This is a genomic window from Bradyrhizobium sp. Leo78 (genome assembly GCF_059512425.1).
In genome coordinates, this window is sequence record NZ_JCAMOT010000004.1 from 171,557 (window position 1) to 228,032 (window position 56,476).

A 56,476-nucleotide genomic window follows, 5' to 3' on the forward strand; every position below is an offset into this window, starting at 1 on the left:
CCATTGGGAGCAAAGGGAAGTGTTTCAGGGCCGGGACGGGAAGCCGGTCGCCTCCCTGCTGGCCTGCCGGCTCGAGACCGGACGCACCCATCAGATCCGGGTGCACCTCGCCCATATCGGCCATCCCCTGCTAGGCGATTCGGTCTACGGCCCGCATTTCAAGACCAAGGCCAGCCAACTGGGGCCCGAGGCGCAGGCAGCGCTGGCCGCCCTCGGCCGCCAGGCGCTCCACGCGTACCTTCTTACCATCGAGCATCCCAGGACCGGGGAAATTTTGCATTGGGAGGCGCCTCTGCCGGAGGATTTGCTTCTCCTGAAAGGCAGCCTTGAACGCCCCCTTGGAGGTGGCGCTATGACGCACCCCCCGAAAAAGAATTGATATGACAATAGGTTATACCAGCCACACGGGGACGTGACGTCAGCAATCCTTCCCTATCGGGGGTCATTGGGTGTATTGTTGCACCTGCGTTGAATATCCAACGCGGAACATCGCAAGCCGGCCGGCTTTAACACAGCGGCCGCCTGCCGGGCCCGCCGCTATCGGGGGCCTGAACCAACTGGAGGGCGCAAGTATGGCCCGTACAGCTACCTTGCCGGTTCTCAATGGAGAATCCGGTCTTTCCAGATACCTCGCCGAGATCCGTCGGTTCCCGATGCTGGAGCCGCAGGAGGAATATATGCTCGCCAAACGTTGGCGCGAGCACGACGATCGCGACGCGGCACATAAACTCGTCACCAGCCACCTCAGGCTCGTGGCCAAGATCGCCATGGGCTATCGCGGCTACGGCTTGCCGATATCCGAAGTCGTGTCGGAAGGCAATGTCGGCCTGATGCAGGCGGTGAAGCGGTTCGAGCCCGAGAAGGGCTTCCGTCTCGCCACCTACGCCATGTGGTGGATCAAGGCGTCGATTCAAGAGTACATCCTGCGTTCATGGTCGCTCGTGAAGATGGGCACGACCGCGAACCAGAAGAAGCTGTTCTTCAACCTGCGCAAGGCGAAGAGCAAGATCTCCGCACTGGACGAGGGTGATCTCCACCCCGACCAGGTGAAGCTGATTGCGAGCCGCCTCGGCGTGACGGATCAGGACGTGATCGACATGAACCGCCGTCTCGGCGGGGACGCGTCGCTCAACGCGCCGATCCGCGACGACGGCGAAGCAGGCGAATGGCAGGACTGGCTGGTCGACACCGCGCCGAACGCGGAAGCCCTGATGGCGGAGAGCGAAGAGTTCGATCATCGCCGCCAGGCGTTGACCGGCGCCATCAGCGTGCTCAACCCGCGCGAACGCCGCATCTTCGAGGCGCGGCGCCTCGCGGACGAGCCGATGACGCTGGAAGACCTCGCCGCCGAATTCGGCGTCTCGCGCGAACGCGTGCGGCAGATCGAGGTCCGCGCTTTCGAGAAGGTGCAATCGGCCGTCAAGGGCACGATCGCCAAGCAGGAAGCGGCGCTCGAAGCCGCGCACTGACAGCGCGACCAGACAAATCACTCGGTCAAAGCCGGCGGCAACGCCGGCTTTTTCTTTGCGACCATGAACCCGTGGACGGGACGGCGACACTATGCTGTCAGTGCCGGGTTCCGCGGCGGCCGCGAGGAAGAATTTTGACCGATCCCGATATTATTTCGATGCAGCTGACGAGCGCTGCCTTCTCCGGTCCCGACAGTATCGAAGCATTTCGCGAGACCTACGGCCGGCTGTTGATGCAGCTCGAGATCGATCCGCTGCCCGGCGTTCCCTTCGAGCTCGACTTCAGGATCAGGGGCGTCAATGGATTTTCGATCGCCGACGGCAGGTTGTCGCCGACAACCAATCGCCATACGGCCTCGATGATCGACAATGACCACATTGTCCTGGTCCATGCCGTGCAGGGACACGGCGCGCTTCGGCAGATCGGCCGTGAGGTCGACCTTCCGAGCGGCAACGCCACCTTCGTCACCAATTCGGAGGCCGGCGAATTCCTGGGCTACGTCCCCTCGCAGCTCCAGAACTTCCGCTTCACGCGAAAACGCCTGGAGGGCGTGCTGGTCGATATCGACGACGGCTTGCTGCGCTCGATCCCGCCTGACGATCCCACCCTCGGGCTGCTGACGCGCTACGCCAGTATCCTCAATGATGAGGAAGCCCTGGCATTGCCCGAGCTGCGCGATGTGATCGTCACCCACATGCACGACCTTGCGGCGATCCTGCTCGGTCCGAACCGCGATGGGCAACAGATCGCCAGCCGGCGCGGCGTGCGCGCCGCGAAACTGCACGCAATCCAGGACGACATCAAACGCAATCTCGCCTCGCGCGACCTGACGCTCGATGCGGTCGCGCAGCGCAACGGCATCTCCGCGCGAACAGCGCGCGATCTGTTCCGCGAGTGGCACACGACGTTCACCGACTATGTGCTGAAGCAACGCCTGGCGATGGCGCACCGCAAGCTGCTCGACGCACGCTTTGCGGAATCGCCGATCAGCTCGATCGCCTTCGACTGCGGCTTCGGCGATCTGTCTTATTTCAATCATTCCTTCCGCCGCCGCTATGGCGCGAGGCCGTCCGATATCCGCGCTGCCGGCCTCGGAAAGACCCCGTAGTCCGGACATACCGTTGCCGATCGGCAACATCGGTGTGACGCGCCGCGACAGTGCCGTGCAAGCCAAGAACTCCGACGCGCAGCCCAAGCCGCGCATGCCCCGCCTCCCTATGGTGCGGCCCATTGCAAGGCGATGGAATCGGCAGGCTTTTGGGGGAATTATGCTTTTTGATAAATGCGGCGTCCGTCTCAACCTCTGGACGGCACGGCGTCCGCTGTCTCTGTTGGCGGCAACTACGCTGGCTTTGCTCAGCTGCTCCACCCTGGCCTCAGCCCAGGCCGTGATCGAAGGCGGCAGCACCGCTACGGTCCCGGGATCGCAAGCGTCGCCGTGGAATGTCGGCGGCGATCTTACGGTCGGCGCCAACGGGGACGGCACGCTCAACATCGGCCCGAGCGGCAGCGTGCAGAATGACAAGGGCATCATCGCCGGCTCGCTCGGCTCCAACGGCACGGTAACCGTATCAGGGTCCGGCGCGAACTGGACCAACGGCGCGTTCCTGTCGATCGGCGCCAATGGCAACGGCGTGCTGAACATCGGCAATGGCGGCGCCGTCAGCAGCGTCGGCGCCACCATCGCTGAAGCCGCCGCCGCAACCGGGCAGGTCACCGTCGACAGCGCAAGTTGGAGCAGTACGGGCACGCTGAATGTCGGCGGTCGCGGCAATGCTACCCTGCTCGTCAAGAACGGCGGCCACGTCAACAGCGCCAGCGGCTATCTGGGCGCCAACAGCACCGGCACGGGATCGGCCGTCTTCACCTCCGGATCGAGCTGGACCACCGGCCTCCTCTCCGTGGGATTTGCGGGCACGGGCTCGCTGACGATCGAGAACGGATCGACGCTGACCAATACTTTCAACGCAGAACTCGGCTCGAACGCCAACAGCAACGGCATCGTCACGGTGACGGGAGCAGGTTCGGTCTGGCACAACAACGGCAGCCTGACGGTCGGCGTGGCCGGCAAGGGAACGCTCAATATTCTCGATGGCGGCGTCGTCAACACGTCGGGCGTCGCCACGGTCGGAAACGGCTCTCCGCAAGGGACCAACAATGCCTACGTCAACGGTTCGGGCGCGGGCTGGAATATCGGCGGTACCCTCAATGTGGGCGGCGCAGGCGTCGGCATCCTGACGATCAGCAATGGTGGCATAGTCACGGTTGCCAATGGCACCGGCACCGTTCGCGTCGGCGGTTCGTCCAACAGCTTCGGCAAGATCACAATCGGCGGCGAAGATGCGACGCCTGGCCATGATCCCGCAGCCGCGCCTGGCACGTTGAACGTGGCGACCATCGAAGTCGGCGACCACGGCACCGGCGCTCTTCTCTTCAATCACACCAGTTCGAACTACGTCTTTGCCCCCGTCATCGCCGGCGTCGGCTATGTCGGGACTGAAGCGGGCACCACGATCCTGACCGCCGACAGCAGCACCTTCTCCGGCTTCGTCAACGTCTACGGCGGACAGCTTATCGTGAACGGCTCATTGGCCGGAGCGTCCGTGGAGGTCATGAAGGGCGGCATACTCGGCGGCAGCGGTATCGTCGGCAGCCTGTCTGCTTTGAACAACGGCATCGTCGCGCCCGGCAATTCGATCGGCACGCTGAACGTCGCCGGCAATGTGAGCTTCGCGCCGACCTCCATCTACCAGGTGGAGGTCAACGCGGCGGGCCAGAGCGACAAGATCATCGCCGGCGGTACCGCCACGATCACCGGCGGCCAGGTGCAGGTGCTCGCGGGCTCTGGCAATTACGCGCCGTCGACGACCTACAATATTCTGACCGCGGCCGGCGGTATCACCGGAGCGTTCGATACAGTCACTTCGAACCTGGCGTTCCTTGCGCCCTCGCTGACCTACGATCCGAACAACATCTACCTGACGCTGATCCGCAATCAGATCGCCTTCCCTTCTGTCGGCGTGACGCCAAATCAGGTCGCGACCGCCGGCGGGGTCGAGGCGCTTGGCGGCGGCAGCGCCGTCTACAATGCGGTTCTCAATCTCTCCGCGCCGCAGGCGCGTGTTGCCTTCGACCAGCTTTCCGGCGAGATGCATGCTTCGATCCGTGGCGCGTTGATCGACGACAGCCGCTTCCCGCGCGAGGCGGCGCTCAACCGGCTGCGGGCTGCGGCCGGCGGCGTCGCCGCGTCGAATGCAGCGGTTGCCGTGCTCGACGGCAAAGGCGGCTATGCCGCCGCCATCCCCACGACGGAGCGCTTCGCGATCTGGGGCCAGGGTTTCGGCAGTTGGGGACATTGGGACGGTGACGGCAACGCCGCAAGGTTCGGCCGCTCGACCGGCGGCTTCCTCGTCGGCGCGGATGGCACCATCTTCGACAGCTGGCGGGTCGGCGGGTTCGCCGGTTACGGCGCCACGCGGTTCGATACCAACGAACGCCGCTCCTCCGGCTCGAGCAATGACTACCATGTCGGGCTCTATGGCGGCACGGGCTGGGACCGCCTCAGCTTCCGCTCCGGCCTTGCCTATACATGGCACGACCTGACGACCACGCGGAATGTCCTATTCCCCGGCTTCGCCGACTCGCTGCGGAGCGATTACGGCGCCGGGACGACGCAAGTGTTCGGCGAACTCGCCTACGGCATCAATGCCGGATGGACGTCGTTCGAGCCGTTTGCCAACCTCGCCTATCTGAACCTGCGCAGCAACGGCTTCAGGGAAATCGGCGGCGCCGCGGCACTGACCGGCGCGGCTGCGGACAATGATGCGACCTTCACGACGCTCGGGCTGCGCGGTGCCAGTTCCATCATGCTCGGCACCATTGCGGCCACGGTCCGCGGCTCGCTCGGCTTGCGCCACGCCTTCGGCGATGTCGCTCCGCTCGCAACCTTCGCCTTCGCCGGCGGCAGCAGTGCATTCTCGATCTCCGGCGTGCCGATCGCCCGCAACGCGGCGGTCGGCGATGTCGGGCTCGATTTCAACCTGATGCCCGGCGCCGTGCTGAGTATCTCCTACGGCGGCCAGTTCGGTTCCGACGTGATCGATCAGACCGTCCGCGCCAATCTCAGTGCGAAGTTCTGAAGGCTCTCGCCTACTCGCCCCACTCCCGCGCCATGTTCGCGAGGGCGCAGCCCTCGCAATAGCGGGCGTCCTTGAAGTCGATCCAGTTATGGGCGTAGACGCGTTCGAGCGGGATGTTGTAGCGAGTGCGCAGCACCTTCACCAGGATCCGCCACGCCGCGACTTGCGCCTCGGTAGGCGGACGCGTCACGTCGGGATAGTTGCCGGCGAATTCGACGCCGATCGAATTGCCGGCGACGACCTGGCGATAGGTCGGGCCGTTGTCGATATATTTGTTGTCGTTGCGGTTGGCGCCGTCGCCATGGGTCGTCACCAGCTTCTCGTCGACCGCCCAATAGACCGTGCCGTCGGTCTCGACCCACACCATCACGCCGCGCCGGCTCGGCTTCTTCGACTGCGCCTGTGCGCCGCCGCGGGCCGAGCCTGCCGGGCCCTCGGTCTGGTGCACGATGATGTTGCGCCAGCGATGGGATCTTGCGACGTCGCCCCAGGGCGCCAGCCACACCATCTTCAGACCGGGGATTTCGGGTGTGCCCGAGGATCGCGCGATCGCCGCAAGGTCAGGCGTCTGCGCGACGGCCGGCGTGACGAGCGCGGCGGTGCAAAGCGCCGCCGCAAGCAGGCGAGGGTTCATGCATCGGCCCCCGTGAGGCGGCTTCACGCCGTTTTGCGCGGCACGATGTCAGGCATGTAGGCGATGTCAGGCACTATCGGCGGAGCCGGCTCAGAAATCGCGTAGCCGTCGCGGCCACGCTTCTTGGCTTCATAGAGTGCCCGGTCGGCGGCGGCGATCAGCCGGTCCGGATAGGCGCCGATCTCCCTGGTCCATTGCGCAACCCCGATCGACACCGCGATCGGGATCTCCTGGCCCGAGCATTCGGCCGCATCGGCCCGGCACACCTCCAGCACGCGGCGGGCGATCATCGCCCCCTCAGCCAGCGTGGAGGACGGCAGCACGATGCAGAACTCGTCGCCGCCGCTGCGCGCCAGCATGTCGGCGGGGCGCAACCGGGTCTGCGCCATCAGCGCGAAATGCTGCAGGCAGGCGTCGCCGGCAGCATGGCCATGGGTATCGTTGATACGCTTGAAGCCGTCGAGGTCGATCACGAGCAGCGCGAACGGCTCGCCGCTGCGCACCGAGCGGGCGCATTCCTCGGTCAGCCGCTGCACGAAATGCCTGCGATTGCCGACCCCGGTGAGGTCATCGAGCAGCGCGAGATCGGCGACTTCGTTGCGCAGCCGGTCGATCGCCATCAACAGGAGGCCGAAGTTCCAAGCCATCGACAGGAATATCACGATCAGGATCAGCGCAGCCTGAATCCCGTTGAAATCGACGATCGAGAGATCGCCCCCGACCCGCATCAGCGCCAGGACCGAGCGAACGCCATAGGCGATAATGAGAAGAGCGCAGCAGATGGCGGCAAGGCGGGCGCCGGGATTCTGGTCGTCGCGCCGCATGATCAGCAAATGCAACGTCACCGCCGCCGGGATGATCTGTCCGAGGGAATAGATCGCGATCCGCATCGGCATGTCGTCCTGCACGAACTGGAAATAGGCGAGGCCGATGCAGGTCAGGCCGACACCGAGCACAGGCATGCGCCAGGAGATCGGCAGGTTGTAGAACCGCTGGACGCCCATGACCACGAACCAGCAGGCGAAGGTCAGAAGCGCATTGCAGCCGATCAGCAGCAGGCTGAAGTCGACCACGCCGCGCAGCATCGAAGCTGCGGCACCCGCGATTGCGGTAAACGCAGCCGCCGTCCAGAACCGCGCTGCTTCGAACTTGGGATAGCAGCGCGAGACGTAGACCCAGACCAGGCCAAGCGCGAAAAAGTTGGTGACGGATACCGTCCACAGCGTCGGAACGCTCAGCACCGCAAATCCAGGATGTGCATCCTGCCCCTTCCCACAGGTGAACGGGCCGCTCGTGACGGCTCTCTCGCGACCGGCAACATGCCGTCGTCTGGCTTAACGGAATCTCAATTTGATCGCCTATTCGGTGCTGTGGTTTTGAAACAATAAAGATCGAATTTCCGCAGCATTAACCTTACCCGTTCGGCCGTTCGATGACGCCGAAGGAGTCTGGCGCGCGGTGGAGCATGGCAGGTTCGGCGAAAAATCGCGTAAAACTGCGTAACAGTTGTGGATAACGCGATGACAGCGGGATGACAGCCCGCGGCAGCACGCCGCGAATCTGTTGAGCTTGTCAACCGAGGATGTTGCGAGGTTGGCCCTCCGCCAAGCATGCCTCGGTGTCGCGTTTCAATCCATTTAACCCTGAGAGGATACTATGGCTAAGAAAGCGAAGAAGGCGAAAAAGGCGAAAAAGGCCACCAAGAAGAAGAAGGCCAAGAAGTAACTGTTTCAGCCCGGGCGGCGGCGCGCGCTCGCCCTGCCCGGGCGCTCAAACCGGGATTGGTCAAACCGGCGGGCTTGCGGCCCGCTGTTTGATTTTGCGCCCACCGATCGGCGCTCCGCAAAGCGCGTGGGATCACATCTAGTGCCCGCCATCCCGCGCCAGCACCATCCGCTCCGCCTCGCGGATCACATCCAGCGGCGCCCAGGGCTTCGACCAGAATTTCGCGCCATCGGGCAACTTCCGCCTCAGCGGCTTGCCCGAGGTGACGATGACGCCAAGGGCGGGATTGCAGCGCTTGGCGATATGGGCGAGCTCGACGCCATCCTTGTAGCCAGCGAGCTCGACATCAGAGATCATCAGATCGAGCTCCTCGCCGTCGCGCTGCAAAACCACCTCCGCGGCCTCGGCGCTGGCGCATTCGATCACATCGAAATCACTCTCTTCCAGTAAGAGCCCGATCATCTGCCGCTGCATCGGGTCGTCTTCGACGATGAGCGCTCTTGCGCGAGGCGTTCTTGCCTGTTCCATCGGCGGCTCCGTTCTTGAAGTAATGCAAGTTAAAACCTGCCGCGCGAACTTGTTCAGTTCCGATCCAAAAAACTTGCGGAACCCTGTGCTATGGTTCCCCTCATCTCTGGGAGCTGATCGCATGACTACAATCTCGGCAAGTGCGGTGGCCGTGACGGGGGCCGCCAGCGGCATCGGCCGGGCGCTTGCGCTCGAGCTTGCCGCACGCGGCGCCGATCTCGCGCTGGCGGACCGCGACGAGGCCGGCCTTGCCGCGGTGGCCGCCGAGATTGCGAAAACAGGCGCGAGGAAAATCACGGTGCATCGCGTCGACGTCGGCGAAACCGATCAAATCGCGAGCTTCGCGGAAGCCGCGACCAGCGCGCATCCGTCCCTCAACATCCTCATCAACAATGCCGGGGTCACCCTGCTCGGCCAGTTCCACGAAATCGACCAGGCGCAGATGGAGTGGCTGTTCAACATCAATTTCTGGGGCACAGTGCATGCGACGCGCGCCTTCCTGCCGCAGCTTGCGCGGCAACGCGAGGCGCATATCGTCAACGTCTCCTCGATCTTCGGCATCGTCGCACCGCCCGGCCAGACCGCCTATTGCGCCTCGAAATTCGCGGTGCGCGGCTTCTCCGAAAGCCTGCGGCATGAGCTTGCCGCCGCACGCAGCCCGGTGCGGCTGTCGGTGGTGCATCCGGGCGGCGTCACGACCAACATCGTCCGTAATTCCCGCACCGGCGCCGGCGTATCCGACAATGCGCGCCGCGCGCAAGCGATCGAATGGTTCGATGCGGCTGCCAGGACGACACCGACTGCCGCCGCGCGCAGCATCATCCAAGGCGTCGAGAACAACCGGCCGCGCATCCTGATCGGCAGCGACGCGCGCTTGATGGATCTGCTGCAACGCTTCCTGCCGGCGACCTATTGGTCAGTGCTGCAGCGGCGGCTCGGGAGAGAGACGGCGCAAGCGGGGACGTCCTCGCGATAGCGCCGTAGGATGGGTAGAGCGCGGCGAAACCCATCGCGATGGAGCAAGCCGCGCGAATGATGGGTTTCGCTGCGCTCCACCCATCCTACGACTCTCGTCATTGCGAGCGGAGCGAAGCAATCCATTTCGCCACTTGCGGAAGCATGGATTGCTTCGCTTTGCTCGCAATGACGGAGAGTGAGAACCCTGCAACGATGGCGAAGAAGGACCTCCCCTCACATACGACGTGATCGGATGAAAGATCGCGGCAACGAGGCGAGGAACAACACGACACAGACGCAAAGCAGGACGATGTCCTTGAAGATGAACTCGCCGGTCAAGTTCCAGGCCATCGGGTCGGTCGACCAACTCCATTTAACGACACCGGGCGTCGTGAAGAAGAATGACCAGGTGATGGCGAACGTAATCATGCCTAACAGCGAACTGACCGCTGACAAGATCGGGCTGAACGCGCCTGCCGCAAGAAGCACGGCAATACCCAGCTCGGCGACGCCGAGGAAATACGCTTCTCCCCGGATACCCAGCACCGATAACCACGAAATGAACGGACTGTTGCTGATGAACTGAACAATGCCTTGCGCCGACTGCGGCGTGAACTTTTGCATGCCGAACGACACGAAGATGACAACCATGACCCAGCGGAGGATAGCCAGCAGGCCGTAAGGCCCGTCTCCCTTTTCGGCGACGTTGAATGGCGTCTTCATGTTGAAGGGCATCTTCATGTAGATCACCTCTTTCCTTGACGGACTGCACTGACGCGTTGAAGTTCATGACATCCCGTACGCATGGGCAGCGCCCGTCGTTACGGGCACCTACAGCTCCCTGGTTCACAACGATGTGTATGGGGTCGGCCGCGTTAGCGGTCGTAGGTGATGCTCACCGCCAACGCCAATGCAGCCTGGCGCGCGGGCTCACGCGTGCACGACGACCAATTTTCCTTTGGCCTCGTTGGCCTCCATGACGCGATGCGCCTCGCGGATCTCCTCGAAACGGAAGATCCGGGCGGGCTTCACGTCGAGCCGACCCGCGGCGGCGTCGGCGGCAATCTGCTGAAGTGGCACGTCCGAGAGCGGAAAGCCCGGGGTCCCGAACACGAAGCTGCCGAAGAAGGTCAGATAGACGCCGCTGGCCATCTGCAGCAGCGGATTGAAGTCGGGGATCGGATCAAGGCCGCCGAGCCAGCCGGCGAGACAAGAACGGCCGCCACGCCGAAGCATGGCGAGAGAATCCAGCATGACGGTATTGCCCACGAGGTCGAGCACCGCATCGATCTTCTTTGCCTCGGGGATGGCCTTCGACAAATCACGGCGCTCTATTTCGCAGCGCTCGGCGCCGAGCTTTTCGAGCATGGCGAAGCGATCGCGGCTGCGGCTCGTTGCGATCACACGGGCTCCGGCATTGACGGCCATCTTGAGCGCGGCCTGACCAAACGACGAGGTCGCGCCGCGAATGACCAGCAATTGCTCCTTCTCGATCTCGAGATTGCGGAACAGGCAGGTCCATGCGGTCGCATAGGTTTCGGGAATCGTGGCGAGTTCGGCCCAGGGCAGATCCGATTCGATCAGCGCGACATTCGAGACCGGCGCGCGGGTATATTCGGCATAGCTGCCATTGATCGTGCGGCCGAGCCCGCCCATCAGCGCGGCGACTTTCGCGCCGATCGGAAACTCGCCGCCGGGACAGGATTTGACGAGGCCGACGCACTCGATGCCGCTGACCGGAGCAGCCTCTGCCCACTCGCCCCTGCGCATATGCAATTCGGCGTGATTGATGCCGAACGCCTTCACCTGGATCACGACATATCCCGCCTTCGGTTCAGGCTCCGGGATCTCCTTGATCACCAGGCTGTCGAGGCCGCCAAATTTCTCGAGAACGATTGCGCGCATCGGACCACCCTTCGAAACAGACTGTTCGGGCCGCACATTTCACTTCAAGCGCGAAAGAAAATCGCGGATCACGGCGGCGATTTCTTCGCAGTGAGTCTCAAGTGCAAAGTGACCGGTATCGAAGAAACGGACTTGCGCGCCCGGAATGTCTCGCTTGAATGCCTCCGCGCCTGGCGGCAGAAAGAACGGATCGTTCTTGCCCCAGACCGCCAGGAACGGCGGCTTGTGCTTGCGGAAGTACTCCTGGAAAGCCGGATAGAGCGCGACGTTGCTCTTGTAGTCGCCAAACAGGTCGAGCTGAACCTCGTCGGCGCCGGCGCGGGCCAAATAGAAGTTGTCGAGTGAATAGCCGTCCGGGGACACAGAGGTCGTATCGGACACGCCGCGCGTATATTGCCAGATCGTTGCCTCAGGGGCGAGGAAGGATCGCAGCGCGTTGCGATTGGCCTGCGAAGGATCCCGCCAATAGGACTGGATCGGATTCCACCCCTCGCTCAGCCCCTCCTCATAGGCGTTGCCGTTCTGCGAGATGATTGCCGTGATGCGCTCCGGATGGCGAACAGCCAGTCGAAAGCCGGTCGGAGCGCCGTAATCGAACACATAGATCGCGAAACGGGTGAGCCCGATCACTTCGGTGAAGCGTTCGATCACGTCGGCCAATCGGTCGAATGTGTAGGAAAACCTGTCGCGAGACGGCATGTCGGATTGGCCGAAGCCGGGCAGGTCCGGCGCTATGATGCGAAAGCGATCCGACAAGGCCGGGATCAATTCGCGAAACATATGGCCGGAACTTGGGAATCCGTGAAGCAGCAGCAGTGCTGTCGCATCGGCCGGCCCAGCCTCGCGGTAGAATACCTTGAAGCCGTCGACATCTGCCTTCCGGTAATGAACCTTGGTCATGAAGAGTTCCTGTTTTGTGTCGAGACATAGTAACCGTCTAACGACGTTTTAGACGGTTACTACATCCGATGTAGCCGTTCCAGTCCGTTCGGCTCAATCCCGCGTGACTGCGTTTTGACGCATCAAGCCGACAGGAAGGCATCAAGGAGTTGGGTTGTCTCCGTGGGGTTCTCTTCGGGAAAAAAGTGGCCGCCTTTCATCGCCTGCCCCTGTACATTGTCGGCCCACCTTCGCCAGATTCCCAATGGGCCGCCATCCTGTCCGTAGAAACTATCGAGTGGTCCGCCGGCAGCCCAGAGATGCAGCATCGGACAGGTGATACGCCGCGCGTCTTCCCTGTCCTTCTTGTCGTGCTCGATATCGAGAGACGCAGCCGCGCGATACTCCTCGCAGATTGCGTGCACGCGGGCCGGATCGCGATAGGTTTCGACGTACGCTGCCCTGACATCGGGACCAAAGGAGCCTTGGCCAAACGGATTGTCGAAGACCGCACCGGGCGCGCCCAGGAGATATTTTTCCGGAAGTGGCTCCTTCTGGCACAGAAGAATCCAGGGCCAGTACGTCGTGGCGAACTTTGCATTGGCGCGGGCCCATCCTTCCGAGATCGGGATGACGTCAAACACCGCGAGACGGCGCACCCGCTCCGGATGATCGAGCGTGAGGCGATAGGAAACGCGGCCACCACGGTCGTGTCCGACGAGATCGAATTTCGAGAAGCCAAGCTTGTCCATCACCGTGACAAGTTCGTTCCCCATTGCCCGCTTTGAATAGGGGTAATGATCCTCGGCGGACGCGGGCACGCCGCTGCGGCCATAGCCGCGCAGGTCGACGCAGATCACCGTGTGCTTGCTCGCCAGTTGCGGCGCTACGTAGCGCCACATCAGGCTGGTTCGCGGAAACCCGTGCACCATGAGCAGCGGGGATCCCTTACCGTAACGCCTGATGAAAATGGTGTTCTCGCCGGTATCGATTTCCGCCGTCTCAAACGGATCGGAAGCGGTCGATGCGGCCTCGTCGACGGGTTGGGCGGCGGCGCGCTGCGCCAGGGTGAACGATAGTGCAGTGCCGGAAGCTGCGGTAATTGCTCGAAGCACGGTGCGACGTGCGACGTCTGTATTGTCGATCATCTGCTGGAGTCTCCCTGACAACGGCCACGGATGATGCCAACCGCGCCGACTTGACCACATGAAGTTCCCGCTCTCAGGCGTAGTAACTTGTCTGTGACGTTCTCGGAGGTTACGTCACTTCTGCTTGATACGGCTGTTCCAACCCATTCAGACCGGTCTCACGTGACCATCTTTCGTTGGACAAACGGGTTTGGTTACAGCGGACGGAAAATTTGCCAGCGCCTTCTTGCTTGCGTCGAGAGGAGCCTCTCCAATGGACAGCATCCACGATAAAGGAACCGATTGCGCTGCATGTACCTGGACCCAGAGCGCCCGGAGGTCAGCCGAGAAGCTCCTGTCCTCCGACGTCGCAGGTCGTTCGCCGCGAACCGCGCAGAACGCATTGCAGTCCACGAATTGGGATAGCCGTTCCGAGCGATGGGGTCGCCTGATGGTCGCCGCGCAAGATGGTGACAGCCGGGCCTACGAGCAGTTGCTCCGCGAAATAGACGTCTGGCTCCGTCGTTATTATGCACGGCGGCTTCCCTATCCTGTATCAGATGATGCAAGACAGGATGCGCTTCTCGCGATCCATGCCAAACGGCACACTTACGCTCCATCGAGAGCCTTCGGGGCGTGGGTCAGGGCGATTGCACGCTACAAGGGGATCGATCGCATACGTGACGCGTCTCGATTCGCCGCGCTCCCGCTCGACGAAGACATATCGACCGGGGACCACGAGGGGACTGTGGTAAGTGCCGCCACGCTGGACGATTTGCTTGGCCGGCTGAAGCCCGCGCAAGCCATCGTGATCCGCCTCGTGAAGCTCAACGGCCTCAGCATTGTCCGCGCGTCCGACGTCACAGGCCAGTCTGCGCCGCTCGTCAAGATCAACATCCATCGAGGCCTGAAGAGATTAGCTGCCCTGGTCTCCGGCGACGTCGTTGCCGCAACGACACCAGCTCATTCCCAGCAACACCGCGGCGCGCGAGATGCGAACAGCATCTAAATGGTTTTCTGCGGGTTATTGCAGACAAGCTACCAGCGGCTATATTTCGCCTTGCCGGCCTATCGATAGTTGCCGGTCTCTCTGGGACTCCTGTGACAACCAAGCGCCCGCCACCCATCTTCATCGCCGATAACCCGGGACTGGACTTCTTGAATTCCATTGCGGTCCCGGTGGATGTCACGGTCGAGTGGCTGGCGTCGGGAGAAGATCTTCTGGCGTGGCTGAAACAGGCCGGATTGGTGCCGGACGAAGTGCTGAACGCTTTTCGCAAGAGCGCGCTTCCCGGCGAGCTGGATGCCATAGCAGCGCAAGCGCGCGCGCTGCGGGACTGGTTCAAACCCTTTGTCTACAAACATATGGGTAAGCCCATTGGGCAGAATGCCCTGCGCCAACTCGAACCGCTCAATCAAATGCTGGCACGCGACGACGAGTTCGGCCAGGTCGTGGTGCGCGATCGACCTAACAAGCGGCACCATGGCCATGACGGGGTTTCCGGCCTCGTCTGGCGCCGAGAGCGGCGTTGGCAATCACCGGACTCGCTGCTGCTTCCACTGGCGCGATCGCTGGCCGACCTCGTCTGCACCGAAGACTTCACCTATGTGAAGGCGTGCGAGGGGCCGGACTGCACGCTGTTGTTCGTTGACCGAACCCGAAGCCGCGCGCGCAGGTGGTGCAGCATGGCGGCGTGCGGCAACCGGGCGAAACAGGCCGCGCATCGCAAGCGCGCCCAGCAGGCGAGACGTTCAAAGTAGATACGTCCGCCGGATCCGGCTATGGCGAGGCCCGCGGCCACACTTGTCGCGCAGCCGGTCAGCGGCCGTCCGGCCCACCCGACATCATGCCCGACGGAATCTGGCGTGGCCCAAAGATCGCCTTCGCCACGTCACCGACGGCCTCGACGTTCTCCTCCACGTCCTGGAAGCACACGATCCGGCAAGGGCAGGCTTCGAGCCCCTCATAGCGCCATGGAAACGCGCCGATGACGGCGCGCTTGTTCAGCATCAACTCGATGTCGCCGCCGACGTTCTCGGCGTGAATGAGTCCTTCCTGAAATGCCTGCGAGTGAAAGGGGAAATAGTCTTCCACGACTTTTCGCCCCGAACGCTTGTGCGTGTACGAGTTCTTGCCGAAGAACTCATCGCAGCTCATTCCGACCTTGGTCTCGAACTGCTTTGCGAGGTCGGGCCGCATGCGCCTGATCGTGGTGTTCATCGCGTGGTCGCCGGAACCGCAATCGATCCCGAACCATTTGATCTTCTTCTTCAGCATCCAATCGAGAAGCTCCTGCTTCCCTCCGGGATGCATGCAGAAATACTTCACCAGATCCTGCTGCGGCTTGCCTTCCCAATAGCGGTGCCAGCCGGTGTGAATGATAAGGATGTCGCCGTCCTTGACCTCAACCGGCGCGCTCTCGATCATTTCGGGCGTGATGACGGCCCAATCCTCCATGTGCTCGGACACATCGACGACGGCGCCCGGTCCGACCAGGAAATCCAGCGGATAGGATGCCATGTCGCCCATCCCATCCGTGCCGTGCATCGCACCGTCGATGTGGGTTCCGACATGGAGCGCGGAATCGATCCGCTGGGCGACGATGTGGATCGTCTGCAGATTCTGCGCGTAGTACATCTTGTTGCCGGCATATCCGACCCAGCCGGGCGTGTGCACATTCATCAGATGAGACAAGTCGACGATCTTCATCGCGCGAATTCCTTTGCTTTAAGTTGATTGGCTTACGCAGCCTTCTTGAAGAGCGAGTTCAGCCAGCCCTTCAGGGCCGCAAAGAACAGCGAGGTGGTGTTGAGCGGCTTGATCGCTCCAGAACCAGGCGCGAATGGCGGGGCCGACTTCGTCAATGAATCCGCCTGAGGACTGCCGGCTTCGGCCGCCGCGGCGGCGTTTCTGGCGCCGAGCTCGGTCTCGGCATGTCTCACAAATTCACGGACGAGCTGATTGGCGATCTCGGTGATGAGCCCGGTTCTTCCAAACTGAGCGATGGTTCCGGAGAGCTGGACGTCGGCGAGGACATCAACGCGAGTGGCGTCGCCTTCAGGAACAAGGGTGCACAACATCGACATTTTGCCGCGGCTGGCGCCTTTCCTGTCGACGCCCTTGCCCTCGAACGCGACCTTCTTTGCCTCCTCGTCGTATTTGACCTTTGCTTCGCCTTCGAAGCTCGCCTGGAATGGGCCCACCTTGGCGGAGACCTTTCCACTGATCGAGCCGTCGTCCTTCGTACCGAGATATTCTGCTCCAGGCAGGCACGCGGCGACGCTCGGAACGTCGTGAAAGAACGTCCACACTGTGGGGAGCGGTTGCGATACGACGAAGTTCTGCTTGATCTCCATGCCTTGCCTTGGAAGTTGTCAGAAGAGCCATGCATCTTTAACAGCATTCAAATCTATAGAGCAAAATTGAAATACACAATCCCGTTGGTCGGGCCTGCCGGCCGCCCAATTCGTAATCAGCTCCGCGATGAAATTTCAGCATTGCGGATCTTTGTCATCTAAAAATATTATTATTATCAATGTGATATCAGTTATTGCATGCAGCATACAAAATGTTGTTGCCGCTCATCTTCGACTGGACCAGACTTGGCGACGTAGGGGACGAATGAACGTCAATGGAGACGCTCGCTGAAAGTCCGCCGGCATGGGAGGGAGCAATGAGCGAGCAGGTGTCCGCCATCGGAGCGACAGGCGCCGTCAGACCGACCGGTGTGCGCTGGAACATCTTCCTGCTGATGCTGTTCCTGATCTCGATCAACTACATCGATCGCGCCTCGCTCTCGGTAGCGATGCCGCTGATCTCCAAGGAGTTCGACATCGATCCGGCGATGCAGGGCCTGATCCTGAGCTCGTTCTTCTGGACCTACGCCTTCATGCAGGTTCCCGGCGGCCTGTTCGCCGATCATTACAAGCCGCGGATCGTGATCGCGCTGGCGACGATCTTCTGGGGCGCCTTCCAGGCGATCGCGGCAGTTGCCACCAACTGGTGGGTGCTGCTGCTGACCCGGCTTGGGCTCGGCGCATCGGAAGCGCCGATCTATCCGGCGGGCGGCAAGCTCAACGCCATCTGGATGACGCAGAACGAGCGTGGGCGTGGCGCGACGCTGCTCGACGGCGGCGCGCCGCTCGGCGCCGCGCTCGGCTCGATCGTGATCGCGTGGCTGATCGCGATCTTCGATTCCTGGCGCACCGCCTTTGTCATCGCCGGCGTCGGCACGATGCTGTGCGGCGTGTGGGCGTGGTACTACATCCGCAACGAACCGCGTCAGCACCCGTCGGTCAATGAGGCCGAAGCGCGCTACATCGAGCAGGCGCACGCGCTGGAAGACGCCGCCACGCCGCCCTCCTCCGGCGGAAGCTGGATGGCCTATTTCCGTTTCCGTTCGGTCTGGTGCATGTGCCTGGGCTGGATGTTCTTCAACACCACCTTCTACGGCTTGCTGACATGGATGCCGACCTATCTGTTCAAGGTGCACAATTTCGACATCAAGGCGCTCGGCGGCGCATCCTTCATCATCTTCTTCGCGGGCTTCGTCGGCGAACTGGTCGGCGGCTGGATCGGCGACACCTGGCGCAGCCGCGGCGGCGCGCCGAACCTGGTGTTCCGCACCTTGTTCGGCATTGCCGCCATCATGGCGACGGTGTCGATTTTCCTGGTGGCCTATGTCCGCGACCCGGTGACGGTCGTGGTGCTGCTGTCCTCCACGCTGTTCTTCCTGCGCTGGTGCGGGATGTACTGGGCCATCCCCTCCGCGCTTGCCGGCCGCGACAAATCGGGCTTCCTCGGCGGCTGCATGAATCTCGGCGGCAACATTGCCGGCATCATGACGCCGCTGATCGTCGGCCTGATCGTCCAGACCACCGGCTCCTACTTCCTCGCCCTGATGTTCTTCGCCGCGGCCGGCGTTGCGCTATTGATCTGCTCGACGCTGATCGACTACAGCCGCAAATTGCCGGTCTAGCAGTATGGATCAACGGATGGCCGCGTATGATAAGGCTGCAACATGACTAGACCGGTCCGGCTCGGCATGCTGACCCCTTCGTCCAACACCGCGCTGGAGCCGATCACCTATGCGATGCTGGCCGGCATCGCTGACGTCTCGGCGCATTTTTCGCGCTTCAAGGTGACCGAGATCGCGCTGTCCGAATCCGCGCTCCGCCAGTTCGACGACAGCGAGATCCTGCGCGCCGCCGAGCTGCTGGCGCACGCGAAGGTGGACGTCATTGCCTGGAACGGAACATCGGCGAGCTGGCTCGGCTTCGAGCGCGACGAGCAACTATGCGAGCGGATCACGGCCGCGACCGGCATCAAGGCCTGCACCACCGTGCTCGCCTTCCGCGACCTGCTCCGGCGCCGCAAGGCGGGGCGCATTGGGCTGGTGACGCCCTATCGCCGCGACGTGCAGGACAGGATCATCGCCAACTGGGCGTCCGAAGGCTTGCACTGCGCCGCCGAGCGCCACCTCTCGCTGCAGGACAATTTTTCCTTCGCGGAAGTGCCGGAGACCGAGGTGGCGAGGTTGATCGAAGAGGTCGCGCGCGAAGGCTGCGACGCGGTCGCGGTGGTCTGCACGAATATGCGCGGAGCCGGCGCCGCCGCGCGGCTCGAGGCGAAGCTTGGTGTCGCGGTGTTCGATTCGATCGCGGTGACGCTGTGGGCGTGCCTGGCTGCAACCGGCGTCGATCCGTCGCGCATCCGCGGCTGGGGCAGCCTGTTTCAAATCCCGATCGAGGGCCACGGCCAATTTGATTGACGCGCTTCACAGGACACTCGAAGGTGCGGAGATTCTTGACCGGAACGAAAACGAACCGTGACTGAGACCAAGACGACCAAGACCAGGAAACAGCCCAAATCGCGCGGCGGCGTGACGACGCTGCAACGGCGACGGCTGCGCGTGCCGCGAACCGGCCTGCATGAGCAGGCCGCGACGCGGCTTCGCACATTGATCGTGCGCGGCGATCTTCAGCCGGGCGAGCAATTGCTCGAAGCCGATCTGTCCGAGGCGCTCGGCATCTCGCGCACGCCGCTCCGCGAGGCGCTGAAACAATTGGCGGCCGAAGGTCTGGTCGAACTGCGCCTCAATCGCAGCGCCATCGTCGCGCCGTTCCGCCGCGAAGAGTTGACTGAGCTATTCGAGGCGGTGAGCGGGATCGAGCGCTGCGCCGCCGAGCTCGCCGCGACGCGGATGGTCGAGCGCGACGTCGAGCGGCTGGAAGAGCTGCAGGAGCGCATCGAATGGCACCACGACCGCGGCGAGCTGCGCGAATATTTCGAGACCAACCAGCAGATTCACAGCGCCATCGTCGGCTTCGCCCGCAACGCGGTGTTGAAGGCCACGCACGATATCCTGCTGGCGCGGGTGGAACGCGCGCGCTTCTTCGCCCTGTCGGTCCATGGACGGTGGGATGAATCGGTGCGCGACCATCAGGACATCCTGGCCGCGCTCAGGGACGGTGACGCCGACCGCGCCGGACGGCTGCTTGGCCACCATGTCCGTCGCACCGGCGAGATCATGGCCACGACACTGGGCTCCGACGCGGATGATGCCAGCACCGCAAGCGCCCAGCCCAACATGCGCGGCATAACGAGAAAGGCCGGGCCGTGAAGATCCTGCTGCTCAATCCCAACACCACGTCAGCGGTGACCGACCTGCTCCATGCGGCCGGCGCGCAAGTGGCCTCGCCCGGCACCGAGCTGGTGGCGATGACGGCCAGCCGCGGCGTGCCCTACATCGCGACCCGGGCCGAGGCCCAGATCGGCGGCGCCATCGCGCTGGAAATGCTGGCGGAGGCCAACACCGGCATCGATGCAGCGATGATCGCCGCCTTCGGCGACCCCGGCCTGTTCGGCGCGCGCGAACTGTTCGATATCCCGGTCGTAGGCCTTGCCGAAGCCGCGATGCTGACTGCCTGCATGGTCGGTCAGCGATTTTCGATCGTGACGTTCGCCCGCGCGCTCGCGCCCTGGTACCAGGAATGCGTCGCCATGCATGGTCTCTCCGCACGCTGCGCCGGCATACGGACGCTCGACGATGGCTTCCGCTCCATTGCGGATGTCCAGGCCGAGAAGGAAGACATGCTGGTGACGCTCGCCAATCGCGCCGTCGAACAGGATGGCGCCGATGTCGTCATTCTTTCCGGGGCACCGCTGGCCGGCCTTGCCGCCAAGGTCAGCCATCGCATTCCGGTGCCGGTGATCGATCCGATCGCCGCGGCGGTGCGACAGGCCGAGACGCTCGCCGTGCTGAAGCTGCGCAAGCCCGTCGCCGGGACGTTCCGCCGTCCCGATGCCAAGACGACCATCGGGCTCGCCGAGCCGCTGGCCGCGGTCATCGAACATCGGCCGCGACATGATGCCGAAGGAGAGAGCTGATGCCGTTCGACACCATCATCCGCGGCGGCACCGTTGCGACCGCCGCCGACACCTTTGCCTGCGACGTCGGAATCCAGGGCGGCAAGATCACGGCCTTGGGGCACGATCTCGGCACGGCGGAGACGATCATTGACGCCACCGGTCGCCTGGTGCTGCCCGGCGGCATCGACAGCCACGTGCATTTCGCCCAGCCATCCGGCGACGGCATCGTCATGGCCGACGGCTTTGCCAGCGGCACGCGCTCGGCGGCGTTCGGCGGCAACACCACCGTGCTGCCGTTCTGCCTGCAGGAGAAAGGCCAGACGCTGCGCGAGGCGCTGCGGCGCTACCACGCGCTGGCGGAAGGTGAGTGTCACGTCGATGTCGCCTTTCACCTCATCGTCACCGACCCGACCGAGCAGGTGCTCGGCCAGGAGCTGCCGGCGCTGGTGGAGGACGGCTACACCTCGCTCAAGGTGTTCATGACCTATGAGGGGCTGGCGCTGTCGGACCGCGAACTGCTCGAGACCATGTCGGTTGCGCGCGAGACCGGCGCGATGCTGATGGTGCACGCGGAAAACTTCGACGCCATCCGCTTCCTCACCGATCGCCTCGAACGCGCCGGCAAGACCGCGCCGCGCTTTCATGCGACCTCGCGGCCGATTCCAGTCGAGCGCGAGGCCACGCACCGCGCCATCTCGCTGGCCGAACTCGTCGATGTGCCGATCATGATCGTGCACGTGTCGAACCGCGACGCGATGGAGGAAATCCGCCGCGCCCGGCAGCGCGGGCTGAACGTGTTGGGCGAGACCTGCCCGCAATATCTGGTCCTGACCGAGAACGATCTGGAACAGCTCAACATGGAAGGCGCCAAGTATGTGTGCTCACCGCCGCCACGCGACATCGCGAGCCAGCAGGCGTGCTGGGAAGGCCTGCAGCAAAAGGTGTTCTCGGTGTTCTCGTCTGACCATTGCCCATTCCGCTATGACGATCCGCAGGGAAAGCTCGTGCCCAAGGGCCGCACCAGCTTCCGCTGGGTGCCGAACGGCATTCCCGGCGTGGCGACGCGATTGCCGATCCTGTTTTCGGAAGGCGTGGTGAAGGGTCGCATCGACCTCAACGATTTCGTCGCGTTCAGCGCGACCAATCACGCGAAAATCTACGGCCTTTATCCCCGCAAGGGCACGATCGCGGTGGGATCGGACGCCGACATCGCGCTGTGGGATCCGAAGCGCAAGGTCACGATCCGCCACGAGCTTATCCATGATGGCGCCGATTACACGCCCTATGAGGGGCTCGAGGTCACGGGCTGGCCGGTGTTGACCATGGTGCGCGGACGCGTGGTGGTCGACGATGGCATCCTGGTCGGGGCGAAGGGCCATGGCACCTACCTGCCGCGGAGCAAGCCCGCGGCGACAGCCAATTTCTGACGGCGGGAGATCAACATGCCTTACGCAACGACGGATGACGGGGTACGCCTTTATTTCGAGGAAACGGGAACCGGCCGTCCCGTCATCTTCGTTCATGAGTTTGCCGGAGATCTGCGCAGCTACGAGCCGCAGATGCGGCATTTCGGCAAGCGCTATCGCAGCATTGCCTTCAACGCGCGCGGCTTCCCCCCGTCCGATGTGCCCGAGCAGGTCTCATCCTATTCGCAGGCGCGCGCCGCCGACGACATCCTCGCGGTGCTCGATCATATCGGCGAGCGGCAGGCGCACATCGTCGGCCTGTCGATGGGCGGCTTCGCGACCCTGCATTTCGGCCTGCGTCATCCCGAACGGGCACTGTCGCTTTGCATCGGCGGCTGCGGCTACGGCGCCGAGCCCGACAAGCGCGAGACGTTCCGCGCCGAGGCCGACGTGATCGCCGACATGATCCGGCGCGAGGGCATGCCGGCGTTCGCCGAGCGCTATGCCTATGGGCCGACGCGCGTGCAATATCAGAACAAGGATCCGCGCGGTCACGCCGAGTTCAAGGCCATGCTGGCCGAACATTCGGCGACCGGATCGGCCAACACGCAGCAAGGCGTGCAGAAGGAGCGGCCTTCGCTTTATGCGCTGGTCGAAGAGATGAAACGCATCACCGTGCCGACGCTGATCATCACCGGCGATGAGGATTGGCCGTGCCTGCTGCCGGGCATTCTCATGAAGCAGAGCATTCCCTCAGCCGCGCTCGCGGTAATGCCGAATTCGGGGCACGCGATCAATATCGAGGAGCCGGAGGAGTACAACCGGATCGTCGGCGATTTCCTGGCCCAGGTCGATTGCGGCCGCTGGCCGCTCCGCGATCCGCGGGCGGTCAGCAGCTCGATCACCGGAATGAAGGACTAGCGGTGGATTGAAAAAGCATGTCCTTGCCGATCGGCATGGCCATGCTCCAGCGAACAACGCGGTTCGCAAGTGGTGCTGCCCGTTCACTGTACCGGCATTGGACGATCGTTCGCGGCGGGAGTGGTCTCGTCCCGCTCGGGCGGTAGGCGGAATTCAAATACCGCCCCACAGGGCTCGTTGGCAGATGCCCCCAATCGTCCACCGTGCGCCTCGATGATCGAGCGGCAGATCGCCAGGCCCATGCCCATGCCCTCGGGCTTGGTCGTATAGAACGCCTCGAACAGGCGGTCGGCACTGTTCGGATCCAGCCCGACCCCGGTGTCCAGCACCGCTACGCTCACGGCCCCGGATTCATCGAGATGGGATCGGATCCGCAGCATGCGCGGCCGCTCCGTCACCTCCTTCATGGCGTCGATGCCGTTCATCATCAGGTTCAGCAGCACCTGCTGCACCTGTACCCTATCGCCCACCACCGGCGGAAGTTCGGGCGCTAACTCGGTCCGCAGCAGGATGCCATGCCGGAGCACTTCGCCATGGAGCACGGCGACCGTATCCCGGATCAGCTCGGTCACGTCGACGCATTCCCTGATGGTGGCTGTCTTCTTGAGGAGCGCGCGCACCCGCCCGATCACCTCGCCGGCCCGATGCCCGTCTCCGACGATGTGCTCGAACGTCCTGCGCGCCCCCTCCAGATCGGGCGGCTGCCGGTCGAGCCAGCGCAGGCCCGCATAGCCGTTACTGACAATCGCGCTAAGTGGTTGGCTGACCTCGTGGGCGATGGAGGAGGTCAGCGCGTTTATCGTCGTCACGCGCGTGATGTGCGCGAGCTCGGCCTGGGTCTCGTGCAGCGCCTCCTCGGCCCGCTTGCGTTCGGTAATGTCAGTGATCGTCACCATTACGCGATCGAGATTGGAAGGTCGGGGCGGGAAGGTAATCGCAAAGAGAACCGTCAGTTTTTCTCCCTTCAGGGTTTGGAGAATCGTCTCGGCTGAAAAATACGGGCGCTCTTCTGCGACGGCGATCAACTCCCCGGCAAACGCCTCCAATGTTTCGGAGGTGAATACGGCATCCAGCGAGTGGAGGAGCTCATCCTTGCTCTGCGCTTTGAAGAGCTCGACCGTTGCATCGTTTACGTCGACGACCTTCGCACGCGAGATGGACTCTCGTACGAACTCCGGATGTGCTGCAAAATATGCGCGGAAGTCTGCAACGCCTTGAGCTCTCAGTTCGTCGATGGCCGCTTTGATCTGAGAGAAGTCCTCTTCCCAGATCGACACGCCCGCCATCCGGAAAATGCTCTTGTATCGTCTCTCGCTCTCCCGCAGCGCGTCCTCCGCGCGCTTGCGATCGCTGATGTCATTGTTGGTCTCCAGGATCGCGGCCGGAAGGCCACGTTCGTCCTTTTGCAGCGACCACCGACTGGCTACGATTGCCTGCGTGCCGTCCTTCCTCGTGTGGACGAGCTCTCCTTCCCAGCGACCGGTTCGGAGCAACTCTTCCATGATCGCTTCGAGCGGCATGGGGAAGATCGTCTGCATCAGTTGGTGAGTGATCCTGCCGAGGGCTTCCGCCTTCTTCCACCCGTACAGCTCCTCGGCGCCGCGATTCCAGTAGGTAATGATATCCTTCATGTCGCGCACGAAGATCGTATCGTGGCTGAGGTCGAGGAGTCCTGCCTGCTCGCGCAATACCATCTCTTGTGATCGGCTTTGCACGGCGAGGAAAGTCACAACGCCGATCGTCGCAAGGCTGAGAACGCGGTTCGAAATGGAGATGGTTTCCCACGAGTCGCCGTATGGCGTCAGAAAATGGGCGAGCACCGTCAGCGCCATGCAGCCGACGGATACGAGCACAATCCCACGCGTTTGAAGAAACCGCGCAGACAGCAGCACAACGCCGACGAACAGCGTCGAGATCACCGAGGCGGCAGGGGTGATTGCGTCAAAAATGAAGATCCCAATAGCGATGGCAACGCTAAGGATTAGAGAAGTGCGCGAAATGACTGCCGTCGGCGAAGTCGCACTGTCGTCCATTGGTTCTGCTCCGGCCACCTGTGAGGTCTCGAAACGGCCATGGAAGTGGCCCCCGCAATCGGGACGGGCATTGTTCGTTCAGCCAGTCTGGCAAGCTGACGCTCGGGTTTCCGGAACTACGCAGCACAGGCGCTGCTCCCACCCTCGTCATTTCCACCTGCAGCGACGGCAGTTTGCGCCGACATTTTCCGTCGCCGCAAGACCCAAGAGCCTTGTCCGCTAGAGCTAGAACAGTAAAGGTCCTTCCGTAGGTTTCCGAGCGTGAACGAGGTTCCCTCGAGCGTATCAAGGATGCGCGCACCAAGAAACAAGGCCATCTCAGTTGGCGGCCCCCTTTGTTTCGGATGTCGTCTGTTGTCCCATCACGCCATTTCGCTGCTACGCAACAATTGTGGCGCTCTCGGAGGAAAGCGGACCTGACCGGATTTACGAGTACGCGCCCTTGCGCCGTAGACTCATATGCGCGCAACCACAGCCGCAACGAGGCGAACTGGACCATGGCGAGAAAATGGGCGGCGAGCTTGTCATAGCGTGTGGCGACGCGGCGGAAGTCCTCCTTCTTGGAGAAGAGCCGCCCGATCAGATTGCGCTCGCGGTAGAGCCTCTTGCTGAAGCAGGGCTTCCAGCGCCGGTTGCTCTTGGGCGGGATGTTAGGGGTGGCACCCTGCTCCTGAATCAGTCACGGCTGCGGTCGGCATCGTAGGCCTTGTCCGCCAGCACGATGGTGCGCGGGCCAAGATGGTCAAGCGGCGTGTCGGCGATGATGCTGGGCAAGACTCTCGATCCGGTCGAAAATGGCCCATAGCGGTCAAACGAAGTTGGCGATACAACACTGGTTGCGTGAAACTGGAAATAAAACCCATGGCGTTCTGGACAGCGGGCGCGGTTGGATTGGTGATCGCCTATCTTTTCGGTTCTACGCCCACGGGCTATCTGGCTGGGAAACTTCTCAAGGGCATTGATATTCGAGAGCATGGCTCCAAAGCCACCGGCGCTACGAATGTATTGCGGACCCTCGGTAAATGGCCTGCGTTGGTGGTGCTCGTCGCCGATTTGCTGAAAGGCGTGGGTGCCATCATCGTTGCCCGCTTGTTCTGTCCTTGGCTCTATTCCGAGTTATCTCCGACGCCGCCGACAGCGTTTGATTTGCAAATCTGGGTGCCATGGGCTGTTTGCTTGGCCGGAATTGCCGTGCTGTTTGGGCATAGCCGCTCGATTTGGTTGAACTTTACGGGCGGCAAATCCGCTGCGACCGGGCTGGGTGTGTTGCTGGCGATGTCGTGGCCAGTGGGATTAGGTGCTGTAACGGTCTTTGGCATCGTGCTGGCTATTGCTCGCATTGTTTCCCTTAGCTCGATACTCGCGGCGTTTACAGCAATCGTTCTCGTCTGCGGTTTCGAGCAACCGTTGCCCTATCGGTTGCTGGTGATCGGAGGCGGCATCTACGTGATTGTTCGCCATCGTGCCAACATTCAACGGCTATTGGTGGGGACGGAGCCGCGCCTGGGTCGAAGTGGCCCCGATACGAAAGCAGAAGCGCAAGTCTAGGGTCCGGACTCAATCAGCTTAACGGTGAGGACGGCATTCGACCCTTCCAAGTCGTAGAAGGCGTAAATCGACGAGAACAGAAGCGGCTGTTCCCGCGGGAAGTTGGAGCTACCGGAGCAACGGCCTGCGTTGTTAAGGGTTACCCTGGGCACGCGTCCGGGAGACGAACCCAGTCAGATCATTCGTGTTCGTTCGCTGCCTCGGCTGAGCCAAGTTTCGCCTGCACATCTTTTCCCCAGCTCGCCATGGCCTCCATGAGCGGCCGAAGCGTCTGACCCAGCTCGGTCAAACTATATTCCGTCCTGGGCGGGATCGTCCCATGATCATGGCGAACGACGAGCCCCCAGCTTTGAAGCTCCTTGAGCTCCAGGGACAGGATTCGGTCGCTGATCGGTACGCATCCTCTCCGCAGCTCAGAGTAGCGCAGCTTTTCGTTGCGCAGCAGCAGGTGGACGATCTTGGCGGTCCAACGGCCGCCGAGGATCCGCGAGGCGAGGATCACGGGGCATTGACGCACGAATTGCATGAGCGTCCCACTAACAAAAAGTTCCGTACTGTCAATATAGATGTCAGTCCCTTATTCGAAGCCCATTCGGGGCGGTCAGGCCCAGGCTCACGAGGGAATTTGCTATGAAAGCCATCTGTGTAACGGAAAGTCGGACACTGGAAGTTCGCGAGGTGCCGACGCCCGATAAGCCGGCCCCCGGCCATGTGCTGGTCTTGATGGATTCGGCGACCATCACACATGGCGACAAGTTCTTTCTGAGCAACCCGCTGCCAAACGGCTTGATGTCGGGCGGTCGACACGATGTTTATGGCTCGAACGGTGGTGGTACAGTGATTGCGATAGGCGCCGATGTGCCTGCGGCCTATCTCAACAGGAAGGTAGGCGTATATAAGACCCTGAAGCCGAGCGCTGAGGCGGTAGGCATGTGGTGTGAAACGGCCCACGTTCCATATCAGAGCTGCCTCATTTTGCCCGATCAGGTGCGAGTTCGAGACTACAACGGCTCTTTCGCCAACGTTCTGACGGTTCATGCCTTCCTGGCTCAGATACGTTCGGAGGGTCACAAGGGGGTGATCGTCACGGCCGGCAACTCCGCGACGGGCCTGATCGCCGCCTCGTTGACGCGAAGACGCGGCATTCCCGCAGTCTTCCTCGTGCGTTCGACACAGGCAAGAGATGCCCTGACCAAGTACGGCATCGAGCATGTCCTGCTGACGACGCAGGACGGCTTCACGGCTCGTCTCGGCGAACTGGCAGCCGAGATCGGCGCAACTGCCGTGTTCGATGGCATCGGCGGCGAGCTTCTGGGCCGTATCATGCCTGTTCTACCCACAAATGCGACGGTGTACGTCTATGGCTTCATGGATGCGGCAACACCGACCGCCTTCTCCTCCGTGCTGATCATGGCCAAGAACCTGACGCTGCGGCGCTTCTCCAATCTGGAAAGTGCAACGGTGTCGGAGCCCGAGCGACTCGCCGCCGTCTCCCGTGAGATCCAAGAACTCATCGACGATCCGCTTCTAAAAACGAAAGTAGGCCGCGAGTTTCGTTTCGACGAGATCGGTGAAGCAATTGCTTTTCAGAATTTCTCAGGTGCGAGAGCCGTACTCGTGCCGTGACGCTTGGCCCCTCACACCTTTCGTATTCTCCCCTGACATACAACTATCGGTGTTCGCGTTTGCAATTCCGCCTGTCCGTTGACCTTGGCATCGAAGCTGTACGCGGGAGCGGGTCGCCCTAAGAGGTAGAAGCGTCCTCGCAATTGTTTTGCCAGGATCATGCTCGAAAGCGCGATGAGATGAGGATGAATCATCATCGCGCTTTAGATTATTGTTTGAGCATGATCTTTTCGGAAAACCGCTTCACACTTTTCCGGATCATGCTCTAGTAGAGATTGTTTTTGTATTCGTTCTCCAGTCCCTTCTTCAGAAGGCCCGTCATGCCCGAAACGGACAATGCAGCGCTTGTAAGCCGGGCTCCAAGTCCGTTGGCCTTGTTGAGCTTGATATGCTCGGTGAAGACCTTCGCGGGATCGATGGCGGGGCGGCCGGACATTGGCCAGAGATGCGTTCGAACGAGGGCAATTCTGACATCATATTCTGAATTCCTGCCAATGCACTTCCGCGGAAATTGGAATCGATTGGAATGCCAATCCTTACTGATCTGAGCGATCGGGTTAATTTCGTCGATCCGGATGAGGTGGCGCCCGCTGTGGTCACCTACGGCATCACGATGGTCACGACCGGCGTCGAGCTTGATTTTCGCAGTCGCGGTGGCGCCGGTGGGCAAGTTGCATCTGCCGATGCCAACGGATCGCCGGCTGCGCAAGATCGTCGACATGATGATGGCCGATCCTTCGGCCCAGGCGACGATGGAGATCTGGGCCAAGCGCGCCGGGCTTAGCGAGCGAACACTGGCGCGCATGATTGCCCGGCAGGCCGGCATGACCTTCGGCCGCTGGCGGCAGCAGCTCAATATCGTGCTCGCACTGCAATGGCTGGCGGGCGGCGCAACGATCCAGCAAGTGGCCATGGATCTCGGCTATGAGAGCGCGGGCAGTTTCGTCACGATGTTCAGGAAGACGCTCGGCACGACGCCGGGCCGCTATATGGCTGAACGGCAGGTGCCGCTCGCGTCTCGCAGTTCAAAGCACTAGAGCAACGCTACAGGAGCATTCTGTCGCCCTTCATGATCGAATGCTCGTCGTTGCAGCGATCACGCAGCCGTCACAGGCGTGCGCAGAGATCTCTCTTTTAGTTTATCGGCGACCTTCGATTACCGGCGACAGTTTCCCGGCAAGCTCCGCGCCTAAGTGAGGTGTGCCGGCCGCACCGTCAATCATTTCAGATGTAACCAGATTTTCGCGCTGGGTTATCGTGTCGTAACGAAGGAAAACCACATTTAGTCCAGCCAACAGTCGTGGAGTTTGTTGTGGACAGGTCTTCTTTCGATACTTCCCCCTCAAGTGCGCCCTCAATGTGGACACAGTGGGAAAACGAGCGCGAAGTCAGACGAGCAGTCCGAGCGCTCGCTGCGCTTGATGATCAAACCTTGCGCGAGATGGGTATTCGAGACCGCTCCCACGTCGAGTTCACCGTTCGATTTTGTCGCGAGTGTTGACGAGACCGCGTGATGCCAAGAACCGTTGTTCAGCATGTGCTCTGGCGGCTGCGTGATGTCGGCATCAGCGATGTCTTCGGCGTTCCGGGCGACTTCTCCTTTCCGCTCAACGATGCGACGTATAGCGAGCCGGGCCTGCGCTGGATTGGATGCTGCAACGAGCTCAACGCCGCCTATGCCGCTGATGGCTATGCGCGGATCAAGGGCGCCGGCGCTGTCTGCACAACCTATGGCGTGGGCGAGCTCAGCGCGCTGAACGGCATCGCCGGCGCTTACGCCGAGCATCTCCCCGTTTTCCACCTGGTCGGAATGCCGCCCACGGCCGCGCAAGCCGCGCGCTCGGTGCTGCACCATACGCTGGGCAACGGCGAATTCGATCTGTTCCGCCGCATGACCGAGCCGGTGGTCTGCGCGCACTCGGTCATCACGCCGCAGAATGCTGCATATGAGACCGAACGCCTCCTGTTTGAGGCATTCTATCATCGGAGGCCCGTCTACATGGCCTTTCCCGCCGATCTTGCCGATCGGCCCGTGCTTGGAAGCGCTCAGCCTCTCGCCGCTCCTGGAAGCGATCCCGTCCTTCTCGAGAAGGTTGTGAATGCAATCCTGTCAAACATCCATCGGGCCAAGACCGCGTGCATCCTGCCCGGCCTCCTGGTGGCGCGCACCGGCCTGCAGCGGACGATGCAGGCGATCGTTGACGCGTCCGGCCTGCCATTCGCCACCATGTTTCTCGACAAATCCGTGCTCGACGAAAGCCAGTCGGCGTATGTCGGAATGTATGCCGGACGATTGATGAACGAGGATGTGCGCCAGTTCGTCGAGAGCTGCGATCTCGTGCTCGCCGTCGGCACGCTATTCAGCGACCTGAACACCGGCGCCTTCACGGCCAAACTGGATCCGGCACGGCTCATTTCGATAGCTCATCACCACACCACATTGCAGGGGCGCACGCATTCCGGCCTCGAGATGGCCGATGTGCTCGCCGCCCTGGCGAAGCGCCTCGGCAAGCACAGCAACGTCGTCACGCCGTCTTATGCCGACCCGATTGGCGCGGAAAGCGGCAGCGGCGACGACCCTATCACCGCTGCCGCGCTCTATTCGCGCTGGAACAAGTTCATACGACCTGAGGATATCGTTGTCGCGGAGACCGGCACGGTCTCCATGGGGCTAGGTTTCGCGCGGCTGCCGCGGGGCGCGAGCTTCCACAACCAGGGGCTATGGGGATCGATCGGCTGGGCAACGCCGGCCGCGCTCGGCGCCGCCGCTGCCGCCCCACACCGACGCACGGTGCTCGTGACCGGAGAAGGCTCTCATCAATTTACGGTACAGGAAATCAGCCAGTTTGCCCGGCTCGGTTTGAAACCGGTGATTTTCGTGCTGAACAATGGCAGCTATCTCATCGAGCGGCTCCTCGCCAAGGAGCCTGCCGTTGCCTACAACGACGTCCCATCCTGGCGATATGCCGAGCTGCCGCGGGTGCTGGGTTGCGACGGCTGGATGACGGCGCGCACGACGACGTGCGGCGAACTCGACCAAGCGTTGCGAAGCGCCGCCGGCGCGCAGAGCGGAGTCTACATCGAAGTCGTTACTTCGCCATCTGAAGCACCGCCGTTCCCGCTCCACCTGCGCGACAATGCGAAATCCCTGTATCGCATGTCCTGAGGCGCTCCGTCGGCCCATTCCGAGGGGCAATCATCGTGGGTTTGAGACGCGGGGATTCTCGTCAGTAAGCTGACTGAGCTACATCCTCCGGCTGTCCTTGGCAGGGTCGCATTCTCTCTGCTGCGGCGCCACAGAATGCGGGCCGCAAGGCCGCTGCCATCCGTTGTAACGCCATAGTGAGGTGGCTCAACGGAATTTTTGAGGACCGGCTGTGGAAGCCAACCTACATCTATCTTCACCAGCATATCGGTACGGATGCGACCGCCAATGGTCCGCAATTTAGGATGTTCACGTTGTTTATCCGAGTAGCCTTAGGAGGCAATGTCATGAAACGGCTTCTGCTCGCAATCGCAATTGCCGGTATGGGCTCGCTCTTCGTTACCAACGCCGATGCGCGGTCTGCCTATGACGGCCCTTGGAGTCTCCTGTTCGTCACGCAATACGGTCCCTGTGATCCGACGTACAATTTCTCCGTCAACATCATCAACGGCATCGTCACTCACCCCAATCTGGTGAATTTCAGGGGACGCGTGGCTCCATCCGGCGCAGTCCGCGCTTCTGTGACCGTGCACGAGAAATATGCTTCCGGATCCGGCAGGCTCGTCGGTCCGTACGGTCGTGGAACCTGGAGCGGTCATTCCGGCAATGCGCGCTGCGCAGGCTATTGGACGGCCCAGCGCAACTGACCGGCCTGCGCAACACCGATACGGCCCTGCTCTGTCGGTGACGTCTGCGTCGGAACATGGCTTCGCGGAACATCAACGGCTCCGCCGGATGCCGCCTCAATCTCCCGGTGCGGAGGCTCGCCGATACTGGGCGAGCGCCTTGTTCCGGCAACTCTGCCAGCTTCACGCAAGGAAGATGGTCATTATATCAGGGAGCTTTCCAAAAAGGATGGATCGATGGTGTCGACGTACGCCAGCTACAATTCCGTCGTGCGCAACCTCCAGCAGTCCCTGACGCGGGTCGCGCAGCAGGCTGACGTGACACGAAGCGCCGCCTACTACAAGGAAAACATAGGCAAGATCAAAACCGTCGATGAGTTTCTGAAGAACGACCGGCTCTACCAGTATGCGATGGAGGCATATGGGCTGGAGGATATGATCTATGCAAAAGCCTTCATGAAAAAGGTGCTGGAGAGCAATCTCCTCGACGCGAACAGCTTCGCCAACAAACTGACCGACAAGCGTTTTCGTGATTTTGCGTCAGCATTTTCCTTCACAGGCTCCGATACGCCCGCTGCGCAATCGTCAAACCAGACTGACGAGATGATCGGCTTGTACACGGCATCGGTCCAAAAGCGGGTCGACGCAATCGACGAAGACACGAACTACTACAACATCGTGATCGGCCGCGTCAAAAACGTCGATGAGCTGCTGAATGACGACCGCCTTCGCACATATGTGTTCGAGGCGTTCGGCATCGACGACAGCAATTGGTCGCGCGACACGATACGAAAGGTCTTGAGCAGCGATCCATCCGATCCGAACAGTTATGTTACCACCGTTTGGGGTCCCCAGAAGGATGCGATCAATGCCAAGCTCGGTCAGGCGCAGGCGGTTGCCGCCGATGCCAATGCGAAAATTGCGCAGTATATGTCGCAGCTATCGCAACCTGGCGCCGATGTACCAGGCTTGAGAGCGAAGATTACGACCGAAACAAACCGGTTGGCGCAAAGCAGGGCAGACATATCGAGCTACCAGGACTCTCTCACCACAATCGGCCACTATTTCGATCTCGCTGGCGCGTTCGAGTTTTCGGCAGATGGAACGCTTGCTTCCGGCGAGTCCGCTCAGACCGACGCGAACCGGAAGAGCACCAACGATAAATTTGTCCTCACCAAGGGGGCCGAATACCTCGACGCGGAGGAAGAAAATGAAACCCTCGCGATCAAGCAGTTCAAGGCCAATATTTCCAATATAAAGTCAGTTCAACAGTTCATGTCCGCGCCGAACATCTATAACTTCGCGCTCAAGGCGGTCGGCCTCGACCCGGAAAAAGTCTCGCCGGTCACGATCAAGGCCGTGCTCACCAGCGATCTGAGCGACCCGACGAGCTATGCCTATACCCTCCGAGACGACCGATACATACAGCTCGCGCACGCTTTCAATTTTGACAGCAAGGGCAACCTGACAACGCCCCTGGTGGCGCAGAACTCGGTTGAAGTCACGCAGATCGTCAAGGACTACATCATCGCAAAAACGCGATTTGCGAGCGATACGGAAAAAGACAGCCTTCGCCAGAAGGCCGAGAAGGACGCCAAGTATTACCAGACCACGATCGCAGGCATCGAGAGCGTTTCCGAGTTGCTTTCGGACAGGAAGTTGGTCGATATCGTTCTTGTTGCAAACGGCCTGGATCCCGCGAAGGTCACCAACGACTATCTCAAGAAGATCTTCAATTCCGATCTGAGCGATCCCAAGAGCTTCGCAAACACCGCCAGCGACTCCCGCTTTGCCGAGATCGCGGCGTCGTTCAATTTCGACAAGGAAGGCAACATTGCCCGGATTCCGGCAATAGGGCCCCATAGGCGAGACCAGCTCCTGGAGACGCAGAACAACTATCTCCAGCAAACGTTGGAGGCGCAGCAGGGAGAGGCGAATGCCGGTGTTCGCCTGGCGCTGTATTTCGAACGAAAGTCCGCACAGATCACGTCCGCATACGATATCCTCGCCGACCGGGCTCTCGCGCAGGTGTTTCGAACCACCTACAATCTGCCGGATGCGATGGGGAGCATGGACATCGATCAGCAAGCAAAGATCGTCGAAAAGCACCTCAACCTGAAGGATCTCGCCGATCCGGAGAAACTTGCAGCGCTGCTGAAGCGGTTTACCGCGATGTACGATGTGATGAACAACAGCAGCCAGGTTACGTCACCTGCGCTCGCCATCCTGCAAGGGTCTGGCACTGGCATCAATCAGGACACGCTGCTGTCTATCGCGCTGCTCGGCAAGCAGCGTTGAACAGCCGCAGCCCCCGGCAACATGGGAGCTGCATTCCGGATGCGGACCTGACGGACCGCTGCGATCGCGGTAGATCCGCTGCTAACGCCAACATCACCTCCCGCTGGCCCGAGGGATCGTAGGTTTCACGCAAGGTTCGCTTGATATCCAGCATATCAGGATTTGTCCGCCGACAAAATCATGGCCGAACCAGCAACCAACGAGACCGCAGCCGAAGCGACGCCGACTGCCCCGCAGCCAACCGCCACTGATGCCGGCAAGAGCGGCGCATCGCCGCCGCGACCCGGCAATAAGGCGAAGGCCACCGCCTCTCGTCCGGCCGCAGCTACGGTTGACGAGCTGCTCGCCCAGGAGGCGCTCGCCACCATGAAGCGCACCCGCACAATGCCGCGGCCTGAGCCTGTCAGGCCCAAGGCGCGTACGCCGATCCCGGCCGCCACGCTCGTCGTCAAGAAGCCGCAGCCACGGACATGGATGGCGCCGTTCGTCACTCTTGCAGTGATCGTCGCGATCTCCTCTCTCATCTCGATAGGCGGCGTCGCCTACCTGGTCCTGCGGCCCATTGCGATTACCGCAGCATCGGATGCCGAGCTTCGCAACCTCCGTGAGGCGATGTCGCAACTGCGCCGCAACGTTGCGAGCCTATCAAGCGATGTCGCGGCGAACCGCACCGCATTCGACGCCGCAAACCGAGCCGCGAGCGACCGGTATGGCCGACTGGTCCAAAGCGTCGAGCGCGTCAAAAGAGATCAATCGATATCGGCCACCAAGGTCGAACGCATGGTCGAAGCAAAGCCGCAGGTTGCACGAACCGTAGCGGCAGCTTCATCCTCCGACGTCACTGGCACCATTCAGGCGCAGCCGCGGCAAACCACGGCCCGACGAGAGATCATCCCGGGTTGGCGCGTGCGGCGCGCTTATGAGGGCGTTGCCATACTTGAAGGACCAGCAGGTGTGATCGAGGTTACTCGGGGCCAGGAGGTGCCGAGCCTGGGTCGCATCGAGGAAATCAAAAACGAGAACGGTGGCTGGCAAGTATTGACCAGCAAGGGCATTGTTGCTTCCGCGCGTTGATGTTGCCACTGCACGACTGATCGTGTGATGCGGTCAATTCGCCAGATATGCACGCAAGCGTGCATTGTTCCATATGGCCCGATAGCATGCACCGCGGCGCCCCTATGACCGCTGGCGCGCATTGAGTTCCATGTGACCGCTAGCGCGCATTGTGGGCATGCCACGCACAGCAACGCGAGCACCACATGTTTCACTTTCCGCGGACTGCACTCGCGCCTCGATCTGCATGTCGGTCGTCAGATACGCGCCTGTTGATGCGACGCACGACGAATAGCAGCGCCTCTATCGAACCTATGCGACGTTTTGACGCTCACCAAAATCAGGGGTTCATCACATCGAGCGATGATCTCGCGTCGCGCCACACGATGATCTCGTGTTGGCGACACCACTTCAACTCCACGGCTACGAGTGATCGATGCTTATCGAAGCGTTTTCGCAGCGTTTTGACGCCGCGGAGATGCCAATTGATGAAAAGTCCGCCTAGCGCGCGCGGAACAAATAACCTCATCGAAACACAAATATGTTGCACGACGGTTTCATGACGACGATCGTCGCTCTTGGCAGAAAAATTCTCCTCCTTTGTTTCAACTTAGAGGAGCACATTGCCAAGTATTCCGAGCAAATGGGTTGAGTAAGCGTTTCAATAAAGCAACATCTACTCGCTGACGAGTTGTCTCGCAGTAGATGCCTAGTTCAATTGCTTGACGATCATACTCCACTTCGACGTAATGGACGTGATCCGATTCGACAGTGCGCGAGCTGATGTTCCTTCTTGATGTGACCTTCAACAACAAGACGCTGTTCGCTTCTCGCCGCAATTTCGATCGGTTGTATCGAGACCAGACTGCAATTGCACGAACAGTGCTGAGGAACCCAAAAAGATTGCCGGGCAGCATCACCACCACGGCAACGTTCCTCGTCGCCTCAAACGGCGGCATCACCCGCGCCTGATCAAGCTTTCGAGCAAACCAGACGCGCGTGCTTCGGTCTCAGTAACTTGTATCGGGTCAGTACCTGTTGTGTTGCGTAACCAAGCGGAGCGAGCACGCCTGCTCGACTCCACAACAACTATCTAGGGCAAACAGGGGCATCCACATGTTCATCGTCATCGATGATCGGGAGACCGTTACACGGGGCTATGCGGCTGGATTCGATCGCGAAGGCGTCGTTTCGATCGGCTTCTCATCGAAAGATTTTCGCGAATGGCTACAATCCGCCGTAGGCAATGACGTAATGGCAATCGGGGCGTTTATCCTGGGGGACTGCTCGGATCGAACGAGCATTCCCAAGAGCATCCGCAACAAGTCTCACGCGCCGATCATCGCCCTGAACAACCTGAAGCAGCTCCGGGACACGATCGAGCTGTTCGAAGCCGGCGTCGACGACGTCGTCCATATTCCGATCCATGTTCGCGAGATCCTGGTTCGCACGGCCGTCATCCGCCGACGAACCGTCGGTCAATCAGCCGAAACGCCAACCAGCCTGATCCGCGTTTTTCTTGACGGCCGGGATCCGGAAATCGGCGGCAGAACGCTGGCCCTGCCGCGTCGCGAGCTGCGCATTCTCGAGCATCTGGTCGCGCACCAGGGAAAGTGGCTGACAAAGACCCAGCTCTTCAATGCGACCTACGGTCTTTTCGACTCGAGCTTCGACGAAAACGTGATCGAGGGGCACGTGAGCAAGCTTCGCAAGAAGCTCCGCAACCATCTCGGCTACGATCCGATCGAGTCAAAGCGCTATATGGGATATCGGCTCGACGACTTGCGAAAGCGGTCTAACGACGAATTTGATCCTTCGAAACATAATTGAAGTCCTGAACGAGCACGTCCTGCAAGACGTCAGCCTGAAGGCGCTTGTTGACGTGCTCTCTGACCGTACGTGAAAAGTGGGCGAGATCGAATCGAGAAAGGTTCTTGAAGTCGAGATTCTCGTCGGAATAGATTTTCCGAAATGCCTCGTCCACGACGAAAGCTTCCGGCGGCACCGGAAGCTGACGAAGCACTGTTGAATCCGCCGTGAAGACGAACTGTGCAACGATGTAGCCCTGGACGCTGCCATCAGCGATCATCGGCACGTTGATCACCCTCGTCTTCTCGTAGGCGAGGCCGCCCGCGTAGTCCTGCTTGGCCGCAGGCGCGGCATGTCCTTCCTTCCAGTAAGACAGAGCCAGGCTTGCGCCGACGGTGACGATGCAGGCCCAGACGCCCGCCACGAGCAGCCTGACTATTTGCATCCGCCCGGCCCCATCAATGAGTATGTGCCATCCGATTCAACTTCCTGGATCGACTTCGCGATGATCGCTGAGACTTCGCGAACGGCATCGAGATGCATTTGTAGTGCGGCCTGATTTCTGACGAGGCTCGCCCGCAGGCGCGTCAGGTGCGCGACCACACGAGGGTCGAACTCGATCCCCTGTGTCACGCGCATGGCCCTCGTCAGTTCAAGCAGGCCACGATTCTTGCGCTGACTAAAGGAATCAAAATCGACTTGCGTCCGGTTCTCGAGTTTGTCCGTTTCCTCTTCAATGGTCGCCGTGAGCCGCTCGATCGCATTCAACGCGTTCGAGTTGGTTCCCAGCCATTGAGCCGCGATATCCTGCGCATCCGTCAGCTCGGGCAAGGCTTGTTGTGACAGCGCCGGCAGACCGCCTCCCTCGGAAACAATCGTCGCCTGTGCCTCGAGGATTTCAAGCGTTTGTTGCTGCTCGTCATTCTGATTCATCGTTGCGCTCATCTTGCTGCAAATTAGCCGTTACCAGTCGCGGAATTGGCAACGGAGCGCGATTTCGCGAGCTGCTTGGCAATTCCGATTCCTTCACCCTTGGCCATCTCATTGCTGATCTGTTCAGCCAGCATCGACCGCCAGATCGTGCCGGCGGTTCCCTTGCCGAAAATCTCGCTCGCGTTCTGCGGCAGCATCGACTCGACGAACGTTTGCAGGACGAACGCTTCGAACTTCCGAAAGACGCCGCGATCGGTATCTGCCTTCCTGATGATCGTGGCGTGCCCGCTGCCGTCGATCGCGGCGCCGCGCAAAGCGCTCGTGCCTTGCTCAGACACCGTGGGTCGTTCCAGCGCACCTGTCTCGATCTTCCGGTCCATCGCCGCGGCGAAGTCTTCGCCTGCGGACGAGGCGCGCTCAAGCTTGCCAGTGGCCATGCGCTGGGAGACCGGATCTGCGGCCTCCATCACATCCAGGATAAGATCCGGTACGGGGCTGACCGTCATGCTGTGCCTCTCCTTGATCATGATCCGATTAAAGGGAATCGGATCATGACCTCATCTCTTCGTTTGAGCATGATCCTCCCACGCAAACGCTTCGCGTTTGTCGCGAGGGACAACCGGTTTCCACTTTTCCGGATCATGCTCTAGCGATCCAAACTGGTTTCATTGGCCTGCATTTTCTCGGCCGGCCGTTTCGCCGCTGTTTCAGTTACTTCCTCAAGGACGCGCTGTTCCCGCTGTCGAAATGCCTGCCGCGCGACCGTTTCAGCCATTCGGAGCACCTGCTTCAGTTTGCGGGCTTCGGTCATCGCGTGCGAGGTGATACGCTCCTTCGCCTTGGCCACCACTCCTTGTTCAACGCTCGCGGTCCTCAGATTCTGACCCGCGTTTTGCGCCGCCAACGGCGTCACTCCGATCGCCTCGTTGAACCCCTCGATGATCCGACGCTGCCGCTCCTGCAGTTCCTGCTCCTTCGCCTGGCACTCTATGAGTTCCCATTGCGCGAGACGGTGCATCTTCGCCTGGACAGCGGCGATGCGACGGATTTTGCGATCTCTTGATTTCATGCGTCGATCAACCGGCCAGCCACGATGAAAATGCGATTGTGAACTGCAGCACGAGTTCGCGACTGGTCAGATAGACCAGCATGAGGCCGCCGAAGACCACGAAAGGCAGCGAAATAAAATAGACGGGAATGCTTGGCGTCAGCTTGTTGGCGAGCCCGAGCGCGAGGTTGACAATGACGCCGTAAACGATGAACGGGCTGGCCACCCTGAGTGCCAGGACGAACGCTTGTGAAAGATGATCGGTGAGCTCGGAGAGCCCGGTCTCGCCGCTGATGCCGACCGCCGGCGTCCAGATTCGATAGGAGTTAATGAGACCGCGGAGCAGCTCCCAATGTTGACCGGTCATGAAGAACAGGACGATCGCCGGCAATGTGATGAATGGCACGAGGGCCGGCATCTGTTGACCGTCTTCCAACGTTCCGGGTATTCCGCTGAGCCCAATCGCGGATGCGGCCATCGTCACCATTGTTTCCAGGGCGAAAAAGAACACCGCGGCGGTCAGGCCGATCAGGAGGCCGATCACCAACTCCGACATGATCGCACGGACGATGGCCGCCATCGCGGCTGTCTCCACGACAGGGCGTACGCTCGCCTCCAGCAAGGGCGCCAGCATCAGCGTGACGTTGATGGCCATGAACAGCCGGACCTGCACCGGAATGTTGGAACGCGAAAATCCCGGCGCGATCATCAAGCATGTGCCGACCCGGCAGAAGATCAGAAATGTGGCCAGCACGGAGCCTGATGCGCTCGCGATCAAGAAATTGCTCCGAGCGACTTCACCTCGACACCGCGCGCGATCTCGACGTGCGACAACACAGGCAGGGTCGGGAACACCCGCTCCGTGATCATGCGAACATATGGACGAACTTCCGGGGGCGCGACGAGCACGACGCTTTCGCCCTGCCCCATTGCCTTTCGAACCGCCGTCGTAACGTCCGCCGCGAACTGCTCGACCAGGCGAGGATCGGCGTCGAATTCCACGATCTCGCCCTTGGCATCGCGTTTGAGGCTTTGATGGAATGCGAGATCCCAGCGATTTCCGAGCCGCAGCACTTTGAGCACCCCGTTGTCGGCGAAGTCACCGCAGATCTGCTGCGCGATGCGCATGCGAACGTGCTCCGCGATAGGTTCGGCGCGGCGGATGAAAGGCGCGATTTCCGCAACGGCTTCGAGAATCAGATGCAGGTTCCTGATCGAGATGCGCTCGGCAAGCAGCAGCTTGAGGACCGCCTGCAGGCCCGAATAGGAAATTTGCGACGGACAGATATCCTCAATGAGCCGCTTGTACTCGGGGTCGAGCCGATCCAGCAGGGCCCGCATGTCCTTGTAGGAAAGAAGCTGCGCGAGATTGCCGCGGATGATTTCGCTCAAATGGGTGAGAAGGACGGAAATGTTGTCCGCAACCTTGAAGCCATCCCGTCTGACCTCTTCGAGGAACGTCTCGGGTATCCACATCGCCTTCATGCCGAAGGCCGGCTCCACCGTCTCGTCGCCCGGCACGTCCGGCTTGCGAACACCATCGAAGAGCACCAGAACCTCGCCGATGCGAAGCTCATGCTGCGCCACGATAGTGCCATGTATCTTGATGCGGTAGCTCTTCGGTCCGACGGACATGTCGTCCGTCAATTTGATCTCGGGAATCACAAACCCGTATTGGGTCGCAAAGCGGCGCCGTATCTTGCTGACACGATGCGAAAGTTCCCCGTGCGCATGCAGCATTTGAACCGCTAGCTGGCTGCCCACGCAGAGCTCGACGTCTGCCGTCTTCAGATATTCCTTGATCGATTCTTTCGAATCGGCCTGCGATCGTTCGCGCTCCTGCGCCGCAAACGCCTCCTCCTGCTGCCGTCTTGCCGCCTGCCGGCGGGGAAGCGCGTAGCTCATGAACGCCATCACGCCACCCAGGAATGCAAAAGGCAGCAGCGGCAGGCCCGGCAGCATTCCAAGAACGAACATCATGAGCGCGGCCACCGACTGCGCGCGCGGATATCCGCCGAGCTGCCTGAGCACCGTCTCTTCGGCCGACCCCCTCGTGCCGCCTTTCGAAACGAGCAGGCCTGCCGAAAGGGAAACGATAAGGGCCGGGATCTGCGAGACCAGACCGTCACCGACAGAAAGCTTCGTGAAAATATCTGCTGCCCGCGCCAGCGGGAGGCCATGGTGAACCACGCCGATGACGATGCCGCCGAATATGTTGATCGCGGTGATGATCAGCCCGGCGATGGCATCCCCGCGCACGAATTTCGAGGCGCCGTCCATTGCGCCGAAGAAGGCACTTTCCTCCTCCAGCTCCCTGCGCCGACGCTGCGCTTCCTTGTCGTCGATCAGCCCCGCGGACAGATCCGCATCGATCGCCATTTGCTTGCCCGGGATCGCATCGAGCGTGAAGCGCGCGCCGACCTCCGCGATACGCGTGGCGCCCTTGGTGATGACGACGAAATTGACCGTGACAAGAATAGCGAAGATGATCAGCCCGATGACAAAGTCGCCGCCCATCACGAACTTCGAGAAACCGGCCACCACATAACCGGCCGCGTGCTCTCCCTCGGCCCCGCGCGACAGGATCACCCGGGTCGTCGCCACGTTCAGCGCGAGGCGAAGAATGGTTGCAATCAGGAGCACCGTCGGGAAGGCCGAAAAATCCAGCGGGCGCTGAATCCACAGCGCCACCATCAGGATCAGCGCCGAAAGCGCGATCGAGAAGGCGAGACCGACATCGATCAGGACCGATGGAACCGGCAGGACCAGCATCGTCAGGATGGCGACGATGCCGACCGCAAAAGCAACGTCGGCACCTATCCGACGCTCGCTCGGCAGAGCTGGGCTTAGTGCTTGGGCCATGGAGATTCCTGGGACACCATCATATCGGCACCTTGCAGCGCCTAGCTTGCGCGAAGGTGTTGGCCGCAGCGTCCCGCTTCAGAATCCGTGCTCGATCCGCGAGTAGAGCAGTTCGGTAAAGGCATAAATGTGCGCGCCGATGAACGAGCCGGAGACGGCGACCACGATCAGCATGACCACCATCTTGGGGATAAAGGTCAACGTCATCTCTTGCACCTGGGTCAGTGCCTGCAGCAGAGCAATCAGGATACCGACGATCATCGCGGCCCCGACCGCGGGGCCAGAGACCACGATGATGGTCCAGATCGCCTGCTGGACGATGTCGAGAGCGTCGCGTTCGTTCATCGCTTAGCTGATCGTCAGGCCCGGCCCAAGCTGCACGTCGACACCGTTCTCGAGTGTCGCGACGGCTCCGCCCTGGATGATTCGCACAGACATGATCTTGCCTTTGATAGCCTCGCCTTCGGAGCTGGTGAATGACACCGTGCGTCCGACCAGGCTTTCGGCCTGGGCCAATGCGCTGGAGGAAAGCAGCGTGTCGAGCTTGGCATTCGTCTGTATCGCCTGTTCGGTGGCGGATAGCTGCGCCAACTGACCCACGTACTGCGACGTGTCCGTCGGACTGGTCGGGTCCTGGTTCTTCAACTGCGCGACCAGTAGCTGCAAGAACTGATTGTAATCCACCGTCGCCGGCGCGGACGAAGATTCCGATTTCTTGTTCGCCGCCGAGTTTGCAGAACCCACGCCGTCAACGTTCATATCGTCCTCCTGATGTCTTACGCGACTTCGACGGGCCGTGGCAGGTCGCCGCCAGCCAGGATCAGCTGTTCGATCTCGAACAGAGCGCGAATCCTGCGCAAAGCCTCATAGTATCGTTTCGATTCGACCAGCTTCTCGATCTGCTGCAGGCCGTCCAGGATCTCTGTGTTTTCGGTGGCTGCGAGCAGCCCGGACCGCTGCAGCCGATAGACCGCTTTCGCCTCTTCGACGTCGTGCGGGCTCATGAGCATGAGCTGGACGACGAAATAGAGCTGGCGCAACGGTGTCGTCGCGTCCGTGACCTGCATGACCTGGCTCTCGAGCAGAAAAGTCACGTCATTGATCAGTTCAAGGGTCACCTTGCGATCGACCCTCAACACCGCGCCATTGATATAGATCCGCTCGCCGCCGCGCAGCGAAATACAGATCGGCTTCTTCATGCGAGCGCGTCTCGAATAATGACGTTGATCTCGACAAGCTCCGCGACGTCGCAGGATTCTTCCTGCCGAATTCTATCTGCTTCCCTGATGATCCACAGGCCGATCGAGATAAGCTCGGCGCGCAACTTTTCCGGAAGCCCATTGCGGGCGTTCGAAAGGTCCTCCACGAAGAACGCCCAGAGCCTTCGAATGAACAACAGCGCCTCGGCATCCTCCGGGGGTGCAAGATCGCCGCCTTGCAGACGCCTCAGCAGATCGATCCCGTGGCTCAGGGCCCGTTGTTCGCGGGAGCGCGCCTCACGCCCAGAGTCCTCGATTACCGCGTCGTAACTGGATAATGTCATCTAACTCGCAGCCGGCTGGTTACTGACGGGATCGCAGATCAGAGATAGTTGAGGATGCTGAGCTGCTGAATGCGAGACGTGAGCGCCAGCGACATGTCCAACTGGTTTTTCAGGTTCGTGACGCGAACAGATGCCTCAGCCGTATCGACCTCCTCCATCGCCGTGACCTGCTTGGTGATCAGATCGGTCTGGATCTTCAGGCGGCTCGTGGCGTTGGTCGTCTGCTCCTGGGCAGTTCCCAGTTTGGCGCCGACACCGGCCAGGTCGTTGATCGCAGCACCGATAATTTCGGTCGCCTTGTCGATCACCACCTGGAACGCGTTCTGGTTGAGGTTCTGCGTGCCGAGGTCGCTCAGCATCGTATAGGCCATCGCCAGCTTGCGAAATGCGGGCTCGTTGGCGCTGGCTGACGAGTCGATGGTTTCGGTCGTCGAGATGCGGCTCCGCATCACCTGATCGGAAGCGGACGACCAGTTTGCCCCCCAGGCCGGATCGTCGAACTGCGCCTTGAACGTGGTATCCAGGAAGTTCTGCATCGCTGCGGCGCTGATGCTCGAGACCGCCGGATCGCTTTGCGTGAAACCGAAATTTGCCAGGAACGCGGCATCGACGGCATTCTTGTTGGTCGAGCCGGCCGCGTAGCCGGTGATCGGTTGCACGCCGGTATTGATGCCGCCGAACAGATATTGGCCATCCGTTGTGACATTCAACGCCCCTATCAGGGCGTCGAGGTTGGCGCGCGACGGCGTCAGGATGACGTTGCCGCCATTGGCAGAATTGCGCGCTGCAAACAGGTCCTTCTGGAAGGATTGCGCGGTGCTGATCAACTCGCCCACTCGCTGCTGCGATATGTCGAGCCGTCCGGCGACAAGAGCGTTGGTGTCCACCAGCTTGTCGAGATCGAGCAACTCTGCCCTGAGCGTCACATCAAGACCGGTGAGAGCGCCGAGCTCGCGGCCGACATCGGCGAATCGACCGGTCGTCGCCTCTTTTGTCGCTTGTGCGATTGCGGTCTGGCTCTTCATGGCCGCGATGCGCAACGTGGTCGAGATCGAGTTGGAGGAAATGAACGTCGTAGCCATACCGTTACCTCACCGCCGCGAGAAGGTCTTTCAACATCTCGTCGATCGTCGCGATCAGCTTCGACGACGCAGAAAATGTCCGCTCGACCTGCAACATGAACGACATTTCGTCGTCCATATTGACGCCGCTGACGTTGGACAGCGCTTCCGCGCTGCGCTCAAGCAGCGTTTGACTGTAGGTCGCTTCATCGTTCGTGCTCTTGCGCTGGGCTTCCAGCCAACTCACCGACGAGCCGGCGAAGTCGATCAAGCTCGCATTCGGCTTCCCGAGAGCCGCCGGATTAAACGGACGGTTTGCCGCGATCCCGTCCACAAGCTGCTGCACCCGAGTCGAGAAACCGGCGGCGCCGCTCGTGTTGTAGCGATAAGCCACGTTGCCAGAGATCGCACCGTCCCTCAGCAGCAGCGGATTGCCGCCGGCGCCCTGATCGACCGACGGGTTGACGAAGATGGTGCCAGCAAGCCCCGAGGATATCACACCCGCCGGCGGTATGGCCGGCGCGCCCGGATAGGTGAAAAGGCCGGGCACGTCGGGCAGTGCCGCTGCGGTCTGGTCGCTCTCCCTGAACGTCTCGATCAGGCCGCGCGCGATTTCGTCGAGCTGGTTTTGATAGGTGACCGTGGAATCGTCGCGGAGCGTAGCAAGGCCCGCGAGCTTTCCGCCATGGACCGGCATCACGGCAGACGCGCCGGTGACGGGCACGCCGTCAATATAGACCGCATTTCCGGTGGTGCCGGCGGTGTAAGCATTGGTCGGGGCAAGCGTGACCGATCGCGCCTTGGTCTCGAACAGCGTAACGCCCGAATCCGTGTAGATGACCATATCGTTGTTGGCACGGGTCGCGACCGTTATGCCGACCTCTTGCGAGAGCTTGGACAGGATGTTGTCCCGCATATCGAGGTAGTCTGTGACATCGCTTCCGGTGATGGTCCCCTTGACGATCGATGTATTGACCGTCTCGAACTGGGCCAGCAGCTGGTTGATGGTCGAGACCGATGTCACCATGTCGGCATCGGCATCGGCGCGCACCGACTGAACCGTCTTCGTCGCGTCATTGAGTGCCGAGGCGACGCCCTTGGCCGCCGTTACCGCCGCTTGCGCGAGCGTGATATTGTCCGGCGCCGTCGCATATTGCTGCAGGGCGCTCTTCAGCTTGGCAAGTTGAGCGGCCGGCGACTGGTCCTGCTGCGGGTCGTCAACTGTTGTCGCCGCGATCTTCTGCAGGCCGTTATAGATCGAATCCTGCTTGGCGGTGGAAGAGGCCGCCTTCAGCACATTGTAGAACAGCCCCTGACTGGTGGCGCGCTGGATGCCGGCAACATAGACCCCGTTTCCCGGCAGCGACGCGACCAGCACATTCTTTCGCGAATAGCCGTCCTGCATGGAACCGGCGATATTGCGCGATATCACGGAAGCCTGCGCGCTGGTCGTCATGAGCGACGTGCGCGCCGAGCTGAGTGCGACCGTGAGTGACATGAGACCCCCCGTCCCGATGATACGCTGACGCCGCTTAGCGCTTCAGATTGACCAGCACGTCGAGCAGATCGGCACCGGTCTGGAAGACCTTTGAGTTGGCGGTATAGCCGCGCTGCGACTCGATCATCGATGTCAGCTCGGCCGCAAGATCGACGTTGGACTGCTCGAGCGCCTCCGACTTGACGGTGCCCAGGCCGCTCCGCCCGGCGAAGTCGAGTTGCACGTTGCCGGAGTCGATCCCGACGGAGTAGACGTTGCCGGCCTCCGGCATGAGATTGTCCGGGCTCGGCACCGTCGCAAGCGGAATCTTATAGGTGGCGAGCCGCGTCCCGTCGGTATAGATCGAATACAGTGTGCCGTCGGTATCGACTTCCACCTTGTCGATCGAGCTCGGAGCGTTGCCGTTGACGCTCGGCTTGAAGGCGAACTCCTTGGCGACCTGCGTCATCGCCGAAAGATCGAGCGTGAACGGCGAGCCGCCCGGGATTGTAAACGTGAGAGTGGTGGGGCTGGCCGCATCCAGCTTGCCTTTTCCGGTCGCGCTGACGTCGAAGGTAAACGTATCGGAATCCAGCGGCCCGCTTGAATAGGGGAAACCGCCGGCCGTCGATGCAGCATTGTCGTACACCTGCACGTCCCAGGTGTTGGCCGCCGTCTTGAACATGTAGACGTCGAGGGTCACCTTGTTCCCGATATTGTCGTAGGTGACGATCGAGGTCTTGGACGTATAGGCGGGCGGACCCGCGGTAGTGGCTGCGTTGGCGTCGAGATTGGCACTCTCCAGTGTCGCCCTCGTCGAAGGATTACCCTGAAGCGACCTTTGCGCGATGTTGACGACGTCCAGGCCGGTCAGACCATTGGCGACAACGTTGGGCGGACCGTTCTTGACGTTATAGCCCATCAAATAGAAGCCCGCCGCGTTGACCAGATTGCCTTCGCCATCCGGCACGAAGGAACCAGCGCGGGTCAGGAACGGCGTGCCCCCAGCGTCGGTCACGACAAAGAATCCGTTGCCCTGGATCATCATATCCGTGGCTGATGTCGTGTACTGCGGAGCTCCGGGATCGGAGATGGCATAGCGGACATTCGTCTCGACGCTGCCGGAATTGTAGTTGCCGGACCCGCTCCTCAGAATGAGCGAAGAGAATTCGGTGGCGGCACGCTTGTAGCCTGTGGTGTTGACGTTCGCGATGTTGTCGGCAACCGTCGACAGCTTGTTGGACTGCGCATTCATGCCGGAGCCACCGGTGCGCATAACACCATACAGACTCATCAATCATCTCCATTCTGAGTGAATGCCATTAAAGGCGGTCTTGCTTGTGTGAGGCTGTCTGCAGCGCATTCCTCTAGCTCAGGTCGTGCGCTCGCCGCAGTATGCGCGCGCGCCGGTCGTCCACGCTCCAAAGCCGCTCGCCACCAGGCTTCCGATCACGCTGCAAATGTAGCGCCGTTGCGCGACCGTATTGTTTGGACCTGCGTTGTAGCGGGCGACCGCCATGGTCCAGCTCCCCTCCCGCGCGCGCAATTCCTTGAGAAAGCGCGCCGCATAGTCGACGTTCTTCACCGGATCGAACATCGCCTCGACGCTGGCGAACTCGCGCCCGTGATAGTGATGGTTGATCTGCATGCAACCGAGATCGACCAGCTTGGCGCCCTTGCTCTTGGCCTCGCGGAACTGGGCAACGGCATCCCGGAGGTCGCTGGCCATGGCTGTCCTGCCGTCGATATTGAGCGCGTAAGGGTGCAGGACGCCTTTGCGTCCCGTCTCGCTCAGGCCCACTGCATACAATACCCCGAGCGGCACGCCGTGAGCACGTGCCGCACGCGCCATCTCACGCTCGCAGAGCCCGTCGGCACGTGCGAGGGTGGACAGGCTACAGATAGACAGCACCGCCATTGCGATCGACCGCAACCTCTTCATCCTGGCGACGCTCGGTTGGCGTGATGAACTGGTCATGGCCCTGCTGCCTGTTGTGACGCGTCCCGGCTTGCGCATCGCTCGACTGACGCTCCGAGGCGCCGTTGTTGAACTGCGATCCGCCCTGGGGCTGCTGCTGCGACGATTGCTGGTCCGATTGCGCGTGCGATTGGCCGCCGCTCGACGTCGGATGGCGCGCACTGCTATGGTCAATCGAGGCAATTTCGAACGTATAGCCGGCGGACCGCATCGCATCCGTCAGAACGCCGCGATCCTTGCGCAGCAGCTCCGTTGTCTCTGGCTGATCCGCCAGCAGCCTGACCTCGACGGCATCGCCGGCCAGGCGCATCCTCACCGTCACCGTACCCATGCTGGGCGGATCGAGCTGCAGCGTCAGCATCCTGATCGGCGCATCCGGCCCCCGACGCATGTCCGGAGGTGTGAAATCGGGCGCAGTCGTGGGGGCTGGGGCCTGCGCCGTTGCCAGATCAGGAGCGATGCGATCGACGATCTTCTGCAGTAGCGTCGGCTGGCCGACGGGCTGGAAATGCGTCTCCTGTTCGCGCACCGCGACCTTCACTGTCGGCAGGGTCCGCGTCTCAATTGCACTGACCGATGATGCAAAGCGCTGCTCGGGGACATCGACCTTCGGAGATTTTGGCTCACCCGGCCTGAGCAGGTCCGCTTGGTGCTCGACCCGGGCTTGCGAGCGGGCTGGGAGCGCAGCATCGCCATCATCCCGCGGAGAGAGTGGCTGATCGAGCCTGGAAATCATGGAACTGAGTGCGGCCTCGGGCGTGCGCCATTCCGGAGCAAGCGCGGTGATTTCTCCGCCCGGTTGGTGCGAGGACGTCTCACGCGGCTGCTGGCGGGTCCGATCCTTGGGCCGACCGGCAACATGGTCCAGCACTTCAGCGAGGGGATTGGACGGCTCAGGATCCTGCGCCGGCTCCATATCGACACTCTTGGCGTCGAGCTGCGGCTTGATATCGAGCGGCTTTTGCTTCGCTCCCTGCGCGATCACTCGGAGCTGCTCACGGAAATGCCCGGCGTCACCCTTGCTGTCCTCGGCCTTCCCCTTGTGGTCCTTGGCGAGCATCGCGTTCTGGGGAGTGAGGCGCGAAGCCGCCTTGCCACCGGTGAGCTGGCGGATCATTGCCATCAAAGGGTCGGTCTTGTTCATCGAGCTCGCTCCTTCAATTGCTCTTTCGATTCGTCGAGAAGGACTTGCGCCCGATTGACGGCCGCAAGCGAGCGGCCGAAGTCGATCCGCGGGCGCATCGACGTCTGCGCCTCGCCTGGCTGGTCCTGTTGTGCCGGCGCTGCGGGGAGCGCCTTTTTGACATTGCGTCCAACCGCGAGCACTGCCTTCAGCAACTCGGCATCTCGTTCGGGAAGCCGGCCAACCTCGATCTTCTGCAGATCCAAAAGCGCTTGGTCATGCGCGTTTGTCACCACGCGCGCGGCCGCGCGATAAAAGCGCGCACGCTCGCGCTCGGAACTCCCCTCGTCCGTAAGCCCCAGCACGCGCTCTGCCGCCAAATCCGCCATTTCGATTTTGCCGCGCACCAGCGCGGTGCGCGCGATCAGCAGATACAAGGCGCGCTGACCGGCGTCGTCGAGTTGATCGAGCAAGGCGACGAGCCGGGGAAACCGATCCGATTGCTGCACGAAGCTGAAGCGCGCGACGGCGACTGCGAGGCGTTGTCGAAAATTCCCCGCATAGATCGAATGCCGGAAACGTCGGAAATATCTCTGAGCCAGCGCTTCGAACTTGTCGAAATCGTCAACTTGGCCGGCGACGAAGATCTCGCGGCGCAGCGCGGCCTCCTCGACCAGCGTTCCAGGCATCAGCAGTCTCGCGTCATCGAGCCGTTCGATCGCGGCTTTCGGGTCGGCCTGCGCCACGAGCGCGGACTGCACCAGCGCAATTTCGGCCGCGATGGTCGGCGGCAAGTCGCGCGCATGTATGTTCCCAAGCCGTGCCTTGGCGTCCTCCGCCCGACCTTCCACATAGGCGATCGCGCCATCCAGGATCGCCTCATCGAGAACGAGCAGTTTCCGGGAACGCAGCCCATCGACCACCTGGGGCGATCCTCCGCTCAGCAGGAAGGTCACCACGGCGCGCGAGTTTCTCGGCTCCTTCCAGACGGACGGATCAACTTTCTGAAACTCCTCGCCCAGTCGCTTGAGCAGGGCCGGCTGCGCATTATGCGCCTCCAGGCTTCCGCGCGCGATGTCATCCTGCAAAGCGTGGAGCGTCCGGATCAGCTGATAGGGTTCGCGCGGCGGCGCTTCAGCCTCTTCCGCTCGGGCTGCGCCGACCAGAACGACCAGCGCGACGGCGATGGTTCCCATGCGGTTCATGGCAAAGGAGCGCGAATCAAGAGCTCGATGCGCCGGTTCTCGGCGGCCGACGGATCGTTCAGATTTTTCGGCCGGCGATCGGCAAAACCTTCGATATGGTCGACGCGCCGGGCATCGAGTCCGCCGCGTATCAGCATGTGATAAGCCATGTGAGCGCGCGCGGTCGACAATCTCCAATTATCGTATTCCGACGATCGATAGGGGCGGTTATCGGTATGGCCGCGTACAATCACCGGACCCTGGCTTTGCGATATCAAGGGCGTGATCTTGTCGAGGGCCCGCACGAGGCCGGCGGTTGGTTCGGCCGAGCCGGTGGCGAACATGCCGTAATTGACATCGTCGGTGAGGCTGATGAGGAGGCCCTCATTGCTCTCGCGGACCTCGGCAACAGGACGCGCCGATCCGAGCGGCGCAAGAGCGGCGGAGATGGCAGCCTGCAATTTGGCCGCCTCGCTCTGCACAGACTTGCTTTCGGCTTGCGGAGTGGCTGAGCCTTTATCTCCTGGAGGAGCGGTCGCGCCCTTGTCTCCTGCGGGCGAAGTCGAGCCCTTCTCTCCTTGCGCCCGCGATGAGCGATTGGCGGCCGGATCGTTCATGGAGTCATCGTCGGCGAACAGGCCAATGGCCTTTGCCATATCCTGTTTTTCGGTCGGCGCCGGGGATCCCTTGGCTGAATCCGATCCCTGAATGGGAGCCGCTGTGGCGTCCGGCTTTCCTTCCGACGGGCGCGGACCTTTTCCTTCACTGAGCGCCGTGGTGTCACTGTCGAACGGCAGATTGCCAAGCTCCTTGCTGCCTGACCCCTTCTTTTCCAGCGGCGCCGACGACCCCATGGGCCAGTAGACAGGATCAAACGGGTCTTTGAACGCCTCGCCGCCCTTCCACCCCTCTTTGCGGGTCGAATCCAGCGCAGTGCCCAGTTCCGCGATCCGCGGCGGGCCGCCGGCAATTTCCGACAGCACCGCGTAAGGATCGCGGAACAGCGCCGCTTCACCAGAACGCGGCGGCGACGCCTGCTGCGCCTGCTCCTGGCGCTGCGAATATTGCGTCGACTTGCCCGGCTCGGGTTTCGGCCGCAGGCTGTCTTCCTCCTCGGCCTTGCCGGGATCGACGCGCCGGGCATCGTTGATACCCTTGCGGTCAGGGGTCGAGTCCGTCAGCTTGATCGGATTGAAGTAGTTGGCGACGCTTTCGCGCGTTTCCTGGTTGGTGGCGCTGATGAGCCACATCACCAGGAAGAACGCCATCATCGCCGTCATGAAATCGGCATAGGCGATTTTCCAGACACTGCTGTGCGATTCTTCGCCGTCGAGACTGCCCCGGCGTCGAACGATGATCAGCTCTGCCCTCTCTTGGTCGGCCATGTCAGTTCAGGATCGCGAACTTCAATCGCTCCGCCCAGAGCTTGATCTGGGTTTCAAGGAAGATCTGATCGACGGTGACGGAAGCCTCCGCCACCGGAGCGGCCCGAAGCTCCACCGCAATCGCGCGCGCCGCAAGCTTGCCGCGCAGCACCTCGACCAGTTCAGGCGGGCATGTGACCCGCAAAGCCGGCCGGCGAACGTCGGAGGCGACCGACGCGAGCTGCTCGACGAAGGTGTTAACCGCCTGCTTCTGCACCGCGTTCGAAATGAACGGCTCAAGTATGCGCGCCGTCACCCCGGCGATCTTGGCTTCAAGCTGCGCGCCGGCTTCGGCGATATCGCCGGCAATCTTGGCGGCCATTTCATCCAGCAGATTGTGCTTTTCCTCGGCGAGCTGCATGCTCAGCCTCTGCCTCTCGTCGGCAAGCTTCTGCTCGAACTCGGCCAAGGCCGCCGCATAGCCGCCGGACCTTCCACGCTCATACGCCTCGTCCTCGGCGGACGGAGGCGGCGGGGCCGCCGGCCTAGGCGGCGCCTTGGGACTGGAATGCTGGGTGTAATCAAACGGAATGACGCGGCTACGAGCCTTCTGCGGCTCCGGCTGATCGAAGCTTGCCAGCAAACGCGCTACCTTCTCCGAACTCATGCTGCCGACTCCTCCTGCCTAATCCATTGCTTGAGAATCGCCGCCGCCTGCTTCTCATCGAGCTGAATGATTTGCTCCAACCGCCTTTGTGGAGCGTGCAGAACTCTTTTCGATATGTCCTGGACAAGATTTGGCGGCTCTTCCGCGAACTGCTCCATCGAGCCGCCCTCGCCGCCGAGCAGCGCCGCGGTCTCGCCCGTCTCGAGCTGGGCGGTCTCGGTCGAGCGGGAGTCGAGGATCGCGTTGATCGCGGGCCGCAGGCCGAACCAGATCAGCATTGCCGCGACGGCGACGATTGCGACGGCGCTGACGAAGGCACCCGACTGGCGCATCAGCACTTCGGTAAAGGTGACCGCAGGAACCGGCGGGAAGTCGCGGGCGCCTTCCATGAACTCGACCGCCGATACCTGGATCTGGTCTCCACGCTGACGGTCAATACCTGCTGCGGTTGCGACGAGCTGGCTGATCTCGGCGACCTTTGCTTCCACGGCCGCATCGCTGGCCTTATCGCCAAGACTGGCCAGGAGGCGCGGACGATTGACCAGCACCGCCAGGAACAGCTTGTTGACGACGTAGCCATCGCTCACGGTCGTCGTCGTTTTCGACGACACCTCAAAGTTGGTAACGTCCTCGCGCCGCTGCTTCTCGTCGTTGGTATTCTTGTTGCCGGACGCATTGATCTGCTGATCCGGCAGGTTCTGCTGCACCGTCGTCGGCGTCTGCCGATCCAGGCTCTGCGACGATTCCTTCTCACGGACGGCGCGAACCGATCTCTGGACGCGAGACTCCGGATCGTAGACGGTCTCGTTGGTCTGTCGCTTGTCCGTGCTGAGCTGGGTGGCGACGCTGACTTCAAAATTGTCGAGCCCCAGATAGGGCGCGAGCGCCTTGCTGACATTCTCCTGGATCAGCCGACTGACGACGCGCTGCAGGTTCGCCATGCTCGTCGGCGCCGCGCTCTCGTCGTCGGATGCAAGCAGCGATCCATCGCTGTCCAGGACAGTCACCTTGTCGGCCGCCATACCGGGGACAGCCGCGGCGACGAGATGACGAACCGATCGAGCCGTTTTGGCATCGGCAGCCCCATCGGTCCGGATCACAACGGATGCCGAAGGCGGCTGCTGCTCGCGCCGGAACGATCCACGCGCCGGCATGACAATGTGGACGCGCGCGGCCTTCACGCCCTTGAGGACCTGGATCGTACGGGCGATCTCGCCTTCGAGTGCGCGGACGCGGGTGACTTCCTGCATGAAGGACGTGAGACCAAGGGAGCCGATCTTGTCGAAGAGCTCATAGCCCCCGCTGCTGCTGTTCGGCAGACCTTTCTCCGCCAGCAACGTTCTTGCCTGGGCGGTCTGCCCCGGTCGCACGAAGATGGTGTCGCCCGTGGCATTCACGTCGAAAGCAATGTTCGAGTCGCGCAGCACCGCGCCGACGCGCGAGACGTCCTCCCGGGAAAGACCGGTGTAAAGCACATCGAATTCCGGCCGGCTCAGGTAATAGGCGCCGCCGCCGACACCCAAAAAAACGGCAAGGCCGACGAGCGCGAGCACCGTGAGGCGCCTGGGGCCAAGCTCGAGCAGATTGTTCCACAGCCGTTGCGCATGTTCGCGGTTAACCATCAAACCCTCTGCCATACTTCCGAATCGATTCTCGATCGTGAAGCTTGTCCGAGGGTTGCGCGGCGCGAACCATGCAAAACGGCCGCGACCAGGTCGGTCGCGGCCGTCGTAGTCACGAGGTCGAGGCTACTAGCCGCGGAACAGCGACAGGATGCTCTGGCTGCCCGAGTTCGCGATCGACAGAGCCTGAATGCCGAGCTGCTGCTGGGTCTGGAGGGCCTGCAGACGGGTCGATTCAGCGTTCATGTCGGCGTCGACGAGCTGGCCGATACCGCGATCGAGCGAGTCAGTCAGGGTCTTCACGAAGTCCTGCTGCAGGCCGATGCGGTTCTTGATGGCACCGAGGTTGGTCGCCGCGTCGGTGATCTTGGCGAAGGCATCCTGGGTACCCTGGATGTAGGTCTCGAGCTTCTTGAGGTCAGCAGCGCTGTCGGTGAGCTTCGAGATGTCCAGCGTCGCGACGCTGAAGGTTTCCCAGGCCGTGCCGGTGTAGGCGTCGTAGGTCTGGTCGAGGATGCCCTTCTTGGTGTCGACGGGCGCGGCGAGCGCGGTCAGCGTGACCGCGGCACCAAGACCGGCGACGCTGGCGTCGATCGAGATGTCCGCGTCGTTCCGGCTCTTGAACGCCAGCTTGTCGCCAGTCGCCTCGACGCCGACCGACAGGCCGTCGATGCCGAGCTTGTTGATCGCCGCTGCGATGTCCGACAGGGAGGTGTTCTTCGCCACAGCGATGTTGGTCGCCGTGCCGCCGACGGTCACCACGATGTTGCCACCGGCGTCGGTTGCAGAGTCATAGGCAGCCGTTGCGCCCGTCGGGAAGGTCTGGGCCGCGTAGGTGGTGTCCAGGTTCGCGTCATAGAGCTTGATCGCGTCCAGATTGACCGACAGCGTGTCGATCTTGACCGTGCCGCCGGCACGCGAGAACGACGACACGACGGATTTCGAGGCGTTGTAGCTCGCGGAGGTCGAGTCGACCGAGATCCAGTTTTCACCGTTGAAAACCGCGCTGTCGGCGGTGTTCTTCAACTGCTTCTGCAGTTCGGTGATTTCGCTCTGGATCTTGGCGCGATCGACGCCGGGCGTACGGGCGGCGACCAGCTTCGAGTTGATCTGCGAGACGACGCTGACGGTGCCGTTCAGGCCCGTATACATCGTGTCGATGGTCGCGGCGCCGAGGCCGAGGGCGTCCTGCACGGCGCTCAGAGCCAGATTGTCCGAACGCATGGTGGTGGCGATCGACCAATAAGCGGCGTTGTCGGAGGCCGTCGACACGCGGTAACCGGTGGAGATGCGGTTCTGGGTGGTCGCAAGACCCGCGCTGACCGTCCGCAGGGTCTGCAGGGCGGTCATGGCGGAGGAGTTCGTCATCAAGCTTGACATTGATTATGTCCCTTAGTGTGAGGTGTTTATCTGGGGACATACCGGGTTTTCACCGGTACGGCAGGGCGGCATCATGCCTTTGGGGTTGAAGGAACACCCAACCTGCCGTTCATTCGTCCTACCATCCGAACCTTACCTAGAGCTGAACAGCAGCTCGAAGATTTGCGGTCCGGATGCCGTGCTGGCTCCCATGCCAGAGCATTTTCTGGTTCTGATTCCATCAGAACCGAAGCTCTATATTCTAGTTTCGACGCGTTTTCTGCGCAGATAAGTCTACGCAATCTGCGTAAACTTGATGCTTCGCTCGAAAACGCTCCAGATCATGTTCCGATTGGACGAAATCGGATCACGATCTCATCTCTTTGTTAAGCATGATCTTCCCACGCAAACGCTGCGTTTGTGGCGAGGGAAAGCCGGTTCATGCTCTACTGAAACGATCGTACCAGGCCAACGGCGAGAAGATTCCATCCATCGATCAGCACGAAAAACAGCACCTTGAAGGGAAGCGCGAACACGGTCGGCGGCATCATCATCATGCCCATGGACATGGTTAGCGTGGCGACAACCATGTCGATCACGAGAAACGGCATGATGACCAGGAAGCCGATCTCGAAGGCCCTTCGCAGCTCGGAGATCATGAACGCGGGTATGATCACGCGCAGATCGATCCGTTGGCCGTCGGGCCGCGTCTTGAAGCCTTCGGCCGCCAGGCTTTCAAAGCTTTGCAAATCCTTCTCGCGGACATGCGCCAGCATGAAATCGCGGAACGGATCGGTCACACGGGTATACGCTTCCTGCTCGGAAATTTCGTTCTGCATCAAGGGCTGAACGCCGTCCTTCCAGGCGCGGTCAAATGTCGGTGCCATGACATAGAAAGTCATGAAGAGCGCGAGGCTGATCATGACGATATTTGCCGGCGTCGTCTGCAATCCGAGTCCCTGCCGCAGAAACGAAAGCGCGACGACGAACCTGG

55 protein-coding genes and 1 pseudogene (2 of these 56 cut by a window edge) are annotated in these 56,476 nt (G+C 61.5%); 22 read left to right on the top strand and 34 right to left on the bottom strand.

Going from position 1 to position 56,476, the window contains the following annotated elements:
• The 4 genes from AC5ZG1_RS07310 to AC5ZG1_RS07325 form a co-directional block, all read left to right on the top strand.
• Positions 1 to 379, top strand: the final stretch of a protein-coding gene (locus AC5ZG1_RS07310; protein WP_496132510.1) for an RluA family pseudouridine synthase. The gene continues 638 nt to the left of window position 1, outside the view; 379 of the gene's 1,017 nt are visible here — the last part of the coding sequence; its start codon lies beyond the left edge, outside the window; the stop codon is at positions 377 to 379.
• A 193-nt stretch (positions 380 to 572) separates the two neighbouring features.
• Positions 573 to 1,469 carry an RNA polymerase sigma factor RpoH gene (gene rpoH, locus AC5ZG1_RS07315; protein WP_028161616.1) on the top strand — a complete coding sequence of 299 codons (897 nt, stop codon included), beginning with the start codon at positions 573 to 575 and terminating at the stop codon, positions 1,467 to 1,469.
• 158 nt (positions 1,470 to 1,627) lie between these two features.
• Positions 1,628 to 2,578: a helix-turn-helix domain-containing protein gene (locus AC5ZG1_RS07320; RefSeq protein ID WP_496132427.1), complete on the top strand. Its 951-nt coding sequence runs from the start codon at positions 1,628 to 1,630 to the stop codon at positions 2,576 to 2,578.
• A 160-nt stretch (positions 2,579 to 2,738) separates the two neighbouring features.
• Complete coding sequence (locus AC5ZG1_RS07325) at positions 2,739 to 5,609, top strand: autotransporter outer membrane beta-barrel domain-containing protein (protein WP_496132428.1); 2,871 nt, start codon at positions 2,739 to 2,741, stop codon at positions 5,607 to 5,609.
• A 10-nt stretch (positions 5,610 to 5,619) separates the two neighbouring features.
• Here AC5ZG1_RS07325 and AC5ZG1_RS07330 read toward each other — a convergent pair whose 3' ends face one another.
• From AC5ZG1_RS07330 to AC5ZG1_RS07340, 3 genes are all read right to left on the bottom strand, one after another.
• A complete protein-coding gene (locus tag AC5ZG1_RS07330; protein ID WP_496132429.1) occupies positions 5,620 to 6,243 on the bottom strand; it encodes a peptidoglycan recognition protein family protein in 624 nt (207 codons plus the stop codon).
• Positions 6,244 to 6,266: 23 nt separating this feature from the next.
• Positions 6,267 to 7,484: a GGDEF domain-containing protein gene (locus tag AC5ZG1_RS07335; protein WP_496132430.1), complete on the bottom strand. Its 1,218-nt coding sequence runs from the start codon at positions 7,482 to 7,484 to the stop codon at positions 6,267 to 6,269.
• A gap of 622 nt (positions 7,485 to 8,106) precedes the next feature.
• Entirely contained in the window at positions 8,107 to 8,496 is a 390-nt protein-coding gene (locus tag AC5ZG1_RS07340) for a response regulator (protein WP_130223090.1), read from the bottom strand.
• 121 nt (positions 8,497 to 8,617) lie between these two features.
• Here AC5ZG1_RS07340 and AC5ZG1_RS07345 point away from each other — a divergent pair, with 121 nt between their 5' ends.
• Complete coding sequence (locus AC5ZG1_RS07345) at positions 8,618 to 9,472, top strand: SDR family NAD(P)-dependent oxidoreductase (RefSeq protein WP_130223092.1); 855 nt, start codon at positions 8,618 to 8,620, stop codon at positions 9,470 to 9,472.
• Between the two features lie 215 nt (positions 9,473 to 9,687).
• Here AC5ZG1_RS07345 and AC5ZG1_RS07350 read toward each other — a convergent pair whose 3' ends face one another.
• The 4 genes from AC5ZG1_RS07350 to AC5ZG1_RS07365 form a co-directional block, all read right to left on the bottom strand.
• On the bottom strand, positions 9,688 to 10,176 hold the full coding sequence (locus AC5ZG1_RS07350; RefSeq protein ID WP_496132511.1) for a YkgB family protein: 489 nt from the start codon (positions 10,174 to 10,176) through the stop codon (positions 9,688 to 9,690).
• A gap of 207 nt (positions 10,177 to 10,383) precedes the next feature.
• A complete protein-coding gene (locus AC5ZG1_RS07355) occupies positions 10,384 to 11,358 on the bottom strand; it encodes a zinc-binding alcohol dehydrogenase family protein (protein ID WP_496132431.1) in 975 nt (324 codons plus the stop codon).
• Between the two features lie 39 nt (positions 11,359 to 11,397).
• Positions 11,398 to 12,258 carry an alpha/beta fold hydrolase gene (locus AC5ZG1_RS07360; protein ID WP_496132432.1) on the bottom strand — a complete coding sequence of 287 codons (861 nt, stop codon included), beginning with the start codon at positions 12,256 to 12,258 and terminating at the stop codon, positions 11,398 to 11,400.
• A 122-nt stretch (positions 12,259 to 12,380) separates the two neighbouring features.
• A complete protein-coding gene (locus AC5ZG1_RS07365) occupies positions 12,381 to 13,385 on the bottom strand; it encodes an alpha/beta fold hydrolase (RefSeq protein WP_496132433.1) in 1,005 nt (334 codons plus the stop codon).
• Between the two features lie 430 nt (positions 13,386 to 13,815).
• Here AC5ZG1_RS07365 and AC5ZG1_RS07370 point away from each other — a divergent pair, with 430 nt between their 5' ends.
• Entirely contained in the window at positions 13,816 to 14,373 is a 558-nt protein-coding gene (locus tag AC5ZG1_RS07370; RefSeq protein WP_496132434.1) for a sigma factor-like helix-turn-helix DNA-binding protein, read from the top strand.
• A 92-nt stretch (positions 14,374 to 14,465) separates the two neighbouring features.
• Positions 14,466 to 15,125: a CGNR zinc finger domain-containing protein gene (locus AC5ZG1_RS07375; RefSeq protein WP_130223098.1), complete on the top strand. Its 660-nt coding sequence runs from the start codon at positions 14,466 to 14,468 to the stop codon at positions 15,123 to 15,125.
• Between the two features lie 58 nt (positions 15,126 to 15,183).
• Here AC5ZG1_RS07375 and AC5ZG1_RS07380 read toward each other — a convergent pair whose 3' ends face one another.
• Both AC5ZG1_RS07380 and AC5ZG1_RS07385 read right to left on the bottom strand, forming a co-directional pair.
• Positions 15,184 to 16,074, bottom strand: a complete 891-nt coding sequence (locus tag AC5ZG1_RS07380) for a cyclase family protein (RefSeq protein ID WP_496132435.1) — start codon at positions 16,072 to 16,074, stop codon at positions 15,184 to 15,186.
• Between the two features lie 32 nt (positions 16,075 to 16,106).
• Complete coding sequence (locus tag AC5ZG1_RS07385; RefSeq protein ID WP_496132436.1) at positions 16,107 to 16,721, bottom strand: SRPBCC family protein; 615 nt, start codon at positions 16,719 to 16,721, stop codon at positions 16,107 to 16,109.
• A 317-nt stretch (positions 16,722 to 17,038) separates the two neighbouring features.
• Between AC5ZG1_RS07385 and AC5ZG1_RS07390 the strand changes: the two genes are divergently transcribed.
• From AC5ZG1_RS07390 to AC5ZG1_RS07415, 6 genes are read left to right on the top strand one after another with little or no spacing between them, the layout of a single operon-like run.
• Positions 17,039 to 18,343, top strand: a complete 1,305-nt coding sequence (locus AC5ZG1_RS07390; RefSeq protein WP_496132437.1) for an MFS transporter — start codon at positions 17,039 to 17,041, stop codon at positions 18,341 to 18,343.
• 42 nt (positions 18,344 to 18,385) lie between these two features.
• The gene (locus AC5ZG1_RS07395; RefSeq protein ID WP_496132438.1) at positions 18,386 to 19,135 is read left to right on the top strand and encodes a maleate cis-trans isomerase family protein; all 750 of its coding nucleotides are present in this window, start codon (positions 18,386 to 18,388) and stop codon (positions 19,133 to 19,135) included.
• 57 nt (positions 19,136 to 19,192) lie between these two features.
• A complete protein-coding gene (locus AC5ZG1_RS07400) occupies positions 19,193 to 19,987 on the top strand; it encodes a GntR family transcriptional regulator (protein ID WP_496132439.1) in 795 nt (264 codons plus the stop codon).
• Complete coding sequence (locus AC5ZG1_RS07405) at positions 19,984 to 20,754, top strand: aspartate/glutamate racemase family protein (protein WP_496132440.1); 771 nt, start codon at positions 19,984 to 19,986, stop codon at positions 20,752 to 20,754. The genes AC5ZG1_RS07400 and AC5ZG1_RS07405 overlap by 4 nt, the downstream gene beginning before the upstream one ends.
• Positions 20,754 to 22,163, top strand: a complete 1,410-nt coding sequence (gene hydA, locus AC5ZG1_RS07410) for a dihydropyrimidinase (protein WP_496132441.1) — start codon at positions 20,754 to 20,756, stop codon at positions 22,161 to 22,163. The genes AC5ZG1_RS07405 and hydA overlap by 1 nt, the downstream gene beginning before the upstream one ends.
• 15 nt (positions 22,164 to 22,178) lie before the next feature.
• Complete coding sequence (locus AC5ZG1_RS07415) at positions 22,179 to 23,063, top strand: alpha/beta fold hydrolase (protein ID WP_496132442.1); 885 nt, start codon at positions 22,179 to 22,181, stop codon at positions 23,061 to 23,063.
• An 83-nt stretch (positions 23,064 to 23,146) separates the two neighbouring features.
• Here AC5ZG1_RS07415 and AC5ZG1_RS07420 read toward each other — a convergent pair whose 3' ends face one another.
• Both AC5ZG1_RS07420 and AC5ZG1_RS07425 read right to left on the bottom strand, forming a co-directional pair.
• Complete coding sequence (locus AC5ZG1_RS07420; protein ID WP_496132443.1) at positions 23,147 to 25,096, bottom strand: PAS domain-containing sensor histidine kinase; 1,950 nt, start codon at positions 25,094 to 25,096, stop codon at positions 23,147 to 23,149.
• Between the two features lie 445 nt (positions 25,097 to 25,541).
• A pseudogene (locus AC5ZG1_RS07425) lies at positions 25,542 to 25,855 on the bottom strand (transposase); the annotation flags it as partial.
• 102 nt (positions 25,856 to 25,957) lie between these two features.
• Between AC5ZG1_RS07425 and plsY the strand changes: the two are divergent.
• Entirely contained in the window at positions 25,958 to 26,644 is a 687-nt protein-coding gene (gene plsY, locus AC5ZG1_RS07430) for a glycerol-3-phosphate 1-O-acyltransferase PlsY (RefSeq protein ID WP_496132444.1), read from the top strand.
• A gap of 178 nt (positions 26,645 to 26,822) precedes the next feature.
• Here plsY and AC5ZG1_RS07435 read toward each other — a convergent pair whose 3' ends face one another.
• Positions 26,823 to 27,170: a winged helix-turn-helix transcriptional regulator gene (locus AC5ZG1_RS07435; RefSeq protein ID WP_496132445.1), complete on the bottom strand. Its 348-nt coding sequence runs from the start codon at positions 27,168 to 27,170 to the stop codon at positions 26,823 to 26,825.
• A gap of 104 nt (positions 27,171 to 27,274) precedes the next feature.
• Here AC5ZG1_RS07435 and AC5ZG1_RS07440 point away from each other — a divergent pair, with 104 nt between their 5' ends.
• Complete coding sequence (locus AC5ZG1_RS07440; protein ID WP_456643805.1) at positions 27,275 to 28,270, top strand: zinc-binding dehydrogenase; 996 nt, start codon at positions 27,275 to 27,277, stop codon at positions 28,268 to 28,270.
• Between the two features lie 265 nt (positions 28,271 to 28,535).
• Here AC5ZG1_RS07440 and AC5ZG1_RS07445 read toward each other — a convergent pair whose 3' ends face one another.
• A complete protein-coding gene (locus AC5ZG1_RS07445) occupies positions 28,536 to 28,940 on the bottom strand; it encodes a hypothetical protein (protein WP_456643804.1) in 405 nt (134 codons plus the stop codon).
• On the opposite strand from AC5ZG1_RS07445, the gene AC5ZG1_RS07450 reads away from it, so the two are divergent.
• The 7 genes from AC5ZG1_RS07450 to AC5ZG1_RS07480 all read left to right on the top strand — a co-directional run bounded on the left by AC5ZG1_RS07450 (position 28,924) and on the right by AC5ZG1_RS07480 (position 37,282).
• On the top strand, positions 28,924 to 29,307 hold the full coding sequence (locus AC5ZG1_RS07450; protein WP_456643803.1) for a helix-turn-helix domain-containing protein: 384 nt from the start codon (positions 28,924 to 28,926) through the stop codon (positions 29,305 to 29,307). The two genes, AC5ZG1_RS07445 and AC5ZG1_RS07450, sit on opposite strands and share 17 nt — an antisense overlap.
• Positions 29,308 to 29,783: 476 nt before the next feature.
• Positions 29,784 to 31,436, top strand: coding sequence for an alpha-keto acid decarboxylase family protein (locus AC5ZG1_RS07455; RefSeq protein ID WP_496132446.1), 1,653 nt, complete (start codon positions 29,784 to 29,786; stop codon positions 31,434 to 31,436).
• Positions 31,437 to 31,762: 326 nt separating this feature from the next.
• The gene (locus AC5ZG1_RS07460) at positions 31,763 to 32,122 is read left to right on the top strand and encodes a hypothetical protein (RefSeq protein WP_028161597.1); all 360 of its coding nucleotides are present in this window, start codon (positions 31,763 to 31,765) and stop codon (positions 32,120 to 32,122) included.
• A 216-nt stretch (positions 32,123 to 32,338) separates the two neighbouring features.
• Positions 32,339 to 34,399: a DUF1217 domain-containing protein gene (locus AC5ZG1_RS07465; protein WP_456643801.1), complete on the top strand. Its 2,061-nt coding sequence runs from the start codon at positions 32,339 to 32,341 to the stop codon at positions 34,397 to 34,399.
• A gap of 180 nt (positions 34,400 to 34,579) precedes the next feature.
• A complete protein-coding gene (locus AC5ZG1_RS07470) occupies positions 34,580 to 35,473 on the top strand; it encodes a hypothetical protein (RefSeq protein ID WP_496132447.1) in 894 nt (297 codons plus the stop codon).
• A 750-nt stretch (positions 35,474 to 36,223) separates the two neighbouring features.
• Positions 36,224 to 36,424, top strand: a complete 201-nt coding sequence (locus AC5ZG1_RS07475) for a hypothetical protein (RefSeq protein WP_456643800.1) — start codon at positions 36,224 to 36,226, stop codon at positions 36,422 to 36,424.
• A 144-nt stretch (positions 36,425 to 36,568) separates the two neighbouring features.
• Positions 36,569 to 37,282, top strand: a complete 714-nt coding sequence (locus AC5ZG1_RS07480; RefSeq protein ID WP_028161594.1) for a response regulator transcription factor — start codon at positions 36,569 to 36,571, stop codon at positions 37,280 to 37,282.
• Here AC5ZG1_RS07480 and AC5ZG1_RS07485 read toward each other — a convergent pair.
• From AC5ZG1_RS07485 to fliP, 21 genes are all read right to left on the bottom strand, one after another.
• Positions 37,248 to 37,706, bottom strand: a complete 459-nt coding sequence (locus AC5ZG1_RS07485; protein WP_496132448.1) for a hypothetical protein — start codon at positions 37,704 to 37,706, stop codon at positions 37,248 to 37,250. The two genes, AC5ZG1_RS07480 and AC5ZG1_RS07485, sit on opposite strands and share 35 nt — an antisense overlap.
• On the bottom strand, positions 37,697 to 38,194 hold the full coding sequence (locus tag AC5ZG1_RS07490; protein WP_456643798.1) for a hypothetical protein: 498 nt from the start codon (positions 38,192 to 38,194) through the stop codon (positions 37,697 to 37,699). The genes AC5ZG1_RS07485 and AC5ZG1_RS07490 overlap by 10 nt, the downstream gene beginning before the upstream one ends.
• Positions 38,195 to 38,217: 23 nt before the next feature.
• Positions 38,218 to 38,700: a rod-binding protein gene (locus tag AC5ZG1_RS07495; RefSeq protein ID WP_463328125.1), complete on the bottom strand. Its 483-nt coding sequence runs from the start codon at positions 38,698 to 38,700 to the stop codon at positions 38,218 to 38,220.
• A gap of 140 nt (positions 38,701 to 38,840) precedes the next feature.
• A complete protein-coding gene (locus tag AC5ZG1_RS07500; protein WP_130223132.1) occupies positions 38,841 to 39,263 on the bottom strand; it encodes a hypothetical protein in 423 nt (140 codons plus the stop codon).
• Positions 39,264 to 39,270: 7 nt separating this feature from the next.
• Positions 39,271 to 40,020 (bottom strand): flagellar biosynthesis protein FliR, encoded by a 750-nt coding sequence (gene fliR, locus AC5ZG1_RS07505; protein ID WP_130223134.1) that lies wholly within the window; start codon positions 40,018 to 40,020, stop codon positions 39,271 to 39,273.
• Positions 40,017 to 42,104, bottom strand: coding sequence for a flagellar biosynthesis protein FlhA (gene flhA, locus AC5ZG1_RS07510; protein ID WP_496132449.1), 2,088 nt, complete (start codon positions 42,102 to 42,104; stop codon positions 40,017 to 40,019). Before flhA ends, fliR begins: the two co-directional genes overlap by 4 nt.
• Before the next feature lie 78 nt (positions 42,105 to 42,182).
• Positions 42,183 to 42,449 carry a flagellar biosynthesis protein FliQ gene (gene fliQ, locus AC5ZG1_RS07515; protein ID WP_028161589.1) on the bottom strand — a complete coding sequence of 89 codons (267 nt, stop codon included), beginning with the start codon at positions 42,447 to 42,449 and terminating at the stop codon, positions 42,183 to 42,185.
• 3 nt (positions 42,450 to 42,452) lie between these two features.
• Entirely contained in the window at positions 42,453 to 42,863 is a 411-nt protein-coding gene (gene flgD, locus AC5ZG1_RS07520; RefSeq protein ID WP_028161588.1) for a flagellar hook assembly protein FlgD, read from the bottom strand.
• Positions 42,864 to 42,880: 17 nt separating this feature from the next.
• Positions 42,881 to 43,291 carry a flagellar biosynthesis repressor FlbT gene (gene flbT, locus AC5ZG1_RS07525; protein ID WP_496132512.1) on the bottom strand — a complete coding sequence of 137 codons (411 nt, stop codon included), beginning with the start codon at positions 43,289 to 43,291 and terminating at the stop codon, positions 42,881 to 42,883.
• A gap of 8 nt (positions 43,292 to 43,299) precedes the next feature.
• Positions 43,300 to 43,647, bottom strand: a complete 348-nt coding sequence (gene flaF, locus AC5ZG1_RS07530; protein ID WP_496132450.1) for a flagellar biosynthesis regulator FlaF — start codon at positions 43,645 to 43,647, stop codon at positions 43,300 to 43,302.
• Positions 43,648 to 43,685: 38 nt separating this feature from the next.
• Positions 43,686 to 44,729 carry a flagellar hook-associated family protein gene (locus tag AC5ZG1_RS07535; protein WP_496132451.1) on the bottom strand — a complete coding sequence of 348 codons (1,044 nt, stop codon included), beginning with the start codon at positions 44,727 to 44,729 and terminating at the stop codon, positions 43,686 to 43,688.
• A gap of 4 nt (positions 44,730 to 44,733) precedes the next feature.
• On the bottom strand, positions 44,734 to 46,206 hold the full coding sequence (gene flgK / locus AC5ZG1_RS07540) for a flagellar hook-associated protein FlgK (RefSeq protein WP_496132452.1): 1,473 nt from the start codon (positions 46,204 to 46,206) through the stop codon (positions 44,734 to 44,736).
• A gap of 34 nt (positions 46,207 to 46,240) precedes the next feature.
• Positions 46,241 to 47,479 carry a flagellar hook protein FlgE gene (locus tag AC5ZG1_RS07545; protein ID WP_130223146.1) on the bottom strand — a complete coding sequence of 413 codons (1,239 nt, stop codon included), beginning with the start codon at positions 47,477 to 47,479 and terminating at the stop codon, positions 46,241 to 46,243.
• 78 nt (positions 47,480 to 47,557) lie between these two features.
• Positions 47,558 to 48,037 carry a transglycosylase SLT domain-containing protein gene (locus AC5ZG1_RS07550; protein ID WP_130223148.1) on the bottom strand — a complete coding sequence of 160 codons (480 nt, stop codon included), beginning with the start codon at positions 48,035 to 48,037 and terminating at the stop codon, positions 47,558 to 47,560.
• A gap of 43 nt (positions 48,038 to 48,080) precedes the next feature.
• On the bottom strand, positions 48,081 to 49,307 hold the full coding sequence (gene fliK, locus AC5ZG1_RS07555; protein ID WP_496132453.1) for a flagellar hook-length control protein FliK: 1,227 nt from the start codon (positions 49,305 to 49,307) through the stop codon (positions 48,081 to 48,083).
• Positions 49,304 to 50,491 carry a chemotaxis protein gene (locus tag AC5ZG1_RS07560; protein ID WP_496132454.1) on the bottom strand — a complete coding sequence of 396 codons (1,188 nt, stop codon included), beginning with the start codon at positions 50,489 to 50,491 and terminating at the stop codon, positions 49,304 to 49,306. The genes fliK and AC5ZG1_RS07560 overlap by 4 nt, the downstream gene beginning before the upstream one ends.
• Positions 50,488 to 51,855 carry a MotB family protein gene (locus AC5ZG1_RS07565; RefSeq protein WP_496132455.1) on the bottom strand — a complete coding sequence of 456 codons (1,368 nt, stop codon included), beginning with the start codon at positions 51,853 to 51,855 and terminating at the stop codon, positions 50,488 to 50,490. Before AC5ZG1_RS07565 ends, AC5ZG1_RS07560 begins: the two co-directional genes overlap by 4 nt.
• Before the next feature lies 1 nt (position 51,856).
• Positions 51,857 to 52,501 (bottom strand): FliH/SctL family protein, encoded by a 645-nt coding sequence (locus AC5ZG1_RS07570; protein WP_028161578.1) that lies wholly within the window; start codon positions 52,499 to 52,501, stop codon positions 51,857 to 51,859.
• Complete coding sequence (gene fliF / locus AC5ZG1_RS07575; protein WP_456643788.1) at positions 52,498 to 54,123, bottom strand: flagellar basal-body MS-ring/collar protein FliF; 1,626 nt, start codon at positions 54,121 to 54,123, stop codon at positions 52,498 to 52,500. Before fliF ends, AC5ZG1_RS07570 begins: the two co-directional genes overlap by 4 nt.
• A gap of 129 nt (positions 54,124 to 54,252) precedes the next feature.
• Positions 54,253 to 55,503, bottom strand: a complete 1,251-nt coding sequence (locus AC5ZG1_RS07580; RefSeq protein ID WP_028161576.1) for a flagellin N-terminal helical domain-containing protein — start codon at positions 55,501 to 55,503, stop codon at positions 54,253 to 54,255.
• A 425-nt stretch (positions 55,504 to 55,928) separates the two neighbouring features.
• On the bottom strand, positions 55,929 to 56,476 hold the 3' portion of the coding sequence (gene fliP / locus AC5ZG1_RS07585) for a flagellar type III secretion system pore protein FliP (RefSeq protein ID WP_028161575.1). It continues 187 nt past the right edge of the window; only the last 548 of its 735 coding nucleotides appear in the window; the start codon falls outside the window, past its right edge; its stop codon occupies positions 55,929 to 55,931.

Bases quoted from the DNA above. Each gene is read 5' to 3' on its own strand.
- AC5ZG1_RS07420 (WP_496132443.1), bottom strand. From the start codon at position 25,096: ATGGACGACAGTGCGACTTCGCCGACGGCAGTCATTTCGCGCACTTCT.
- flaF (WP_496132450.1), bottom strand. From the start codon at position 43,647: ATGACATTATCCAGTTACGACGCGGTAATCGAGGACTCTGGGCGTGAG.
- AC5ZG1_RS07330 (WP_496132429.1), bottom strand. From the start codon at position 6,243: ATGAACCCTCGCCTGCTTGCGGCGGCGCTTTGCACCGCCGCGCTCGTC.
- AC5ZG1_RS07390 (WP_496132437.1), top strand. From the start codon at position 17,039: ATGAGCGAGCAGGTGTCCGCCATCGGAGCGACAGGCGCCGTCAGACCG.
- AC5ZG1_RS07490 (WP_456643798.1), bottom strand. From the start codon at position 38,194: ATGAATCAGAATGACGAGCAGCAACAAACGCTTGAAATCCTCGAGGCA.
- plsY (WP_496132444.1), top strand. From the start codon at position 25,958: ATGGCGTTCTGGACAGCGGGCGCGGTTGGATTGGTGATCGCCTATCTT.
- AC5ZG1_RS07360 (WP_496132432.1), bottom strand. From the start codon at position 12,258: ATGACCAAGGTTCATTACCGGAAGGCAGATGTCGACGGCTTCAAGGTA.
- AC5ZG1_RS07465 (WP_456643801.1), top strand. From the start codon at position 32,339: ATGGTGTCGACGTACGCCAGCTACAATTCCGTCGTGCGCAACCTCCAG.
- AC5ZG1_RS07535 (WP_496132451.1), bottom strand. From the start codon at position 44,729: ATGGCTACGACGTTCATTTCCTCCAACTCGATCTCGACCACGTTGCGC.
- AC5ZG1_RS07495 (WP_463328125.1), bottom strand. From the start codon at position 38,700: ATGACGGTCAGCCCCGTACCGGATCTTATCCTGGATGTGATGGAGGCC.
- AC5ZG1_RS07385 (WP_496132436.1), bottom strand. From the start codon at position 16,721: ATGGAGATCAAGCAGAACTTCGTCGTATCGCAACCGCTCCCCACAGTG.
- hydA (WP_496132441.1), top strand. From the start codon at position 20,754: ATGCCGTTCGACACCATCATCCGCGGCGGCACCGTTGCGACCGCCGCC.
- AC5ZG1_RS07550 (WP_130223148.1), bottom strand. From the start codon at position 48,037: ATGGCGCGTGCGGCACGTGCTCACGGCGTGCCGCTCGGGGTATTGTAT.
- fliK (WP_496132453.1), bottom strand. From the start codon at position 49,307: ATGAACAAGACCGACCCTTTGATGGCAATGATCCGCCAGCTCACCGGT.
- AC5ZG1_RS07545 (WP_130223146.1), bottom strand. From the start codon at position 47,479: ATGAGTCTGTATGGTGTTATGCGCACCGGTGGCTCCGGCATGAATGCG.
- AC5ZG1_RS07380 (WP_496132435.1), bottom strand. From the start codon at position 16,074: ATGAAGATCGTCGACTTGTCTCATCTGATGAATGTGCACACGCCCGGC.
- AC5ZG1_RS07325 (WP_496132428.1), top strand. From the start codon at position 2,739: ATGCTTTTTGATAAATGCGGCGTCCGTCTCAACCTCTGGACGGCACGG.
- AC5ZG1_RS07565 (WP_496132455.1), bottom strand. From the start codon at position 51,855: ATGGCCGACCAAGAGAGGGCAGAGCTGATCATCGTTCGACGCCGGGGC.
- fliF (WP_456643788.1), bottom strand. From the start codon at position 54,123: ATGGTTAACCGCGAACATGCGCAACGGCTGTGGAACAATCTGCTCGAG.
- AC5ZG1_RS07570 (WP_028161578.1), bottom strand. From the start codon at position 52,501: ATGAGTTCGGAGAAGGTAGCGCGTTTGCTGGCAAGCTTCGATCAGCCG.
- flgD (WP_028161588.1), bottom strand. From the start codon at position 42,863: ATGAACGTTGACGGCGTGGGTTCTGCAAACTCGGCGGCGAACAAGAAA.
- AC5ZG1_RS07440 (WP_456643805.1), top strand. From the start codon at position 27,275: ATGAAAGCCATCTGTGTAACGGAAAGTCGGACACTGGAAGTTCGCGAG.
- flgK (WP_496132452.1), bottom strand. From the start codon at position 46,206: ATGTCACTCACGGTCGCACTCAGCTCGGCGCGCACGTCGCTCATGACG.
- AC5ZG1_RS07365 (WP_496132433.1), bottom strand. From the start codon at position 13,385: ATGATCGACAATACAGACGTCGCACGTCGCACCGTGCTTCGAGCAATT.
- flhA (WP_496132449.1), bottom strand. From the start codon at position 42,104: ATGGCCCAAGCACTAAGCCCAGCTCTGCCGAGCGAGCGTCGGATAGGT.
- fliQ (WP_028161589.1), bottom strand. From the start codon at position 42,449: ATGAACGAACGCGACGCTCTCGACATCGTCCAGCAGGCGATCTGGACC.
- AC5ZG1_RS07460 (WP_028161597.1), top strand. From the start codon at position 31,763: ATGAAACGGCTTCTGCTCGCAATCGCAATTGCCGGTATGGGCTCGCTC.
- AC5ZG1_RS07580 (WP_028161576.1), bottom strand. From the start codon at position 55,503: ATGTCAAGCTTGATGACGAACTCCTCCGCCATGACCGCCCTGCAGACC.
- AC5ZG1_RS07480 (WP_028161594.1), top strand. From the start codon at position 36,569: ATGTTCATCGTCATCGATGATCGGGAGACCGTTACACGGGGCTATGCG.
- AC5ZG1_RS07470 (WP_496132447.1), top strand. From the start codon at position 34,580: ATGGCCGAACCAGCAACCAACGAGACCGCAGCCGAAGCGACGCCGACT.
- AC5ZG1_RS07435 (WP_496132445.1), bottom strand. From the start codon at position 27,170: ATGCAATTCGTGCGTCAATGCCCCGTGATCCTCGCCTCGCGGATCCTC.
- AC5ZG1_RS07415 (WP_496132442.1), top strand. From the start codon at position 22,179: ATGCCTTACGCAACGACGGATGACGGGGTACGCCTTTATTTCGAGGAA.
- AC5ZG1_RS07370 (WP_496132434.1), top strand. From the start codon at position 13,816: ATGGTCGCCGCGCAAGATGGTGACAGCCGGGCCTACGAGCAGTTGCTC.
- AC5ZG1_RS07345 (WP_130223092.1), top strand. From the start codon at position 8,618: ATGACTACAATCTCGGCAAGTGCGGTGGCCGTGACGGGGGCCGCCAGC.
- AC5ZG1_RS07485 (WP_496132448.1), bottom strand. From the start codon at position 37,706: ATGCAAATAGTCAGGCTGCTCGTGGCGGGCGTCTGGGCCTGCATCGTC.
- AC5ZG1_RS07320 (WP_496132427.1), top strand. From the start codon at position 1,628: ATGCAGCTGACGAGCGCTGCCTTCTCCGGTCCCGACAGTATCGAAGCA.
- AC5ZG1_RS07395 (WP_496132438.1), top strand. From the start codon at position 18,386: ATGACTAGACCGGTCCGGCTCGGCATGCTGACCCCTTCGTCCAACACC.
- AC5ZG1_RS07340 (WP_130223090.1), bottom strand. From the start codon at position 8,496: ATGGAACAGGCAAGAACGCCTCGCGCAAGAGCGCTCATCGTCGAAGAC.
- AC5ZG1_RS07350 (WP_496132511.1), bottom strand. From the start codon at position 10,176: ATGAAGACGCCATTCAACGTCGCCGAAAAGGGAGACGGGCCTTACGGC.
- AC5ZG1_RS07560 (WP_496132454.1), bottom strand. From the start codon at position 50,491: ATGAACCGCATGGGAACCATCGCCGTCGCGCTGGTCGTTCTGGTCGGC.
- AC5ZG1_RS07455 (WP_496132446.1), top strand. From the start codon at position 29,784: ATGCCAAGAACCGTTGTTCAGCATGTGCTCTGGCGGCTGCGTGATGTC.
- AC5ZG1_RS07355 (WP_496132431.1), bottom strand. From the start codon at position 11,358: ATGCGCGCAATCGTTCTCGAGAAATTTGGCGGCCTCGACAGCCTGGTG.
- AC5ZG1_RS07500 (WP_130223132.1), bottom strand. From the start codon at position 39,263: ATGAAATCAAGAGATCGCAAAATCCGTCGCATCGCCGCTGTCCAGGCG.
- rpoH (WP_028161616.1), top strand. From the start codon at position 573: ATGGCCCGTACAGCTACCTTGCCGGTTCTCAATGGAGAATCCGGTCTT.